Source organism: Collinsella aerofaciens, assembly GCF_028206795.1.
GTDB lineage: Bacteria > Actinomycetota > Coriobacteriia > Coriobacteriales > Coriobacteriaceae > Collinsella > Collinsella aerofaciens_AX.
On sequence record NZ_JAQLFJ010000005.1, the window covers coordinates 115,343 to 165,524 of the forward strand.

Here is a 50,182-nt window from a genome sequence, read left to right on the forward strand (position 1 = left end):
CGGGAAACTCCGACCCCGTATGGCCGCTCGCCGACCCCACATTGACCACTGATTTGATAGCCGGCGCCGGCTTGGCGGCAAGCCCCTCCCCCACAAAGGCATAGCGCTCGGTCACGTTGATGGTGCCCGTTAGGTTGGCAGCGATGTCGTCGGCCGAATCCTGCGTGCCGGCAACGTTCACGATCACCTGGGGCTCAAGGTCGTCTGGAAACGAGTCCGGCTCGCGGACATCAACGATCAGATGACGGTAGCGCTCGTGCTCGACGGCCGCCGGCAGCAGATCAAAGCCCACGACCTCGTGGCCCTCGTCCAAAAAGCGCTGCACGCACGCGGCTCCGATACCGCCCGAAGTGCCCGTGATCAAAACCCGCATACTTGCTCCTTAGGCGGTTGCGTGGCGCTCGAGGTACTCAGCACCCACATTCTCGCGCTCCCAGCCGCGCACGACCTTGTAGCCCACGGGGCTCAGGAAGACCTCGCACAGCAGCTCGGCGACGGCGCCCGTCAGCGAGCACATAACGACCTGCACCCAGGTCCAGCCAAAGAACGTGTGGCTCACCACAATGGCAAAGACCAGGTTGTCGATAAACTGACCGATGCCCGTGGACACATAGGAGCGGAAGGCAAAGCTCGCAAAGTTATTCTTTTTGAGCATACGGCCGAGCGACTGGTTGAGCGTGGAGTTAACCACGGCAGAAACGAGCATTGCCAACGAAGAGCCCAGTACCACGTACCAGGTGCCGCCGATGGTGGCGTTAAGGGCGGCGTTGACCTCGATCATACCCGTGTCGTAGTAGGCACCCCACATGCCGGGCGTGAGCGAGCATGCCCAAAAGCACAGGCTCACGGCCAGGTTAACCAGCAGCGCGAGGATAGAGATTTTGATGGATGCCTTGGCGCCAAAGCGCTTGCAGATCATGTCCTGGCACAAAAACGAAACCCAGCTCACCACAAAGCCGCAGTCGAGCGCCAGATACGGCAGGCTGATAAGCTCTTTGTTGGCCAGCAGGTTCATCATGATGACGCTCACGAAAAACAGCGAAACCGTTGCCGCGGGAATGCTCCGCAACAGGACCTTGTAGTCCTCCATGACCTTCTTGATCATTATGTACTCCTTTGGTTTTAGGTTTAACGAGCAGGATATCGGACCCGAACTGCTCGGCCGCCCCGGTCTTGAGGCGACGGTGGGTATGATAGCCGCTCACACGGCAGCAGGCAAGCGAACGGCGCGACAGCCCCGCAGGGCCACCGCGCCGGTGCGCTAAAACGTTACGTTGCCAAACTCCGACAGGATGAGGTCGGGGTTATGGTCGGTCGCCCAATCGACGTTCCACGGGCTCGTGAACAGCAGCAGCTTGCCGCCGCGCATGTCCTCGACGCGCAGCGTGTCGCGCGTGAGCGAAAGGCCCGGGATATCGATGGTATCGGGGTCGTTCTGGATCCAGCGGATGTCCGTATAGGGCAACGGCTGGCGACGGACCTCGACACGGTACTCGGCCTTCAGGCGGCGCTCGAGCACCTCAAACTGCAGCACGCCGACCACGCCCACAATGACGCTCTCCATGCCGGCACCCAGTTCGCGGAAGATCTGGATGGCGCCCTCCTGGGCAAGCTCCTCCATGCCCTTCACAAACTGCTTGCGCTTGAGCGTATCGACCTGCGTAATGCGAGCGAACATCTCGGGGGCAAACGTCGGGATCTGCGGATACTGCACGTGGCGCTTGCCGGAGCACACGGTGTCACCGATGCTAAAGATACCCGGATCGAACAGGCCCACGATATCGCCCGCGTACGCCTCGTCAACAATCGCGCGGTCATCGGCCATCATCGACGTGCCCGTAGCAAGCTTAAGCTTGCGGTTACCCTGCACGTGGAAGGCATCCATGCCACGCTCGAACTTGCCCGAGCAAATGCGTACAAAGGCAATGCGGTCGCGGTGGTTCTTGTCCATGTTGGCCTGGATCTTAAACACAAAGCCGCTAAAGTCGTCGCGGCAGGGATCGACCGGTTCGCTGGTAAGCGTATCGGTGTAGGCGCGCGGCGTCGGGGCCAGGCGCAGGAACTCCTTGAGGAAGGGCTCCACGCCAAAGTTGGTGAGCGCCGAGCCAAAGAACGCCGGGCTCAGCTTGCCGCAGGCCACGGCATCCAAGTCGAGCTCGTCGCCGGCGCCATCGAGCAGCTCGATGTCGTCCATCAGGTTCTTATGGTTCTCCTCGCCGATGAGCTCGTCCATGGAAGGATCGCCCAACTCGGCCTCGACCTCGGCAACCTTCTTGGTGGCGTTGGCGTGGCCGTCACCCTCAAAGGCAATAACGCGACGGGTCTGACGGTCGAACACGCCGCGGAAGTTGCGACCGCTGCCGATCGGCCAGTTCATGGGATACGTATTGATGCCCAGAACATTCTCGATCTCTTCCATGAGCTCAAATGGATCGCGAGCCTCGTGGTCGAGCTTGTTCACAAAAGTGAAGATGGGAATATGGCGCAGTGTGCAGACCTTAAAGAGCTTTTTGGTCTGGGCCTCGACGCCCTTGGCGCCGTCGATGACCATGACCGCGGCGTCGGCGGCCATAAGGGTACGGTAGGTATCCTCCGAGAAGTCCTGGTGGCCGGGGGTATCGAGGATGTTGACGCAGGCGCCGTTATAGGTGAACTGCAGAACCGAGGAGGTGACGGAGATACCGCGCTCCTTCTCTATGTCCATCCAGTCCGAGACGGCATGCTTGGCCGAGCTCTTGCCCTTGACCGAGCCGGCAGTCTGGATGCTGCCGGTATAGAGCAGCAGCTTCTCGGTAAGCGTGGTCTTACCGGCGTCCGGGTGGCTGATGATCGCGAATGTGCGGCGCGACGAGATTTCATCCGACAGGCTTGCCATGCGGATCCTTTCTTGCATTGAGTGCATTACGTCGTTGTAACCGCACTATTGTAGCCGCGAAACCTCGCCATAGGGCACCTATCAGGACAAATTCATCAGCTGAGCTCGCCGTGCGCCGGGCAGCCGCCTCAAGGATTGTCTCGATCTGTAACAGTAAGACGGGTTTTGAGCCCCTACCTGTTACAGATCGAGACAAACTGGCAGGCCCGCCGGCACAATCTCAATCTGTAACATCTAGCCGCCCAAATCAGGTCTAACTGTTACAAATCGAGATAAACAGGAAGGCAGGGAGCCAATGTCTCAATCTGTAACAGCAGGCGACCCGAAACGGATCCAGGTGTTACAGATTGAGATTGTTGTGGAGCAAGCGCGGCACTGGCGGGCTATTCCACATTTAGCTCTTGTGTAACTGTGCATAGTGTATATATACTGTGCTTACCGGTTATATACACGTGTAGCCCAACAGCTAAGGAGCCGCTGTGGACATCATCCTATCCAATTCGAGCGACAAGCCCATCTACGAGCAGATAACCTCGCAAGTCAAAGCTCAGATCCTTTCGGGCACGCTCGCGGCGGGAGCCAAACTCCCCAGTATCCGTGCACTCGCGAGCGATCTTGGCGTGAGTGTCATCACCACCAAGCGCGCCTACGCCGACCTGGAGCAACTCGGCTTCATCTGCACCGTGCAGGGCAAGGGCTGTTTTGTCGCCGAGGGCAACCAGGAGCTCTTGCGCGAAAACCAGCTCTGCCATATCGAAGAACTGCTTGCGAAAGCGGCGAGCCAAGCCGAAGCCCTGGGCGTTACGCGCGACAAGCTGCACGAGATGCTCGACCTGGTAGCCCCCGAAACCATGCAGTAGCCATCTGCAAGAAAGGCTATACCATGCAAAACCTTTTAGAACTCAAAGGCATCTCACGCCGTGTGAGCGACCGTTTTTCGTTGCGAGTGGTCACACTCGCCGTGGAGCCCGGCCAGATCGTTGGCTTTGTGGGCGCAAATGGCGCCGGCAAGACGACGACCATTCGCGCCGCGCTTGGGCTTATAAAGCTCGATGCCGGCGAGGTGCATCTGCTTGGACAGCGCTGCGACGCCAACGCGCCCGACGAGACGCAGCGCCACCTGCGCTCCCGCATCGGGCTTGTCCTGGACACGTGTCCCTTCCCCTCCACGCTCAAGGTGGGCCAGGTCGAGAGGCTCGTAGGCCCGGCATACCCCACGTGGAGCTGCGAAACGTTCGCCGGATTCATCGACCGATTTGGCCTCGATCCCAAGACGAAGGTCAAGGACCTCTCCCGCGGCATGGGCATGAAGCTGCAGCTCGCCTGTGCGCTCAGTCACAATGCTAAGCTGCTCGTTTTGGACGAAGCCACCGCGGGCCTCGATCCCATGGCGCGCGAGGAACTGCTCGACGAGTTGCTTGCCTTTGTCGCCGACGGCCAGCACAGCGTGCTGCTCTCAAGCCACATTACATCCGACCTCGATCGCACTGCCGACCGCGTCATCTGCATCGATAACGGCTCGATTGTGTTTGACCTGCCGCGCGAGGACATTACCGACCGAGCCGGCATCGCCCACTGCACCCAAGCACAGGCGTCCGAGCTCATGGCTTGCGTCGAAGGCGCCCGTGCCGCCCACCACGCCTATAGCGTGGACGTGCTCGTGCCCAACCGTCGTGAGGCGCTCGAGGCCTTCCCCGAGATTCCCTGCGACCGGGCAACAATTGATGACTATCTTCGCCTCATGCTGAAAGGGGCTTCGAAATGAAACGCGCCTTTATGTCTGAGCTCGCCATCGTCCGCACGCTTGTCCCGAGCATCGCGGGCGTCGGCCTGTTCATCTTCGTCGTACTGACCCTCGCCAACGCATCGGATGGCGATTCCGGTATGAGCGCCGGCGCCTGTGCGGTCAGTGCCATGTCGCCCATCGTGGTCATGAACTCGCTGGCCGGCTACGACAATCAAAACGGATGGGAGCGCTATCGGGCAACGCTGCCCCTCTCGCGCAAAGACATCATCTGTGCACGCTACCTGAGCATCATTGTCTTCTCGGCCGTCATGGCGTGCGCCGCCGCGCTTCTGAGCATCGTCTCCATCCCGCTCTTCAACAGCGTGGGTATCCCCTCGACGGGACAGACCGTCTTTGAGACCGCAATCGCTTCGACCGCGTCCATGCTCATTTCCCTCATGATGGTGTTTCTGGCACAGCCGCTGTTCTTTCGATTTGGACACATGGAGGCGCTGCGCCTTTCCGTCGGCCTGTTTGCCCTGCTCGGATGCCTTGCCATGGCCACACTGAGCTCCTCCAACCCCATCAGCAACTGGCTCATGTCGATTGCTGGGGCGGATCCCGATCCCGCCGTCCTCGGCTGCCTGTGCGCAGGAATTGCCGTACTGGCCCTCGTGCTCTTTGCACTTAGTTGCGCCATCAGTACCAAGGTCTATCGAGCACGCGACCTGTAGGCAAGCGCGGTATCATCGGGCATGCGCCGCAGATCTGGCGCGGTCTTTTATGAGGAGGCGCTCAACCCGTGTCGTGGGTTACAGCAGCATTTGCATCAGCTTTCTTTGCCGGCATCACATCCATTTTGGCCAAATGCGGCATCAGGCACACCGACTCCGACGTTGCAACCGCCATCCGTACTTGCGTGGTGCTCGTATTTGCCTGGGCAATGGCGGGCATTTCTGGATCCATCGGAGCAATCGGCGCCATTCCCGCCAAAGCCTGGCTATTCCTCACCCTCTCGGGACTCGCCACCGGCGCCTCGTGGATCTGTTACTTTAAGGCGCTCAGCATCGGAGACGTCAACAAGGTTGTACCCGTCGACAAGATGAGCACCGTGCTCGCCGTGCTGATCGCCATAGTGCTTTTTGGTGAGACAGGCAACCTGGCGGTCAAGCTCGTGGGAACCGCAGTTATCACGCTCGGCACGTTTTTGATGATCGAGAAAAAGCAGTCCGTCGGCGCAGAGCAAAAGCAAGACCGAGCCTGGCTCGCTTACGCCCTCGGCGCCGCCGTGTTCGCGGCACTCACCTCCGTCCTCGCCAAGATCGGCATCGAAGGTGTCGAGTCAAACCTGGCCACGGCAATCCGCACCTGTGTGGTACTTGTTATGGCATGGGCAATCGTGGCTGCCAAGGGAAAGCTGGAGCAGGTCGCGCGCATTGACCCGCGCGAACTCGCATTTCTTGCGGCATCGGGCATTGCGACCGGCGCGTCGTGGCTGCTGTACTACTACGCCATCGCTGCAGGCCAGGTGTGCGTCGTCGTGCAAATCGACAAACTATCGATTGTCGTATCGGTGCTGTTCGCACGACTGGCCTTCAACGAAAAGCTGTCGCATCGAAGCGCCATCGGCCTTTTCCTCATCGTGCTGGGCACCGCCGCGCTCGCGATTTGGAAGTAGCGTCGGTGCCAGGCGAGATTCAGTCCACCCGCAAATCCGTGACACAGCGCCCACACCGGGCTTGAGATGTTTGTATTGACCGTGTGCTGCCGTGCTACTTGCGCAGCGGCTTGGGCAGCGGAATGCCGGCGGCGATAACGGCGGCGATGATCATACAGACGATACCCTTGAGCGGGAAGCACATGAGCAGCAGGCCCACGACCATGACGGGCTGGCGCATGACGGCACCCATCGTCGATGCCGTGCAGACGGCGACGCAGAAGACCGGATCGGCGCCGGTGAGGATGGCAAGACCATAGCCCAGGCTCACGCCCGAGAAGATGACGGGGAAGAAGTGGCCGCCGCGCCAGCCCATGTTGATAAGGGCAGGGGTCAGCATGGCCTTGACAAGACCGGTTGCAATAAGCACGCCGGCGGGGATGGCCATATAGGTCTCCATGAGCACATCGGCCTGCGTCTCGCCGGCAAACATGGTGTAGGGCAGGACCGTGCCGCAGATGGCGAGTGCCAGGCCGGCCAGCATGGCCTTGACGACCGGGCGCTCCCCTATGGCGTGGGCCAATGCCTCGCTCGCGTGCTCCGAGACAAAGTACAGCCAGCCACAGACGGTACCGGCGAGAGACAGGGGGATAAGCCAGGCAAGCTCGAGGTTACCCACCTGGGCAGCCTCGAACCTCGGCATGCCCATGCCGCCACCCATAAGCTGGCCGAGCAGCAGATAGGTGCCCAGGCCGCCGGCAATCGCGATGCCGTAGACCACGGTCTTTTGCGCCTTGGGCAGCTTGATGGTGATTTCATCGGACGCTGAGTCCTCATCGTCGTTGTCGCCCTGGCCGTCGGCACTACCGGCAAGCGGCGCCACAAAGCCAAATACGGGCGCGGTGAAGAGCGCCGTCAGGGCAGCCTGGGTGCCCAGCAGCGTGAGCTCCCTAAACTCGGCTCCAAAGCGACGCATGCGATCGCCGACCCAGCTGCACAGCCCCGCGATGACGCCGGTCAGTCCGGCTTCCGGTCCAATGCTTCCGCCAAACAGCAGCGGCAGCAATGCCGCGAGCGAAAGCTTGCCCAGGTTGTCGTACGGGTAGCGACCGTCTTGTTTAACCTTGGCCATCACCTGGTTGAGGTCATCGGTCTTGGTGCCCGTCATCTTTTCGTACAGGCCGATCAGCAGGCCGCCCAGCAGGCAGACGAAAAACGGATACGGCAAAAAACCGAACGGACCGCTCGCGAGCTCGGGCGAAGCGACGCCCAGCATATGCGGGATCTCGGTCCATAGATAGTCGATACCGTGCTCCATCGCAAAGAAAAACAGCCAGACCGCGGCGCCTGCAAACGCACCGGTCACGGCCACGCTCACTAAAAACAGCGCACGGTTTTTGGGTTTTGCAAGGTTGTCCATCGGGACCTCCCGTGGTCAAAATCGACAAAGATACGTTTTATTGTAGGACGGGCAGGGCGTGGGCGGGCCAACCATCTACGCCGCGAACAGCACCGTTGGGTGCCGCACGTGCGATGGGCCCAAGGCTCAGTTGCCGATAATCGATGCGATCTCGTCCAGGTCATCGGCAAAGTAGATGCCCTGCTGGCGCTGCGGGCTCGATAGGCCCTTGCCGATCATGTGCTCGAGCAGCGACTTGAGATCGTTGTAGTAACCGTCCAAGTTGTACAGGATGCACGGCGCGCTCAGATGCCCCAACGACACGGCCGACATGACCTCAGCGATCTCCTCGAGCGTGCCCGTGCCGCCCGGAAAGGCAATGAACGCATCGCCAAGCTCGATCATCTTGGCCTTGCGCTCGGCCATGTCGCTCGCCACGATCAGGTCGTCGATACCATCGTGCTGAAACTCGGCCTCAATAAAAAAGCTTGGCTCCACGCCGGTCACATGCCCGCCGGCATCGAGCACGCTATCGGCGAGCGCACCCATCAGGCCCGATTTGGACCCGCCGTATACCAGCACGTGCCCGTTGGAGCCAATCCAGTTGCCCAGCTCTTGCACCGCAGGCAGAAACGCCGGGTCGTTACCGACGCTGGCGCCCAGGTATACCGTGATATTCATATTCAATCCCCCTCGTCGTGACGCGCGGCGCCCGTTCTAGCGTTGGCGTCGGCGATATTCGCGCACACGGCGCGATAGGTCGGCAAGCTCGTCACGATCGAGCTCTTCCAAATGCTCCAGATCATCCATAAAGCACGCCATGGTGTCCTTTTGGCGCATCTTGATGAGCGTATTGCAGTAGCTCACCGCCACGCCCGTGAGCATGGCGATGTAGAAGATGCTGATGACGCTCAGGACAACGGTAATCGCGCGGGCAACCGGCGTTTCGGCCGGGATATCGCCAAAGCCGATCGTCGAGACCGTCTCAAAGCTAAACCACAGGCCATCGCCAAACGTAAGGGTCGTGGGCTCGGACAGCCAGACGGCCGTCGAGCACAGCAGATAGAAAACGAGAAACAGGCCCGTGATGTGCGCAAAGCCAGCCTGGCGCAGCACATCGGCAAGCGTCCTCAACTTGTTCATCGCGACCCCTTTTCCCAGACGCCCCATCACATTCGCTCGGTATTGTCCCACGCCTCCCCCGCAAACGGAACTAGTCATTGGGGACGTTCTTAAACGACTAGTCATTTAAGAACGTCCCCAATGACTACCTAACCGTTTAGCGGTGCGGCGGCTGAGTGGGCAGGCTGGGCTGGTATCCTTATGTGATATTGTCTCGACTCGATAGGATTTCATGTGAAACCTTCCACCGTCCTTCGTTTGACTCTATATCGCACCCTGGCCGTCGCGCTTACCGCACTCGCCGTACTGAGCGCCGCCATGCCCGCCCCTGCCTTTGCCGCCGACTCCGACCAGCAGGTCAAGACGGTCCGCGTTGGCTGGCTCGTCAACAACAAAGGCTTCCAGGAAGGCACGCCGGGCGAGCGCCTCTCGGGATGGGGCTACGAGTACCTCCAGACCCTCTCGTATTACACAAAGGGCTGGCAATACGAATACGTTAGCGGCACCTTCTCCGAGCTTATGGACATGCTCGAGGCGGGCGAAATCGACCTCATGCCCAACATCTCGTATTCGGCAGAGCGCGAGCAGAAGCTGCTCTTTTCCTCGAACCCCGAGGGCACTGAGCGCTACTACGTCTACGCCAGGCCCGATCGCGACGACCTTGCCAAAGGCGACCCCCAGGCGCTCCAAGGCCTTACCATCGGCTGCAACGCCGGCGTTATGCAAACTATCGTCGGCCAGCAGTGGCTCGCCGACGAAGGCGTTACCTGCACCTATAAAGAAATCGACACCGGCAGTGCCCTCTTTGAGGCGCTTGCAGACGGCGAGGTCGACGCCGTCATCATGAACGACACCATTTCGTCGCCCGATGCGTCACCCATGTTCTACGTAGGCTCGAGCGACTACTATTTTGCCGTTCCCAAAAGCCGCCCTGACCTGATGAACGACATCAACGCCGCCATGGCGACCATCGCCCGCGATAACCCGCGCTATAACGAGGAAGTCAAATCGAGTTACTCGACCCAAAACAGTGGCTCGTCATCGCTCACCGGCACCGAGACCACCTGGCTCAAAGAAAACGGCAATACCATCACGCTCGGCTATCTTAAAAACCAACTTCCCTACTGTACGCAAAATGACGACGGCGAAATGGAAGGGTCGCTCGCCTCGCTTGCAACGACGTTGCACGACAAGTTTGGCATTACGGTCAATACAATCGCACTCTCGAACAACAAGCAAATGATCAAAGCCCTTTCCAACGGAACCATCGATGTCGCCCTGCCGTTGTTTCGCGACTACTGGCTCGCCGAGCAGACTGGGGTCATCCAGTCAAACTCGATGGGAACGGTTTCGCTGACCGCCATTCACAGTGGCAAAAACCTGAACAGCGACCTTAAGAACATCGCTTGTACAAAGAGCACAATCGTTAACCGTTTTGAGCTCGAAAGTCTCTTTCCGAACGCAACGGTAACCGAGTATTCGAATGACGGCGAGGTGCTCAAAGCCCTCAATGAGGGGAAGGCACGTTGCATCATTGTCCCCAGCACGCGCCTGGAAACTCTCCGCGACATCTACGACATCGAGGATTTCGAAACACAGGAACTCACCAACACGGCGCAACTATCGTGTTTAATTTCGCGCGGCAAGCCCGAGCTGCTGGGAATCATCAATAAGGGCATCGTCAATGCAGGTGAATCGCTCTCTGCAAACAGCTATTTCCCCACATCGTACTCGGCGCAAGAATCGGATGCGTTCCGACTTCTCTACCGCAACCGCATCGTCATTGCGGCAGTCGTCATCTGCATTTTGCTCACCGGCATCGTCATCCTTGTCTGGTCGCTTTACCGCGCACAGGAGGAACGGCAGAAAGCCGATGCCGCCAACGCCGCCAAAACCGCTTTCCTCACGCGCATGAGCCACGACATCCGCACGCCGCTCAACGGCATCCTGGGCCTTATCGAAATTGAGGAATTGAGAGAAGGCGACATGCAGGTCGCCCGCGAAAGCCGCGCCAAGGCGCGCGTTGCCGCCAATCACCTGCTGTCACTGATTAACGACATCCTCGAGATGGGCAGGATCGAGGAGCGCAAAGTGACGCTCGAGCACGAATCATTCAACCTTAAAGAGCTGTGCGACAATGCGCTCGTACTGTGCAAGCTCCGCGCATCGGACCGCGGCATAACCATGCTCGACACCAGCGAGCCCTACGCTGTCGACCAATATATGATCGGCAGCCCCACCCATATTCGGCAGATCCTTGTCAACCTGCTCGACAACAGCATCAAGTACAACAAGCGCGGAGGCACCGTCACGTTCTCATCGACCATCAAACCGGTCGACGACGAGCACGCCGTGTTTTGCTTTAGCGTCTCGGATACCGGCATTGGTATGACATCCGAGTTTTTGGCACACATTTACGAGCCGTTTGCCCAGGAAGGCGACGATGCGCGCAGCAAGTTCCAAGGAACCGGCATTGGCATGTCTATCGTCAAATCGCTCATCGATATGATGGGCGGCACGATTGAGATTTCGAGTGAGGTTGGCGTAGGGAGTACGTTTAATGTCCATATTCCGCTCGAGATCGACAAGAACCCTCAGGCAAAAGAACGTACGGACGAGCAGGCATACAGTTGCTCGCTTGCAGACATGAACGTTCTTTTGGCAGAAGATAACGAGCTCAATGCCGAGATTGCCCAGGCTCTGCTCGAACGCGAGGGCATCGTCGTAACTCGCGCCGCCGACGGCAACGAAGCGGTCGACCTATACGTTGGCCGTCCCGCGGGTAGCTTCGATGCGATTCTAATGGACATCATGATGCCGGGCATGGACGGCTACGAGGCAACCCGCGCGATCCGCCTGAGCGAAAAGGCCGATGCGGCCGACATCCCCATCATCGCGCTCACCGCCAACGCCTTTGCCGAAGACGCCAAGGCGGCACACGACGCCGGCATGAACGCCCATCTGCCCAAACCGCTCGACTTTAACAAGCTCAAAAACATACTCGCCTGTATCAAGAAAAACGGGGCTGTTTCGCTATAGTTTGTGCTCAACCACTATGCGCAGTAGAAAGGAAGCCAACGATGTTTAGGCCCTTACGTCGAAAGAAACGCGCCATCACCGACGAGGAAGCGCGCGAACTGCTCGCTACCTGCAAGCGCGGGGTCTTTGCCGTCAACGGCGATGATGGCTACCCGTACGCCATTCCCGTCAACTACTTCTTTGACGCCGAGCACGACAAGATTTATTTCCATGGCGCCAAGGCTGGCCACAAGGTCGATTCACTCAGGCATGATGATAAAGTCTGCTTTACCGTTTACGGCAACGAGTGGTACAAGGACGGCGACTGGGCTCCCTACGTTATGAGTACCGTTGTCTTTGGTCGTTGTCGCCTGGTAGATGAAGCGCCCGCGTTTATCGAGGACAAAGTCCGTCAGCTCGCGCTTAAGTACTACCCTTCTGTCGAAGAAGTCGAGGAGGAGATCGCCAAAGACATTAAGGGCGTCCAACTCTACGAGATTTCGATTGAGCATCTTTGCGGCAAGCAGATCCATGAAAAGTAAGCCTAAAAGCAGGTCTTGCAAATAGCGATATGGCCCGGCTCCAACCAACATTGGAACCGGGCCATATCGCTATTTATGAAGCGTCGGCGGCTAAGTGCGCGAGCGCCTCAACGAGCTCCTGCGCGCTCACGGGTTTGCTCAGATGCGCGTCCATGCCCGCCTCGCGCGAAAGCCTACGGTCGTCGGCAAAGGCGTTGGCGCTCACGGCGATGATCGGCGTGGTCGCGGCGTCCTCGCGATCGAGCGCTCGAATCTGACGCGTGGCCTCAAGGCCATCGATGCCAGGCATCATAATGTCCATCAGCACCACGTCGTACTCGTGCGGTGCGCTCGCGGCAAACGTCTCGACGGCAGACTCGCCGTCCTTAGCATGCACCACGACGGCACCGGCACGGTCGAGCGTAAACTGTGCGATCTCGGCATTCAGGTCGTTATCCTCTACGAGCAAAACGCGCAAGCCCTGGAGCGCATCGTCGTCACCTGCATCCACGTGAACTGCCTGAGGAATCTCGGAGCGCTTGCACTTCTCAAACGGCAGGCGGATGGTAAACGTCGTCCCCTGTCCCAAGGTACTCGTAAAGCTCATGGTTCCGCCCATAAGCTCGACCAGCTGCTTGGCAATAGACGCGCCCAGACCAGTTCCCGACGAAGCGCCTTCCACCTGTTGTTCCTCGCGGCTAAACGGCTCGTAGAGGTGCTGTTGGAACTCCTCGCTCATGCCAATGCCGTTATCGGCGATCGTGTATTCATAGACGGGGACACCGTCCACCGGCTCCACCTCGCGGCATGCCAGGCGAACATAGCCGCCCTGGCGGTTGTATTTAACGGCATTACCGGCAATATTGAGCAACAGGCGCTTGAGGTGCGTCACGCTCACCCGGGCATAGGGATGATCGAGCGTCTGCTGGTCGCAGATAATTGTCACCAGGCGCTCCTCGGCCTGGCGCTCCAGAATATCGCACACCTCACGGTTGAGGGCCACCATATTTGTAGGCACGAGATTCAGGTCGACCTGCCCGCTCTCCAGGTGACTCATATCGAGTGCCTCGTTCGCAAGGTCGAGCAGCAGTCCCGATGCCGTCCAAATCTTTGAGCGGCACTCGGTCTGCTTCTGCAAGTCGTCTGCGTTGGCATTGCCCACCTCGACCATACCGCGAATGCCGTTGATGGGCGTGCGCAGGTCGTGGCTCATACGGCGCAAAAACTCCGTCTTTGCAGAGTTGGCAGACGAGGCCTCACGCGCCGCCTTTGCCAGCTTGTCGCCATAGCCGCGCTCCTGCAACAACAGGTCGGTCAAGCGTTGGCGCTCGGCGCGGCGGCGCGCCAACACGACAGCGGCTATAACACCGCCGTAGAGCGCCAACACGCTGGCAACAACAACGGCGACGACCTCGAAGTAACGCTGCGCGGACGCATAGGTGTACACGTAATAATTGCACGCTTTACCAAATGTGCCCAGATACCACTCTCCGTTGGCATTGACCAATCTGACCTTACCAGCTAGGCAACGCTCCTTAATACCGTCAACTATGGTGGTATCTGTCACAGGCAAATCGAACACGCCCGATATGGTGGGTTCAACGGCATTGGTCGCAACGACCATGCCGTCGTTTTCAATCACGATACTGCCGCTATCGATGGTCTCATAACCATCGAGCAGGCTCTGCAACTTGAGCGTATTGCTCGCAACCGCCTTGGCGCTCTGGTGCCTCACCGCGACAACGATGCCTTCACCGTCCCGCCGGGCCACGCAGCCAATGTCTGCGACCGAATCATCCGCAAGCGTAATGCGAGCGGTATAGGACTTAAGCGGATGGGCTGCCACCTCCAGCACTGGCGTCTTTTTGAGATTCGCGGCGAGCGACTCGTAGCTCACGTTATCCGTCGAGGACTCGGACACCAAGTTGCCCGATGCGTCCGTCACGATCAGCGCTGTCACATTAAACTGGTCAGCATATTGCTCCAACGTAGCGTTATCCACCGAGCCGTCGCGCTCCATATCACGCGCCGCCTCTCCGGCAATCTCCATAACGCGAATCAGGTTTTTGGTCGCATAGGCGTTGTTGAACGCATCGTAGGAAAGGCTCTGCGTCGCCACGTAATTGACAGCGTCGGCAAAGCGCTGCTCGGCCTGAGCTGTCGTGTAGCTGTAGCTCATCACGCCGGCAACAGCCGAGAGCGCTATCCCCAACAGGACGACGATGAGCCATTCCCGTGCCGAACGATCGCCCCGCTCCTGAGCGGTGTGGTCGGACGCATCAATCATGACAGGCCCTCCACATTCAAAAACGGCGAAGGGTCATCATAGTACTTTGACACCAGGCGTTCCATGGTGCCATCGGCAAGCATTTCTTGATAGGCATGGGTGAGCTTAACGTCAATGCCGCGTGTGTCGTTGAGATCGAAAGCGGTGCCCAACCCAACCTCCAGCAGCGGCTCAGACAGAATGCGATACGTCACACCATAGTCTTTTTCGTAAGTAAGCAGCGAGGACTCATGCGCGGCGATGGCATCGACCAGGCCCTCGACGAGCGCCGGGTTCAGGTACGAGCGGTCCGAAAAGCTGTAGAGCTCCTTGATCTGCGGAACGTTTTCACTGGTACGATTGAGCAGAATCGACTCGGGCTTGGTGGTGGACTGGACCGCCACGACCTTACCCTCAAGATCGGCAAGCGTGTAGATATCGCTCTCGGGATCGACCGCGACCACCTGGCGGCTCGCAAGGTACGGGCCGGCCCAGCGATATTCGTTTTCGCGGCCCGTCATACTAAAGCTGCCCATGACGCAGTCGAGCTCGCCGCTCGCCAGCAGTTCTTTCTTCTTTTCCCAGTCGATCAGCTGGTATTTTGGCTTGTAACCAATGCGGACCAAAGCCTCGGTCAAAATCTCGACATCCAGGCCAACGATATTGCCGTACTCGTCGCTATACACAAACGGCGGATAGAGGTCGCTGCCGACGTTGAGCGTCTTAAGATTGTCGTCTTTGACCTGCGAGGCGGCCGCGCCTTCTGATGCAGACGCCGCGGCCCCGTCATTCGACCCGGAACAGCCAGCTATCGCCACGACAAAGGCACTCACCACTGCAAGCGCAACAAACAACGATATGGCGGCCGAGCGACGAGGTCTTTTCATCGAGCTCCAGACGTTCCTGTTTACAGACTCAAGAGCAAAGATATTAGCAGACAAAACCGCGCTTGCGCTCAATGGTTACAGATGCTTTACCATACGGGGCCTTCCAGCCAATCTGGCAGACGGCCCCGCATGCAGCGCTCACTTACTGTGCATTAAAAACGTAGCGGTCCAGGCGGTCGCACGCCTCCCTTACACGCGAAAGCGGCAGCGCCAGATTCACGCGAATGTGGCAGGGCCCGTGGAACGGACGGCCGTCCTGATAACCCACGCCCACACGCGCCCCCTCGTCGAGCAGCCACTGAATATCGCAGCCATGCTCGCGGCACCACTATGGGAATGCGGACAAATGGCCGGTTAGTCCTGCGCGTCGTCGACGGCGGTTACCGTCAGCCTGGTTCCGTCAACCGTAAACGATATGTCGAGCCCGGCGTAAGCCAAGTGGTACACGCGGTTTGGCTCGTGCTTGCTGCCCGCGCGGCGCGGATCTTGGCGAAGGACCTCTATCAAGCCGGAGAGCTTTGCGAGCGGGACCATATCCTGCAGCGCATGCGGAAACTCAACGTCGAGCTCTTGCCATGACGCATCTTCAATCCAGCCGCCGGTCGCATCCGGGTGACAGTCCGCAAACGGAATGTAGGGCTTGATATCGTAGATGGGCGTGCCGTCGCGCAGATCTGCTCCCAGCACATGGATGATGGGGCCGTCGTCGGTAAGCTCGACACGATCGAGCTTGACGCAGGTAAGACCGATGGGATTGGGGCGAAACGGGCTGCGTGTGGCAAATACGCCCACGCGCTCGGCTCCACCCAAGCGCGGCGGTCGCACGGTCTTCGACCACTTGGCGTTGGTGCCGGACCTGTCCTGCGTCTTGGCATCGGCGGCGATGTCTTCCGCCGTGCCGCCGGGCGTTCCGTTTTCAAAGCGCCAGAGCAGCCACAGGTGCGAGAAGGAGTCCAAGCCCTCAACCGCCGCGTTGGAAGCATATTCCGGCTCAAAGACAATGCACCCCTCAAGATGGGGCGCCAAAAAGCTGTTGCGCGGGATGCCGAACTTCTGCGGCAGGTCGGTATGTATGTGTGCAATAGGTTCCATGCCGGTCATTGTACGGCATGAGGGCATGGACGCTGCGTGCAATCCCCCACCACGACCGCCCTTTTTGCAACTAACGGTTGCTTGGAAGGGCATCGGCCGCCGCGTATGCTTAAAGCCGCAAGCAGCAGAAAGGAGCTATCATGGCCTTTGCAGAAAAACTCATCGCCGTCCGTCGTGCCAACAGCCTCACCCAAGAGCAGCTCGCCGCCAAGCTCTATGTCACGCGCCAGGCCGTGAGCCGCTGGGAGCGCGGCGAAGTCACCCCGGGCATCGACATGATGAAACTCATTGCCGCCGTAACCGGAGAGCCGCTGTCCCACTTGCTCGAAATGCCTGAGCACTATTGCCAGAGCTGCGGCATGATACTCACGCCCGATGACTGCGGCACCAATGCCGCGGGCGCCAGGACCGATCATTACTGCAAGTGGTGCTACGACCGCGGCAAGTACACCTATGAGACCACGATGGAGGCAATGATCGAAGATTGTGCCCCGCGGCTGGCACAAAGCACCGGCATGTCGCTCGATGAAGCCGTCTCGCTCATGGGCGCCGTGCTGCCGCAACTGGAGCGCTGGCGCTCCGTGCACGAAAACGAGGACCGCTACGGTGCCGAGGCGCGGGCGCGCTATGGCGATGAGGCTATCGATACGGCAAACGAAGCGCTGTTGGACATGGACCCCGAAACCTGGAACGACATGAAAGAACTCGAGCGCGCGATTTTAGGCCAGCTCTCGATTGCCATGGACGACGGCGATCCAAAGAGTAACGAAGCCCGCAAGCTTGTCGCAATGCACCGCCGATGGGTTGGCCTTAACTGGGGACACGAGCCCCAGGACGAAGCATACCTGGGCCTCGCCAATGGTTATCTTGCCGACCAGCGCTTTGTTGACTACTACGACAAGCCCTGCGGCACCGGAGCCACGGCGTTTCTGGTACAGGCAATCGAGTCGTCGTTGACGCGTGCATAGACCGCGGCGGCTTTGGGTATTTCAATCGAAACCTCAACCGATTGGAGACCTATGGCTACTGATCACGAGCTCGCGCTCTACGTTATGACCGGCTGCCCGTATTGCATAAAGGTCAAGCGCTTCCTGGCCGATAACGGCGTGACCATCCCCGAGCGTAATATCTCGACCGATTCCGATGCCGAGCAGACGCTCATCGCCGTCGGCGGAAAGCGCCAAGTTCCCTGCCTGTTCATTGACGGCACGCCACTCTACGAGTCGGGCGACATCATCGCGTGGATACAGAAGAACCTGCTCTAGTCCGCGCGCCGCGGTCGGCCGGCCCCAACGCACAAACCCATACGAACCAAACATGTACGCCAGCATCCAAAGTCGACATTTTCCGACATCTTTGGATGCTGACGTACAGCTATTTGTGGGCAATCGTTGGGGACGTTCTTAAATGACTAGTCGTTAAAGAACGTCCCCAACGACTAGTATCGATTTAATAGAACATACGTTTGCTTTTTATGCTATACTCGCCTCAAGGCATGAGAATGGTCGAGAGTTCCCGCGGAGGTCCCCAATGACACGCTGGAGCGAGCCCGGTAAGTAAGATCGGTGGTTACCGCACTCGTCCATCTCAGACAGGCTGCGCTCCTGTTCGTCGTCGCCGTCAAAGAACGACACTCACAACCAAACGTTTCCGTTATCCGTGAGCCACACAGGAGTGCATCGTTATGGCAAAAAAGATTCCAACCTTTACGTCCGACACCGTATCAAGCGCCTGCTCAGATATCAGCAAGATCGTTGAAGCCAAGAGTCTCAATCAAAAGAGACTCGATCATGAGACTTCGTTAGAGGGGGCGTTGCTCATTGGGCGCCGCCTCGAACAAGAGACTGCCGGATACCCCATTACTAATCTCAAAGGACTGCTCTCCCCCGTCGGCGGCCATCTACACAAGCACTATGGCCCCCGTCTAGGACAATCCTATCTCGCACGCTGCATTAAGTTCGCTCGCGCCGTTCCCAAATACGCACCTTTTCGATCAGAGCTTGACCTAGCCCACTATGAGGCACTCGCTCGCGTCACAAACGAGTACCTGCGTCTTGAGCTCATGAACGTCGCGGCCGACAACAGGTGGCCCTCATCGCACATCGCGCTTCACGCCAGATACCAGAATCCACAAGATGCTCCAAGCAACAGAGAATTCCACGAGCTCACAGCGAACCAGGAAGTTTGGCGCTTTGCCCGCGCTTATACAGATGCCTGCGGAATCATTTCGCTCGAGAAGTTTGTTGAGCTTTACAATTCTTGCGCTCCCGAACCAGTCTCGATATTCGAAGTAAATGAAACTATTTGGAAAATCAAAGAGGAGTCGGGGCGCATCGACAACCCCTGCATACTTTCCAAGGACGGAGAGCTGTACCTCATAGCGCCGGAACTAGACGACACGGTCGAAAATAACCCTTATTACTACGACGACTACGGATATTCCTATCGAAGATACGAACGCCATAGCGAGTACACCCAGGAAATGCGCTCGTTACGCGAGCGACGTGTTCAGAGCAGGAGGGCGGCCATATTCACTGGCCATAAGCAGCATCCAATCGAAAAACTAGACTATGAGGACATCGTCTGTGGATATGCCAGCTACACACAATCTGTTAATAATCTCAAATTGTATATCTTGAATGATTCCAAGCTGGGTGCCGCAAGCCTTCACGCAAGAGAGGACGAGTTCGATTTCATCATGGCAAAGCTCTTGCGTTCTATTGGTCTCAACGGCATGCCGACAGCACAACAAACAACCGAAGATGCCGAATTTTTATTGATCGTCGTACGACCCGATTTTTACAAACAAGCGGAGATAAACAAGGTCTCCAAGCTCCTCGCAATAGTCTATGAAAACACTCCCCTCTGGGAGTTCAACGGACGCTCATACACCGAGCTAAAGAGTGAAAAAACGCTAGAGCCTCCGGTGCCAACTTTGCAACGAACAGTCCAACCAAAACAGGCTGCTTAACCTAATTAACTGCTTGTATTTTTGTCTACAAAACTGTATACATAAAGAGAGGTCCATATGGAGCTCATCGCAATCCACCCCCATGCCCTCAAACACGGGCTGACAGAGACGGATATTATATGCGCCTGGAACTCCGCTTTTGCATGGTTCAGGCGTGATCTTGAAAATGGAGGCATCGATTACGTTCTCGTTGGACTTGATGGAAGAAGCCGCCTCATGGAGCTCATTGCTCGATGTTGCCCCGACCGAGATGGTTACATCATTTATCACGCCCTTGTCCCTCCTACGCGCAAGGTGCTCAGGGAAATCGGAATCGATCGATAGGAGGCGCTATGGACGCTAAACAGCTCGAAAAGATGATGGGGTTTGCTCCCGGTGAGCTAGAAAAAGCCGCAGCGGCATACGAAAAAGATGAGTGGCCGAAGGGCCACACCGTCAAGTTGGGAAGGCCGCCGATTTCCGATGAACCAAGCGTTGTTTTATCGGCACGTGTGGGCGAATCGGTTCTTGAAGCATTTGACGCAAAGGCAAAGCGCCATGGGCAAACGCGCACGGAGCGACTCAGGGAACTCATTACACTCGATGCAATGATTGCCTAGTCCCCTGCCGAACCAAACATGTACGTCAGCATCCAAAAACGATATTTTTCGACATCCTTGGATGCTGGCGTACAGTTTTTTGCATGGGTCCGGCACAGGCGATCCGTTCTTCTCCGTCCCCAAGGGATCATTTAGCCACAAAAGCGGGCGATGGGCGCAAGCTGCTGCTCGCGAAAGACACGGTCGACAGCAGCACGGTATTCATCGACCTTTTTGGTCTTGCGTACGAGTTTGTGAACGGTCGCGGGATCGGCGAAGGCGCATTTGGCGTAGAACCACCACTCCTTCATGCGAAAGACCGCGTTGCCCCCAATCTCGTCCGCATAGGCCGCAAACAGCATGTCATGGAAGCGTTGCAGCTCAGCGGCGGTAGCGGCAGGGTCGCCCTTAACCATGCGAGCCAGCGCGGGATTCGCAAGCAAGCCGCGCCCCAACATTACGTGGCGTGTTCCGGGATAGGCCTTCACCAGCGCATCCATGTCCTCAGGATCAAAGATGTCGCCGTTATAGGCCACGGGGAACGGCGCCCGTTCCAGCGTCTCGCCGTAAAACTCTTTGCGCGGTGAGCCCGTATAACGGTCCTTTTGCACGCGCGGATGCACGATCAACTCCGCCAGCGGCATTCGGCAATAGAGGTCGAGCACGCGCTCGTACTCGTCATCGCATTCGAGCCCCAGTCTGGTCTTGACCGACACCGGCAAGGGCGAGCGTTCGCACACGTCGCTCAAGAACACCTCGAGCTCATCCAGATTGCGCAGAAAGCCCGAGCCCTTCCCCTTGGCGACAACCGTGCCCGAGGGGCAGCCAAGGTTGAGATTGACCTCGTGATAACCCATGTCGGCGAGCACCTGCGCCGCCCACACAAACTCATCCGCATTCTTGGACATCAGCTGAGGCACTACGTTAAGCCCCTGGTTATTGGCGGGATCGACCTCTTTAAACGCTTTGCCGCCAAAGCGGTTGCCTACCCGTGGCGGCGGCAAAAACGGCGTGTAATAACAATCGAGTGCGCCAAAACACTCCGCGTGCACGCGACGGAACACATGCCCGGTAATCCCCTCCATAGGGGCCAGCGATAAATACATCGACATCCATTCTCACATCAATGTGACAAAGGGACTGTCCCTTTGTCACATTTGCAAATCATCATTCGGCTGTTTATTTTGGCACACATACGTATCGGGCGGCATCATCGCGTGGGCACAGGAGCAGCCGCTCTAAACCAGGGCTGCCGTGGCACTTTTGCCGTATGACCATGCGCTCATCGATGGCGGGATTCTCTATACTGAGTCACATATGACGGCATCGCGCCACAACGACCGCCACGACACCAAGGACCAGCCATGGCAACACTTTCCGAACAAGAACGCAAGCGTATCCAGCGATATTGCATCTGCCCCAAGGTTGCCGGTACGGCGCTTGCCATGGCGTTTGTGCTGCCATTTTTGATCATTCCCTTCGAAATGATTGACGATATCGTCTTCCATCACGAAGGCTTCCAAGAAACGGGCATGATAGCCGCCCTGGTGCTCACCGCCGTCGAGCTCGTCATCTTCTGCTATTGCGCGCTCGCGCCGCGCTTTGGCATGCGCGGCAAGCAGTGGAAAGAAATGCAGCGCCGACTCGCCGTCGAGCAGTCCGAGAAAGACCGCTCGGCACAAATCGCGGGCGTTATTGGCACGCAGGCCGCCGCGCGCCTACTCAAGAACAGCGACAACGAGACCGCGCGCAACCTGGGCGGCGCGGCAGAAGTCGCCGCTGCCGTTGGCGCCGTCGCCACTGCAGCTGACGTGCTTACTGAGAGCTTCGCTAACGCAAAGGCCATGGCAGAGGCCTGCGGCGTGCCTATCCCCCGTGCAAAAAAGTGGATCGTCGCGCTTGTGGCACTGCCCCTCGCAATCGTGTGCGGTGCCTATATCCCGCAGCTGGCGCAGGGAAACATCGAGATGCAACAGAACGCCGCGGCCGCGGCCGAGCAGATCGCCATCGCCCGCAAGGCATTAGAGCCCGCATGCGAGCACGTGTCCGCCGATGACCCCTACGAGCGATATCAAGATTACGGCTATCATGTCCGCGGCTATCTGCACGAAGGCGACTCCGACGCCCAGAAGACCTATACGTATCTGGACTTTGACAACAAGGGGACGCTCAAGGAAGTGAGCTACGCGGCAGAGGTCGACCCCAGCGCGAGCCTCGAGGATAACCTTGCCCGCATCGAACACGAGCTTGACGAGCTTTCCTCTGCCGTTCAAACCGTTGACGTCAAGACGGTGAGCCCCGAGCTCTTGGCACCGCAGAAACTCCCCGAAGAGTTTAGGCAGGCATTTTTGAACGGCTCACTCTACGAGAGAATCTCTATCAGGACGAGTGACGACCTCATCAAAACGTATTACTCGTTTGATACGGATCCCGAGGACGAGTTTGACGAGTACACCCATCCAAGCGTCCGTATTACGCTGATGGGCAAAACAAACTAGAAGGCGCGGGAAGGGGCCACCCCCTTCCCGCGCCTTTTCATCCAATGTGACAAAGGGACTGTCCCTTTGTCACATTATTCGGAGCGTAGGGCTTCCACAGGGTCTTTCTTGGATGCGCTGCGGGCCGGCAGCAGGCCGGCAACGACCGTCAGCAGCACCGAAATTGCAATGAGCACCAGCGCATCCTGCACGGGCAGGCTCATCAGATTGGGTACCTGTTTGGCAGTAAGCGCCCAGGCATTAACCGGAAAGCTCACGGCCACCACGACAACAACAGCAAAGACGCCGGCAATGAGGCCCTCGATAAAGGTCTCGGCATTGAATACGTTGGCCACGTTACGCTTCGACGCGCCGATCGCACGCAGGATGCCAATCTCCTTTTTGCGTTCCAGCACGCTGATGTAGGTGATGATGCCGATCATGATGGAGCTCACCACCAGGCTGATACTCACGAATGCGATGAGCACCAAGCTGATGGTGTTCACGATGTCGGTCACCGAACCCATGATGATGCCCATGTAGTCGGTGTACGAGATTGCCTGTTCATCGTGGCCAGAGGCTTTGACCTGCTTGTTGTACGCGTCGATGTGATCGAGCACGCGCTCCTTGGCCTCAAAGTCACGCGGGAAAATCTTGACCGAGATGGGGTCTGCCTCGTCCGCATAGCCCAACGTGGTCAGATTGTTGTCGTAGGTGAGCTTCGACGCCTTCGCATAGCTCATCATGAGCGAGCTCAGGTCCTCGGCGTCCATGTTGAAGTGGATGGCATGAGCAAAGGCACTCGCATCCACGCGCATGGCGCTCGCCAGGTTAGCAAAACTCGAAGACATCTGCGTCGCCATCTGGTCCACAAGCCCTGCCGCGCCCGCCTTGAGCTGGGATGATACCGTCGACGCTATCTGCTCGCTGATTGCCTTCATCACCTGATCCATAGCCTGCTGCAGATACGGAGCCAGCTGCTTTTGCACATAGTCGCTCATCGCCTGCTGCAGACGCTCGGCCAGGGCATCGCCGCCGAGCGCTTTGAGCTGGGCCAGGATTTGCTGAGCTGTGTCATCATTCTCAAGATACGTCGAGAATGCGGCAGAGAGCTTTGACGCGTCCTTAAGATCTTCGGGCGACAGCGCCTTAAACTGATCAGACTGCAAAAAGCCCTCAAACAGCTGGTTGGCTAGTGTTCCCACCTGCTGCATTTGCTCGGGCGTGAGTTCCAGACCGTCAAAGATACCCGAGAAATCTGGGGTTGGCGCTTTTGCCATGATGTCGTTGAAGTCGATGTCCTTGCCAACGCCCGAAAGGTCAATGTCCAGCTCGGACAAGTCAAGACCCGACAGGTCCATACCGCCGGCCGCACCCGAAAGTGCAGACGTATCGAACGAGAACGCGCTCTTGAGCGCCGCCTCGTCCACACTGAACATGCTGCCCAAATCAACTCCTTGTTTGGCCTCGCCCTGCAGTTCATCGAAAGACTTGCCCGTAAAGACATCCGTCTCGGGATGGGCAAGCTGTTCTTGCACAATCTGCGAATCGGCGGCGCGCTCCATAAGCTGGCGAGTCAGCGCATGCGTATAGGCAATGCCCGGGGACAACGCGCTCGCATTGGCTGTCTCGTTAGGTCGCACCACGCCCACAATGTGCACGTCGATACCGTCGGCAACCTTGGCTGCCATAAAGTCGGCGTCGCCAGACATGTCAGTCCACATGCCAGTCTCTTCGTTTTTGCGATAGGCATCGGCCGGCGACAACACCTTAAACGTGGTAGACAGTGCATCGTCGTAGGTAAAGTAGGCGCCGGTCTCGGGCGCTTCGACCCCACCGTCAGCCGCCATGGCGCTGTTAACCAGATCGTTGAGCTCATCGATATCCAGCGCACCGATGCTGTAGAGCGTGTAATCGCCCACCGTGCCGCGGCTCGAAAGCACCATTACGGCTTCGTTGGCAGACGTGGGCCAATGACCGGCGACAACATCGTACTGGCTGTCGAGCAGACTCTGGTCGTCAATCATCTCGTTAAAGACCGAGGTTCCCATGGATTCCATGCTCACCGTCGCCGCCGAGCTCGCGCCTCCGCTCATGGCCTCGGTCATGGCGTTGGGCACCAGCCGGACAGGCTTCTCATCGCCCTTGCCGGCACGATAGACAACCGGCGATATACCGTAGCCGTACTGAATGGCGTTGACCTCTTTATCGATGCCGTCGCCACCGGCATCGAGCCATGCCTTAAAGCTCGTCATATCGTTAGATTTAACACTTGCGAACATATCCTTTACGGCCGTGACCACGGGAATCTTATCGGTTCCCTGAGCCTTGCCGCCGGCGCCGTCGTCGGACGAATCCACGTTTTCAGGCGAGTCATCATCCGCAGCCCCCTGCCCGCCCATCATGGAAGACAGGTCGTAGTCCTGCTTGGAGATCGTAAGCGGGTAACTCGAGAGCGTATCCTCCTCGACCTTTTTGATGTAATTGTTCACGCCATTGGAGAGCGCCAGGATTGCCGCAATACCGATAATTCCAATCGAACCTGCAAAGGCCGTCATGGCCGTGCGACCCTTCTTGGTCATGAGGTTTCGGGCAGAAAGCCCCAACGCCGTCACAAAGCTCATCGAGGTTTTGCGCGTAGGCTTAGCCTCGCGACGCACGGCCTTTGCTACATCAAAGGGGTCGGAATCGTCGGTGATCTTGCCGTCCGCCAGGTTAACGATGCGCGTGGCGTACTGGTACGCCAGCTCGGGATTGTGCGTGACCATAATAACCAGACGGTCGCGCGCCACGTCCTTGAGCAGATCCATGACCTGTACGGATGTCGTTGAATCCAAAGCGCCGGTCGGCTCGTCTGCCAGCACAATCTCGGGATCATTAATCAGGGCGCGGGCGATGGCCACACGCTGCATCTGCCCGCCCGAAAGCTGGCTCGGGCGCTTGTTAACGTGCTCGCCCAGGCCGACTTTCTCCAACGCCTCGCGCGCACGCTGGCGACGCTCGGCATGCCCCACGCCCGTGAGCGTAAGCGCCAGCTCCACGTTTTCCAAAATGGTCTGATGCGGAATGAGGTTATAGCTCTGGAACACAAAGCCGATGCGGTTGTTGCGATAGGCATCCCAATCGCGATCGTGAAAGTCCTTGGTCGATATGCCGTCGATCAGCAAGTCACCAGAATCGAAATGATCGAGCCCACCGATAACGTTGAGCATCGTAGTTTTGCCCGAGCCCGAGGGACCCAGAATGGCCACGAACTCGTTATCGCGAAAAGACAGGCTTACGCTATCGAGCGCCACCTGCGTAAACGACTGCGTAACGTACCTTTTGCAAATACTCTTGAGCTCCAACATGGACGGCAACCTCTCCCACGCAGGCGCACTTGCCCGCTCTCCCCCGCCGTTCGTATTCGACGCGTTTGTCCTACTCTATCCCCATTTTTTGCCGGCGCCAGTGAGGAATGTAACGAAGCACGCCAAAAAACGAACGGGACGGCGCCTAAAAGAAGAGGCCCCGAGCGGGACCTCTAAATGGTGGAGATTATCTTGAAAGGCAGCAGACTACTCCGCACAGCGGTGCACGATCATCGCCATGCTTTACGCGTTTTCTACTGCTCGCTATTCGCAATCGCCTGGTCGATAAGCTTGTCGAGCGCTGCGCGCTGCTCAGCGGAGCTGATGGCGCCCACGATGGGCTCCCCTACGATGTTGCCATTCTGATCGATGACATACGTCGTCGGGAACGAGAACAAATTTGACGTGAACTTACCGGCCTCGCTATCCGACTTGAACCAGACGTTCTTATATGTCACGCCCTTCTTGCTCAGCACGTCCTTGGCATCTGCAATCTCGCCCTTGTTGCCATCGAGCGTAAAGGAATTGACGCCCACGACCTGGCCGCCCTTCTCGGCAAGCTCCTGATTCAGCTTCTCAAGATCGCCCAGCTCGCCCACGCACGGCTTGCAAGTAGTGAACCAGAAGTTCATGACGGTGACCTTGTTCTTAGAGAACAGCTCGTCGCTGTTCACGTCGTTGCCATCCAGGTCCTTGCCCGTAAAGCTGGGGAACTTCGTCGTCTCGCTCGAAGCATTGGCACCGGCCGTCATGCCAGCGGTCGAAGCGTCGACGCTCTCGCCTGCGCTCGGCGTGCTTCCACAGCCGGGGAACTCCTTCTCCAAGCTCTCGAGCTTGTCCTCGATCTCCTTGATCTGCTGTGCACCGGTCTTGAGCGTCTTAAGCTCATCCGCCGTGAACTCATCCTTGGCGCCGTCGATGGTCTTGAGCAGAAAATCGCCGTAATTGCTGCCGTCCTCAATCATTGCCGAGTCTTTATTTGCCGCATTGAATACCTTTTCCCACAGCGCGTTATCACTCGAAAAAATCTCGTTCTCCTTCTGCATGAGCTTCGCATACAGCTCGGCGGCCTCGTCGGCATTGGCCGGCTTCTGCGCAGTGAGTTCTGCGATCTTAGGATCGGAGCTCGCAGATTCGCTCGCATTGCCGCCGGGCGCCGAACATGCCACAAGGCACAAGGCCAGCACCGGCACCATAAACAGGGCCGCAATCTTAGAAAGCTTCATAGTCATTCCTCCGTTTTGTCGAAGCTTGTTTACTTTTTATCGGCAGTCAAGGGAAGCTTTTCCGCCGACACATCCAGGCCATAGCGATAGCTGATGGCATCGACGGGGCAGGCCCCGATGCACTTTCCGCACCGGATACATTCGGCATGATTGGGCGCGCGGACCACATCAACGTCCATCTGACAAACCCTTGAACACTTGCCGCACGAGACGCATTTGCACGCGTCGATCTGAATCCCCAACAAGGACACCTTATTCATGAGCGCATAGAATGCGCCGAGCGGGCAAATCCATTTGCAGAAGGGGCGATAGAACAAAACGCTCAGCACTACCACGGCAATGAGAACGACAAGTTTCCAAGTAAAGAGCTGCCCCAGCGCAGATCGAATGCCGGCATTGGCAATGGCCAGCGGAATGGCGCCCTCGAGCACGCCCTGAGGACAGACGTACTTACAAAAGAACGGGTCGCCCATGCCCACGTCGTTAACCACCAGCACAGGCAGCACTACCACGGCAAACAGCAGCACGACGTACTTGATGTACGTGAGCGGCTTGAGCTTTTTCGTGGAGAACTTTTTGCCGGGAATCTTGTGAAGCAGCTCCTGCAGCCAGCCAAACGGGCACAGAAAGCCGCATACAAAGCGTCCCAGCAGCACGCCGAGCAAAATGAGCGTACCGGTAACATAGTAAGAAAAGTTGAACTTGGATGAACCTACTACCGACTGGAACGACCCGATGGGGCACGCACCCGATGCCGCGGGGCACGAATAGCAGTTAAGCCCGGGTACGCAGACTGTTTTTCCCGCGCCCTGATAGATGCCGCCCTTGGCAAAGTTTGGCAGATGAATGTTGGTGACGAGCGTCGCCGCCGCCTGAATGAATCCGCGAAATCGAGCCAAAACATGCGACGCAGTGTTTTCTCTTTTATCCAATTCCGATACACTCCAAGCACAGCCTAATCGCTTTGGCCAGCACGGCATCTGCCTCGCCACGCATAACGCCAAAGCACACCATGGCAATTCCGACGATCAACAAAGCGACCTGTACCACGGGTTTTACCGCTTTGAACAACCTGACCACTCCTTTCGTTACGCGACCATTGGACCATATCGGCTATAAAATCCGTGTTAAGCGCGATTTGAAATGTGCAAGGAGACTGTTATGCGTATTTTGATCGTCGAGGACGAGCGGGCGCTGTGCGACGCAATCGCGCGCAGCTTGCGGAACTTGGCGTACAGTGTCGACTGCTGTCACGACGGACAGGAGGCGCTCGACCTACTGGACGTTGAGGCCTTCGACCTCGTGGTACTCGACCTCAACCTTCCCCGCATCGACGGCATGACCGTACTCAGGGAACTTAGGAAAACTGACTGCGAGACTAAGGTACTGATTCTGTCCGCACGTGGCGAAGTATCAGATAAAGTCGCCGGACTCGATGCCGGCGCCAACGATTACCTCACCAAGCCGTTTCATCTGGACGAGCTTGCGGCAAGGATCCGCAGCCTCACCCTCAGACGCTTCGCACAAAGCGACATAGTATTAACCTGCGGAAAGCTCAGCTTTGACACCAAGGCGCGCATCGCTTCCGTGGACAGCGTGGCTTTATCTCTTACGCGCAAGGAAACGGGAATCTTGGAATACCTGATGCTTAATCAGGGGCGTCCGGTAAGTCAAGAGGAGCTTATCGAGCACGTTTGGGATAGCAGCGTGAACAGCTTTAGCAACGCAACCCGCGTTCACATCTCGTCACTCCGCAAAAAGCTACGCAGCGCTTTGGGATACGACCCGATTCGCAATCGGATTGGAGAGGGCTACGTTATGGAGGATAGCGAATGAAAAGGCTTTCGCTGCAATGGCGCATAACGATTATGACGGCACTGCTCACGTGTGCGGCATGCGTGCTGACGAACTGCCTGGTCGGCTATACGGGCATGCGCTACATGGATGCCATCGGCAGTAACATCTCGGCCTTTAAGGCAACCGGCGAAGATTCGCCCCAGGCGTTCGACCCAACGAAAGCGACCCCCGATGACAAGGTCACGATCGTCGTAAACGACGCACAAGAGTCTTTTGGCACGACAGCCTGGTGCATCACGGCTGGAGTCACACTCCTTGGCGGCGTGCTGGCATACTTTGTGAGCGGCCGTGCGCTCAAACCGCTACGAGCTTTTGCCGCCCAGGTTGAGCGTGTGCAGCCTGACAACCTAAGCGAAATCAGACTCAGTGAAGATGTGCCCACCGAGCTACAACGATGTAGCGCCTCTTTCAACGACATGATCGCCCGTCTTGGCGAAGGGTTCTCTGCACAGCGTCAGTTTACCGGCAACGCCGCACACGAGCTGCGCACCCCGCTCGCCCTTATGCAAGCACAGATTGAACTATTCATCTCCGAGCACTCCGGTTTGCAACCCGAAACAGCCGAGCTGCTCGGCCTGCTACAAGAACAAACCGAGCGCATGTCTCGAATGACCAAGGTATTACTCGAGATGAGTGAGCTCCGCAGCGTTCCTTGCGAGGACGATGTTGAACTCGGTCCCTTGTCCGAAGAGGTCCTCACCGACCTTGCGCCACTTGCCGAGAATAAGGGCATAGCCCTCAATTGTGCTGGAGACGCTTTGACAATCGGAAGTGATACGCTCCTCTATCGGCTGGTGTTCAATCTGGTCGAAAACGCCATCCGTTACAGCCGCCCCGGCTCGACTGTCAACGTCTCCATCAGCGACAGCGACAGCCACGTGCTCCTGCGAGTCAAAGATGAGGGCCCGGGAATACCCAAACAGTACCGAGAGAGCATCTTCCAGCCGTTCTTTCGTCTAGATAAATCCCGCAGCAGGGCATACGGCGGCGCAGGACTCGGGCTAGCGCTTGTTTGGGAGATTGCAGCCCTACACGGCGGCACGGTAGAGGTCGAAGCAAGTTCCGAGAACGGGACCACCATGCTCGTGACCCTCTCAAAGGGGGCCACCACGTGATCCGACTGTCCAGGGGTCCCACTCGGCATTGCGAAACGCGTCCCAAAACTTGGACATGAGAAATGGGAGGCAGTTCGCATCTGTGCCGAGGACGAAGTCCTGGCGGGAATTCAGGATGCGCAGAGGAAGCTTACGGCAGAAAACCCCGACAGAGTCGTGACCGTCGGCGGCAACTGTATGGCGTCGCTTGCCCTCTTCGATTACCTGCACGGGAAATACGAGAACGTTGGAATCGTCTGGATCTATGCGCATCCGGATGTATCCACGCTGAATGATGGCTACCCCAACGCTCACGCCATGGTACTTGGCAACCTTTTGGAACAGGGTGCACCGCAACTCGTTTCGCGGATGCGGCATCCGGTGTTTAAGCCGAGCGATGTCCTGCATGTCGGGCTACAGCAGCTCCACGACTATCAGGAAGTTTGCTTAAACAAGCATAGGTGTTGCGGTTTTAGCCGATGTCCTCATGGAGGAAAACGACATGCTGGGTCTGTCTGATTAAAGTCCAACAGTTTCCATGAGGCATCTAGCACGGTAAAAGCTAAAGACCCGGGAGACCCCAAACTGTCAACCATCTTTACGGGTGCAAGGGAAACGGGCAAGACAGCCCCCTCTCGCTCCTATCCGAAACGGCGCTTGAACACGGCTGGATTGCAGCGAATGTCTCCGCCATGCCCGGCATGCTCGAAGATATCATCGAGCACACAAAGGAGGCCGCAGGCCGTTACCTCTCGCAGCCCCATACACGCGTGAGCGGAGTTCAAGTTGGGCAGCGGGGCGGTTTAGCGCGCCAATATAATCAAATCGTGCACTTCCATAGCCTCTCGTCTACGTGGTGTACCGTCGTCTCCCCTTTTATCAGAGTTGGGCGATTTCAGGCACCCGAGCTGAACTCAAATTGAACTCAACGATGCCTTATCGGTCGAGGGCGTCCTAGCGAGAATATACAGAGGCGCACATTTCGCAGGGAACCTCCCATTCGTTATCATATCGGGATGCTGTCAAGGCAGCGTCAATGCGTTCGACCTACACCTTCTCGCTTTTCGAGGCCTCGTCTGCAGGACCATCGGAATCGATACGGAATCGATCGGCATACCATTCATCCGAAGCAATCACCTTATGGAGCATCTGGAGATGCAGGTCGACATAGTGGCAGAACGCCTTGCCGCATTCCACGAGAGGCGCATTGTTTCTCTCGTTGGGCTCGGCTCCAAAATTAAACTCGACCTCATAGCCCTCCCCAGGCACACCCATGCTCGGCAGAACATCAATGGAGAAGTGGACGAATCCAGACGTCACCTTGTATACATCTTTTACCTTTGGATCGAACTTCTCGAGTAAGTCTTGAAGTCTTCCATCGGACATCTTCTCACCCGAGAAATCTTTCAGCTTGTTCACAGGCACACCTTGAAACACCTGCTTGAGAAAGTCATCCTGGTCTTCGGCGGCGAATAATGCGAATGTCCGCAGGCAGACTCCAACCTGTGCGCGGAGAAGCTGGGCGACGCAAACAAGATTCCTCGACTCGAGCATGGAGATGAATCCGTCTATCAGTCTCATCGCATACTCAGAGGAGGATGCCAGATATAGATCCCATTGGGTAAAGTCGCCGTTCATGAAGGGAATCACTGCATTGCGCTCGGCGACTCTCAAGGCACTCAGGCTTTGTTCTATTTTCTCAGCTTCTTGTTTGAACTGTTCGCTATCCAAAATGCCCCCAAATGCCGGCTTCTCAACAAATCAAAAAAGCAGGAGAGACAGAGATTAGGTTCCTGCTCCACTGAACCCGCGCTTCCAGTCGAGACACTCCTCCTCGAAGATCTCCCCAGAGTCCCGTCTCTCGCGCCCCTCACGGAACTGTCCATATCAGTGTAGCCAATCCAAGCACAGCCCCACCGCACGGCCCAGTCGCTTCCGGTCCTGCGTGGCCCCATGAAGGCGGAAGGGCGTGGTTGTCGTCATCGCGTTCCTTTCTCCTCATACCTTTTGGGCATGCGTCACGGGCCCCCGCGCGGCGCCGAGAGCGAATCGGCGCAGGCTTGGGGCCAGTTGCGTAGAGGTTGAGGTTCGGGTTTCGCCGGCTTACGCAGCTTGGCGGGCAGAGCGCCCGGGCTCGCTGCGCCTAGGGCGCGGCGGGATCCGCGACGCCGGAGGTGTCGATCTCGCCCAGATTGGCGAGCTGCTCGATGAGGGGGAGGCCCATCGGGTCGTCCACCTCGACGCCGCCGAGCACGATGGTGCTGTCGCGCGTGTCGATATGGGTTGTGAACACGGCCGGGTCGAAGCCCGAAGCGATAAAGCCAATGCCCGCGAGGACAACACCCGCGGCAACGAGCCCGCCCGCCACGGCGAGGTAGATCTTCTTCGCGCTGGTCATGGTACTCACTCCTTTCTACGCCGCGAGATGCGCGGCAGCGCCGCCCTTCTCGCCCTTGCCCTTCCAGAAGGGCGAGGCGGCCTTCCTCGCCCAGAGCGCCGAAAGGCGCGCAATTTGTTTTGAGGCGGCCCAAGCGCCAGCACCAACGAAGAGCGCCACGCCGACGAGGCCGAGCCCCACGCCCGCCGAGGCGAGGGCGTACGGGAAGTGGCCGATGGTGACGCCGCTTACGGCAAGCAGGAGCTCAACTACGCCCACGCCCCCGAGTGCCGCCGCGGCGATCCACACGCAGAGTGCCAGCAGCCAGATGCAGATATAGACCGTGACGGCCACGGCGGCGAAGGCGGCGAGCAGCGGCACCCACACCGGGGAGCCCACGATGGTCAGCACCCACAGCAGCGTGGTGCTGCGCCGGCGCGTCCTCGCGATCGCGCGCGGCACGGCGGGCAGGTCGTCGAGCGTGGCCTCCGCCACCTCGCCGGGTGTGCCCATGGCGGCCACGGCCTCCTCCTCGCTCATACCGTCCTCCATGCGGTCAGCGATGGCCTCCGCATAGAACGCCTTGGTCTCCTCCACCTGCTCGGCCGGCAGGCAGGCGAGCAGCTCGCCCAACCGGCCCAGAAACTCATCGCGCGTCATGGTGCGCCCCCTCAACGTATGCGTAAATCTCCCGTACGGACGGCCACTCGGCCAGGAACTCCTCGATGCGTGCTCGCCCGTCGTCCGTGATGCGGTAGTACCGGCGCAGCCGCCCGTTGTGCTCGGCGGAGCGCGCCGTGATGCACCCGGCTTTCTCCAGGCGCTTGAGCAGCGGGTAGAGCGTCGACTCCGTGAGCCCCATGCTCGCCGGTACGTCCTTCACGATCTGGTAGCCGTAGGACTCCTCGCCGGAGACGGCCGCGAGCACGCAGGCCTCCAGGAAGCCGCGCTTCATCTGTGCCTCCATCCGCACACCTCCTCTCGTCATATACTATGCTATACACACTATACGATGCAAGGTATTAGACGTCAACTCTCATCGCGAAGATTCTCCGGCCCCTGCGCGCTGCGAACGTGATGTCGCGGGGCGGTTGGCATTATGCATGAAACGTCAAGTAACGCTCTTTTGATCCACTTCCACTCGGCCCCATTCGCCTTGTACAACGCCCCCTTTCAACCTTGGGTTCAAGAGAGCCGCTAGGCTGGACGTGCCGGACGGTAAAGTCCTGGACGCCATGGTGAACTTCTCCGATGCCATGGGGGTCATGGGTCTACGCCGATGGAGTCCCACGTACGCGGCAGGGCTCGCCCGTCACCGTTGGTCGCCGGACGGTCCCCACGCCCCGCTCGCCAACGCGCAGGCGACAGCAGCAGTCCAGCGCTGGCTGGAGACGCCGGAATGCCCAGAAGATGCGTTTCCCATCGCTGCGGCAGAGCTTTTTGCAGGGGTGGCAGTTTTTCTATATCCCAAGGTCAGATAGGCTTCGGTAGCCACCTTGGAAGCATCGCCAATAGACTCTTCCTTTATACGTTCGGCATAATCGTAGGCGATACCCACAAATTCCAGTCCCGAGCAACAGGAGTACAATTGCTGCAATTGTTGCCAGCTGTTGGGAGATGGAAGATGGACTGCGATGGCTACCCATGCGTTCCCATGCCGTTGATGTGCACCGCCTTTGTGCCGGGGCAGATTGACGCTGCGGTTGCAGGCATTTCCGACCCCGATTCACGCGCCATTGCCACGGCAGAAGCGCTGTACTTTCGCGGACAGGCCGCACTCGCTGCCAAGACGGCGCGCCCCTATCTTGACGTCACCGATCCCGCGCTGCGCTATTCCGCATGCTTTATCTGCGGATACGCCAGTCTGTCGCTCAACCGTATCGCCGACGCCCGCCGGTGCCTTGCGGGCATCCTCGATACGCCGGCCGACGAGGAATCGCCCGCCGTCCACGCCACGCATATCCTGTTCGCCTCGGCCGCGAGCGTCCTGCTGCACTTGCCTTCCCCGTATTCTGCCGAAGAGTTTTATCCACTTGCGGCGCACCTACCCGAAGGCCTGCGACTGTTCGCCAGCTACGTGATGGCGCACGCCTTGTATCTGCGCGGCGAATACGGCCGCAGCCTGGGCATGGCGGAAAACGCCCTAATTATGAAACAGGGAAGCTATCCCATCTCGGAACTGTTCCTGCACCTGGCAGCTTCCATGGCATGCATGAGCCTCAAGGACATCGACGCCGCAAAAGCGCATTTTGGAGCCGCTTGGGACATTGCGCGCCCCGACGGCCTTATCGAGCTCATTGGCGAGCACCACGGCCTTTTGCAGGGGCTCATCGAGGCATGCCTAAAAACGCAATACCCTGACGACTTCGCACGCATCATCGAGATCACGTACCGCTTCAGCTACGGCTGGCGGCGCATCCACAACCCCGATTCGGGCGAGGACGTTGCCGACGATTTAACGACCACAGAGTTCACCATGGCCATGCTCGCCTGCCGCGGATGGACCAACGCCGAAATCGCACGCCATATGGGAGTATCGCCGGGCACCGTCAAAAACCGCCTATCCGGCGTATACGCAAAGCTTGGCATCGGCACACGCGCCGAGCTGGTCGCGCACATGTTGCGTTAGCGACCGGGCTGCCAAGCGCATCGAACGCGTTCCGGAACCCGGCGCTTCGCTCGATCAATTTGGACATTTTGACCCTTGAACGGCACTACCGCCACGAAGCGTCTTCTCGCAAAATTGGATTATTTCCACCGATATTTGCGGGATGGGAGCCCAAGATGCTTGATCGCCGTTCGTTACTTGTTGCTGGAGCGTCCTCGCTGGCGAGCATTATGTTGCCTCGCGTGCCGGGAAGCGAAAATGCCTTCCTGCTGCCGTTCGCGCCCACCGCGGCCTATGCCGACGAAGAAGACCCCTTCAAGGTGCTCGTTCTCTCGCGCACCATGTTTGGTGTGGTCGTGGTCGACGTCGCCAACAAGAATACGCCCATCGCAGGTGCCCAGGTCACGCTCACATCGCGCTATGCCGTAGGCAAGCAGCTCACCGCCACGACCGATGACGAAGGCACGGCCATCTTTGAGGTTGCCCCTCTTTCGGAAGGCTACGTGGACGAGGCAACGCTCCTTGACGCGTACGACTTTAACGGCGGCATCTCCATTAGCATGGCGGGCTACCGTGATGTCGAGATTCCCCTTGCGCGTATCCAGGGCGGCACCGCCATAACCGCGCCCACGCGTCCGCTTTCCGACGGCGAGCCGTACTTCCGCCAGCTCACATTCGACGAATGGGACATCCAGTACGCTGATGCCACGTTCATGGCATTGCCGAAGGACGACACGGCAAACGAGCAGCCCGATACGCACGCCTTTACCGTTCAGGCACATCTGCCACAGGGCGGGCAGGCAACATTGCATATCAATAAAGTGATGCCCGCTGCGGGCAGCTCAACCGAAACCGTCACGCAGATTGGTCAGATCAAGGCCAGCGCATCGGGCGCGGATAATCTGGCGACGTTCACACTCGAAGACAAGTTCCTCGATGCAGCGTCGAGCCTTCTGGAAGAAGGATGCAAGCTGCGCTTTGTCCTCGACTACCAGGGCAAAACCTACACGCTCTCCTCCCCCATGGCCGTTGTCACCGCGCCGGCGGCAAAGGCGGAATCCGAATCGACCACTATCGTCCCCACCACCATGGACCAAGAGCTCACTCCGTTTGATTTCCCTGCATCGTTTCCCGGCATCGGTGGTAATAAGTTCACGTGTTGGATACCCACATTTCCGATCCTCTTCGATTTCTCGTTTGCTGGATACGTGCTGTTTGGCGGAGGATACAAACCAGCCAGCTATATGAACGATTCGGGCAACCCTGATCCGGAATACTGGAAGAAATCGCCGCGCGAGTCGGGCGCCAAGCAGGCAAACCGCTACCTCGACGAGATGGAAGGGAAGTGGAATCAGTACAAGAGTATGAGTGCCGGTTCGGGCACCGATCCAAGAAACACCAAGCTCCTTCGCCACCATTGCACGCTGCTGTTCACGATGGATATCGCCACACAGCTGTACGGCTCGCTCGCCTACGATTGGGTGGGCAAAACCTGGGGCGACAACAACGACCCCGCATACGGCAATATTAAGGCCCTCTTCCAGGTAAGAACCGACCTCAATTGGACCGAGCAGTTTACCCTAGGACCGGTGCCGTTTTTCCTAAACGTCAACCCCTGGGTGCTGGCGAAGCTGGCGCTCGCCGTGGGTGCCCACACGCACGGCAGCGGCGCGGCTTTTTTCAAGAACATTTCGCTCGACTATTCAAACACCTCGGGCTCATTCACCATCCAAATCGGGCTCGCCGTCACCTTTGGCGCTGGCGTAGCAGGCGTCGCTTCGTCCGCCGTGCGCGGCGCCGCGTCCCTTACGCTGTTCATTGGATACGAGAAGGCGGACGGTCACCAGCTTCCGCGACTGCGCGTGGGTGCGGACGTCGATGTCGATGTGATACTCCAGTTTGTGATGTTCAAGTGGACTACCAAGGCTTGGTCGGGATCGTGGCCCACGCTCGCCGATTCGTGGAATATGTCGGTGGACAATGGCGACCAGTATGTGCTCCAACGCTCTGAGCTCGCATTGGGTGGAGATACGCCCTACACGCTGGATGCCCGCTTCGGCACGCCTGGCAACATCGAGGCGGGCGGCGTGCCGCAATTTATCGCATCGGCCACCATCGTCACCAACGCCGAGCTGCTCGCACGCGCCGAGGTTGCAGCCACCGCGAAAAACGTCGCGCCTACCGTACGCGATTGGGACCGGGCTGTCACGCGCATTGAGCTCGAGGCAGACGCAGAGAGCGACGACACAGGACAGATCGAGCATTTCGTCCATGCACTGATAGAGAACGACGAAAATGTCGCGCCGATGTATGAGTACATCTACATCGGTCAGGCAACGAACGCCGCTGCGGACCCCAACGCCAATTCTGCCGGCGTGTCGGAAGACGAGCGTGGCGGTATCAAGCCCTCGAACGACAACGTGCTGTTTACTGGCGTGCTCAGCGAAGCTCACATGAAGCTGGCAATGATTGCCGGCGTAGAATGCCTGTTCCGTATCGCCTCGGTGCGCTACGGCGACAATGGCCGCTCGCGCCTGGTGGTGCACACAAAGGCAAACGGCACGTGGTCCGCTCCCGCGCCCGTGGACTTTCCCCTTGGGTTTGGCGAGGGCGACGTGGAGCGCGACGGCATATACGATTACGACTTCGACGTGGTGGAATATGCGGACGGAAGAGGAAACCGGGACGCCTACGTGTTGCTGGTCTCGGGCGAGCGACGCGACGGCGATAGTACCCTTTTCGATACGGCAAGCACATCCGGCATACTGTCCGTCGTGCGCCTGCGCATAAGCAACGACGGAGTTCGCGTGGTGTCGCATACGTCATGGCGCAGCATCTCGCGCGGCCGCCTGCAAGAGGATGGCTACCATTGCCTGCAGTGCCCGCGTATCACGGTGGGTAAGACGCTGGTCGACGGACGCCTGTCGGGTGCCTACCTCCACCGCCGCGGAGCCACCGCAGAGAAGGCGCTCGGCAGCGAGGCCGAGGTTGCGCTGGAGTGCTTTACCCTATGGTCGGACGTTTCGGGCGACAGCCTGACGTTCCGCCAAGTTCTCCGCTTTCCGCAAGCACCGTCGAGTATCGAGCTGAGCGAGCCCGAGAATATCAACGGCAAAATGGTGGTGCCCGTTGCGTACGAGACCGCAAACGGTTGCGGCTGCGCATCGTACGCCGTGATTGGCCAATCCATTGCGGGCTGGGGCGTTATGCCACCAGACGCCACGGTGCCCCATGCGGTGCCGTGGCCACAACATTCGGGCTTTTTGGCAACCGTCAACGAGCAGCTGCAGCATATTACCTGGACGCGAGGCGCATCGGCATTTGCAACGCAGCCCGTGGGCGCGGCAGGCTGTGGCCCGGCATCGTTTAGCGTAAGCAACAACGGCAGGTGCGTGCTCTTTGTAGAGAACACCGATGGCAAGGTGGGACAAACCTACGACGAAGAAGGCAACCCGGTGGCAGTGATGGGCAAGCACTTCCGCATCTTCGCCAGCACCTTGGCAGGCGATCTGTTCACGGAACCGTTCGTGATGTGCGAGCTGGACCATCCCGTCGATCAGATAACGACATTTTTGACGCCGGGAGGCATGCTCTCCGCGCTCGCCACGCACATTGTGAGCGCGGAGAAGAGCGAGGCAGAGCTGCACGGCATCGAAGTGCCCTTGGTGGCGTGTGCCACTCCGACGGGCGCGGTCGCCACCTCGGGCGCGGTGGTGCCCGGAGCAGCAGGCGAATCCTTCATGGTCACGGTGCGAAACGACGGCAACACTTTGCTGACCGCCGGCACGATCGATCTGTACCGAGAGGGCTCCAGCCAGCCGTTCTCCAGCGCATCCATCGGATTCGGAGCGAACGCGCGCATGGCTTCGATCTACGATCCAGAGCTTGCCGAGGACGCTTCGGCCAACGACATGGCACGCGTGAAATACGCGCTCGAGACGCTGGGCGCGCGTTTTGCAACGCACCCGCTGGTAGCCGACAACGGCAACGCCGTGCTGGCACCGGGTTGCACGGCACAGTTCCGCATGAGCTTTGCAATCCCGGAGAGCTGGGGCGACGAGGTGGGCAAACGCGTAACGCTCTATGCGAAGGCGCGCGACCTGGTAGCGCTCGACCCCGTGACGCTCGAGGAAATCCAACCCGGCGCAAACTCGACACTGGGTGCCGTACTGCACGAGCTCCATGTACCCGATGCGGCATGCGAACGCTCAGAAGTTCAGGTCGGCGTATGCGACAGCGCGGATACGACCGGACTTCACGACGCCCCGATGGCAGCAGGCGGCGACGGTGGCTCGAGTGGAGGTGGCTCCGACGGAAGCGACTCCGGTGGCGGCAGTAGCTCTGGCAGGGGCAAGGATCACGGCAATAACAAGCGCTCCGGAAAAGCGGGCGCGCTTGCGGGCACGGGCGATGTCAACGTCCCCCTTGCGGCAGCCGCCGCAGCACTCGCCGCGGCAGGCGCCGGCCTCGTCGCCTACAGCGCCCGCCGCACGGCGCTCAAAACCGACACCGCCAATGAGGTCAATTCGGATAGGCCTCGCTAGCTCCTACTTATTTTTGTGAGAGACGCCGACTCGGCTCATCGAACATCAAAATGGGCTGGTTCTGGATACCCAGAGCCAGCCCATTACGTATTAGATGTCGCCAGCGGAATCGAGTTCTGCCTCAATATTGGCACGACGCTTTTTCGCCGTGAAGAACGATGCGCACAGAGCAGCGAATGTGGCTATGAAAATCGTTACCCCGCAAGCCGCGCCCGTCGCCAAGTTCGCTGCCCAAAAGACATCTTCGAGCGGCACGATCTGCACCTCCGCGACGCAGCGCATCGCCGCGATAACAAGCGCGCTCGTGATCCCGCTGATACCGCAGAGGAGCAGGAAATATCCAACAGGAAGATGCTCGGTTTGCCCAAAACGGTTGGTATCGATATAGCCCTTTCGCGTTTGCAGCACCGCACAAATCAGCATCACGATAACGAGCCACGCATACATCGCAGCCTCAAACGGCGTGGCAAAGAGATGCGGTATTTCGCTGGCGTTGTTGTGAACCCACGCAACCTGACGAGCCAAAATTTCGTAGAAAAGAATCATCAACATGCCCCAAGAAAGCAGATAAAAACCAATCTTGTAGATCTTCGCGTTCTCGGCTTCCAGGCGCTCGTCTTTTGGACCGGCATATTCACGCCACTTTTGCACGATTTTCAGATCTTCAAATTTCATAGTGGCCTCCTAAAGAGCGTTGGGGTCGGCTTTGGTCTCGTCGTCCCAAAACAGATCGTTCAACGTCACGTGCAGCGCTTTGCAGATCGCTACACATAAATTGAGCGTAGGGTTATAGCCGCCCGCCTCGATAAGACCGACAGTCTGGCGCGTAACGCCCACGGCCTGGGCCAAGTCGGCTTGCGAAAGGCCAGCTGCCGCGCGTGCCGCCTTCATGCGGAGGTTCTTTTTACCTGGCATAAAGTTCCTTTCGTCGAATTGGACAAATATGCGTTGCATCATGCCAGAAATATATTGCATCGACTAATTGATGTCAACTATATCTGTCATCGGTATACGGATATAGCAGTTTCGATTCGTCATTCCATCTTACTCGGGCGGAACCGACTCGGTTTTGTCCGAGTAAGATTGGGCATCCGCGAACTCATCGAATTTCTGAATCGTGTCACCCATAATCGTTCGATTTTGTTTAGTAAAACTAGGTCCCTATTAAATAAAATTCGTTTGTATCCAAATTTGTTTAACAATGCCGCGCTAACACTAAACACTATACCCGTTAATTCGAACGATTGTTCGATGGATTTCGTGTTGGTTGGAATCGCCTATGGGCTGGGCTATGCTACCTTGACTATCTACATGACTAAAACGCAGCAAAGGAGCACCGAGAGAGCGAGTATGGCAAAAAACACCGCAAACTATGGTAACGACAGTATCCGCCAGCTCAAGGACGAGGAGCGTGTACGCCTGCGCCCCGCCGTCATCTTTGGCTCGGACGGGCTCGACGGTTGCGCGCATGCCGCCTTCGAGATCCTGTCCAACGCCGTTGACGAGGCGCGCCAGGGCTACGGCAAGCTCATCACCCTTACCGCCTTTCGCGATGGCTCCATTCAGGTAGAGGACAATGGCCGCGGCTGCCCGCTCGACTGGAACCCCTCCGAGAAGCGCTTTAACTGGGAGCTCGTCTTTTGCGAGCTCTACGCCGGCGGCAAGTACAACAACAACCAGGGCGGCGACTACGACTTCTCGCTCGGCACCAACGGCCTGGGCTCGTGCGCGACCCAATATGCCTCCGAGTATATGGACGTCACGGTTTGGCGCGACGGCAATAAGTACTCCCTGCACTTTAAGAAGGGCAAGGTCGTCGGTGCCAAAAAGAAGGCACTCGAGATTGAGCCCAGCAATGAGGACCGTACCGGCACCACCATCAAGTGGCGCCCCGATCTTGAGGTCTTTACCTCGATCAGCATCCCCCACGAGTGGTATCGCGAGACCATGCGCCGCCAGGCCGTGGTCAACGCCAACGTGACCTTCCGCCTGCGCATCGAGGGCGAAGACGGCAAGTTCTCCGAAGAGGACTTTTGCTATCCCAAGGGCATCGAGGACTACGTGCTCGAGAAGGTCGGTACCGACTACCTTACCGAGCCTTTCTTTATCGAGGCCGACCGTCGCGGTCGCGACCGCGAGGACCTGCCCGATTACAACGTAAAAATCACTGCTTGCATGTGCTTCTCGCGCACTTTCATGATGCAGGAGTACTACCACAACTCATCGTGGCTCGAGAACGGCGGTTCGCCCGAAAAGGCGGCCCGTAGCGCTCTGACCAGCGCCATCGATGCCTACATTAAGCAACAGGGCAAATACAACAAAAACGAGAGCGGCATCAAATGGCAGGACGTCCAGGACTGCCTGGTGCTGGTGACCAACTGCTTCTCCACCCAGACGTCCTACGAGAACCAGACCAAGAAGGCCATCAACAACCGGTTTATCCAGCAGGCCATGACGGCCTTCTTTAAGGAGCGCCTCTCGACCTACTTGATCGAGAACAAGGACGCCGCCAATAAGATCATGGAGCAGGTGCTCATCAACAAGCGCTCGCGCGAGAATGCCGAAAAGACGCGCCAGAGCATCAAGACCAACCTGCAGCAAAAGACCGACATGGCCAACCGCGTGCAAAAGTTCATCGATTGCCGCTCCAAGGACAAGAGCCGCCGCGAGATCTACATCGTAGAGGGCGACTCGGCAGCAGGCGCCATTCGCACCTCGCGCGATGCCGAGTTCCAGGGCGTTATGCCCGTCCGCGGCAAGATCCTCAACTGCCTGAAGGAGGACTACCCGCGCATCTTTAAGTCCGACATCATCATGGACCTCATGCGCGTGCTGGGCTGCGGTGTGGAGATCAAGGACAAGCGCATCAAGAACCTTGGCGCCTTTGACCTGGATAATCTCAACTGGAACAAGGTCATCATCTGTACGGACGCCGACGTCGACGGTTATCACATCCGCACGCTCGTGCTCACCATGCTCTATCGCCTGGTGCCCACGCTTATCGACGAGGGCTACGTGTATATCGCCGAGTCGCCGCTCTACGAGATCAACTGCAAAGAGAAGACCTACTTTGCCTACACCGAGCTCGAGAAAAACGGCATCCTCAAGGAGATCGGCGACCAGAAGTGCTCCATCAACCGCTCCAAGGGTCTTGGTGAGAACGATCCGGACATGATGTGGCTCACCACCATGAACCCCGAGACGCGCCGCCTGATCAAGGTGGAGCCCGAGGACGTCACCAAGATGGAGACCATGTTCAACCTGTTGCTGGGCAACGACGAGGCGGGCCGTAAGCGCCATATCTCCGAGCACGGCAAGGAATACCTGGATCAGCTAGACCTGCAATAGCAGCACATCGATAACGACGGCCCATAAGAAGTTCAAGAGGAAATCGTGGCAAAGAAGAAGACGAAGAACCAGCCAAAGAAAAAGCAGGTCAACGCCGAGAACGTCATCGGCCTGCACTCCGAGGTCACCGACCAGCCGATCACGCAGACGCTCGAGGTCAACTACATGCCCTACGCCATGAGCGTCAACGTCTCGCGTGCGTTCCCCGAGATCGACGGCTTTAAGCCCTCGCACCGCAAGCTGCTCTACACCATGTACAAGATGGGCTTGCTCAAGGGCGAGCGCCAGAAGAGCGCCAACATCGTCGGCCAGACCATGAAGCTCAACCCGCACGGCGACGCCGCGATCTACGAGACGATGGTGCGTCTGGCAACCGGCAATGAGGCGCTGCTTGCCCCCTTCGTGGAGTCGAAGGGCAACTTTGGCAAATACTATTCGGGCGACCTGAGCTACGCCGCCTCGCGTTATACCGAGGCCAAGCTCTCCCCCATTAGCGCCGAGATCTTCAAGGACATCGACAAAGACCCGGTCGACTTCGTCGACAGCTACGATGGTGCCATGAAAGAGCCGCGTCTGCTGCCCACCACGTTCCCCAACATCCTCGTCTCGGCCAACAAGGGCATCGGCGTCGCCATGGCATCCGACATTTGCGGCTTCAACCTCAACGAGGTCTGCACCGCTACGATGCACTACCTGCAGGATCCCGACTGCGACCTGCTCGAATATATGCCCATGCCCGACTTCTCGACCGGCGGCGAGATCATCTACCGCCGCGAGGAGATGGAAAAGATAATCGAGACCGGCCTTGGCAGCTTCCAGATCCGCTCCCGCTGGCGCTGGATTCCCGAAGAGCGCATCATCGAGGTCTACGAGATCCCCTACACCACCAAAACCGATGTCATCATCGAGCGCATCGTCAAGCTCTCCAAGGAGGGCAAGGTCAAAGAGATCGCCGACATCCGTGACGAGACCGACCTTTCGGGCCTGCGTATCGCCATCGATCTTAAGCGCGGCGTCGACCCCGACAAGCTCATGGCCAAGCTCTATCGCTCGACCACGCTGCAGGATTCGTTCTCGTGCAACTTCAATGTGCTGGTCGATGGTTACCCTCGCGTTATGGGTGTGCGCCAGATCCTGCACGAGTGGGTCAAGTGGCGTATTGAGTCCACGCGTCGCCGCATTAACTTTGACCTGGGCAAAAAGTCCGAGCGTCTGCACCTGCTGCACGGCCTCGAGGCAATTCTGCTCGACATCGACAAGGCGATCGCCATCATCCGCGGCACCAAGCTCGAGGCCGAGGTCGTGCCCAACCTTATGAAGGGTTTCGACATCGACGAGACCCAGGCCGAGTTTGTTGCCGAGCTCAAGCTCCGCAACATCAACGAGGAGTACATCCTCAACCGCACCAAGGACATTGCCAAGCTTGAGGGCGAGATTGCCGAGCTTGAGGAGATCCTCTCCAGCGAGGAGAACATCAAGAAAGTCATCAGCGACGAGCTGGCAGCGGTCAACAAGAAGTACGTGATGCCGCGCCGCACGGGCAGGATCGAGCCCCATGAGGTTATCGAGGTGAGCCTGGAGCCCGAGGTCGAGGAGTACCCGGTCACCATCATGCTCTCGCGCGATGGCTATCTTAAGAAGATGACGGACCGCGTGCTCAAGAAGGCGACCACGCTCAAGTACAAGGACGGCGACAAACCCTTTATCGAGTTCCCGTCCTCCAACACCCACGAGCTGCTGGTCTTTACCAACAAGAGCCAGGTGTACAAGTGCAAGGTCGCGGCGTTTGAGGATACCAAGTCGACCCAGCTGGGCTCGTACCTTCCGACCGATCTCGAGATGGAACCCGACGAGAGCGTCATCTGGGTCATCGACCCCGAGGACTACAAGGCCGACGTGCTGTTCGTCTTTGAGAACGGCCGCGTGGTGCGCGTCGCGCTTTCTGGATACGTTACCAAGACCAACCGCAAGCGCCTTAAGAACGCCATCTACGGCGGCAGCAAGCTGCTGTATGCGCAGGTGCTCAAGGAGGACCGCGACCTCGCGCTGGTCTCGAGCGACTACCGCCTGATGAACTTCAACACGTCGCTGCTCAAGACCAAGACGACCACCAACACGCAGGGCGTCCAGGCCTTTACGGCCAAGAAGGGCCGCTCGGTCACCACCGTCGGCACGACCGAGGAGATCCTCGGCGCCGGCGTCTCGGCCGAAAAGTTCACCGCGCAGAGCCTGCCCTCTGCTGGTGCCCTCATGAAAGAAAACGACATGCCGAGCCTGTTTGACTAAAACAACGGCGACCAAACCGTCATGGTTTTACAAAGCAGCGGGGCCCGGAGCGCAGTAAACGCTGTGCCCTGGGCCCTATGCATTACACCAGCATCATCCCTATAGACAAAATGCCGCATAAAGTGGAACAGACATAAGCCCATCATTCATTCTAAAGGGCTTAGTCGATAGCCTGATAAGGCGTACGCCCGGATGGGTCTTTTTAAGTGAGGACAGGCTTCGAGATCTTGTGTTCTCTCCCGCCTTGACTTCAATCGCAGACAAGCATCCCTGCTTCTCTACTACAAAGTCGATTTCCGCACGATTATCTCGCGCCCAATAATGCAGCGGATAGCCCATGGCTGAAAGCTGTTGGGCGACGTAGTTTTCGGTAAGTGCACCCATGAATGTGCCGCCGATACCGGCAAGAATATCGGCGCGTTGAGCACCGGCCTTGGAGACGAGCAGCCCTGTATCCGCCTGATAGATTTTAAAAGCAGAAGGGTTAACGAAGGCCTCTAAAGGGCTTTCGATCTGCCCGACTAGGCTGCAGCGCGCCACCGTACCCGACAATACAAGCCAGTCGAGAGCATCTCCAAAGAGAGACGCATTGCCCCCCGCTCGCACTACCTTGTATTGAAATTTACGATTCTCTTTGGCAAGCTGCTGTGGAATGGAATCGAAGCACGCACGCGTCTTTGCGCTCAAGCGCTCATCAGCATATTTATTAGTGTCGGCGGAGTATCCGTCGAGAATAATCCGATGCTTTTCGGCCACATCAATGATTGACTGATCATCGATGTACGTTTGGACCGCCTCGGGCATTCCGCCAACAACAAGATACTGCCGATAGAGCCCAAGCGCCTTTTCATGAAGGCTTGGCGCAAGAGGACCCATAAACTCGAATGATGAGCGTATCTCGTCGACCAGCTGATCGTGCCCCATCGCCCAGAGAAACTCCTCGAAATCGAGTGGAGTCATCTCGATCAAGTCGGTCTTTCCGACGGGGAACGAATACGACTGATGGTTAATGGCAACCCCAAGAAGCGACCCAGCAGCCGCAACGTAATACTCGGGAGCATCTTCGCAAAAGTATTTAAGGGAAGTGAGCGCTTCCTCGCATGCCTGGATCTCGTCAATGAACAGTAAGGTTTTGCCAGGCACGATACGCTGTCCCGTACGAGCCTCGATCGCGCGCACAATCGAATGAGGGTCAAGACCGCCCGAAAAATCCGCTCGCGCCGACCGGTCGTTCTCAAGATTAACGTAGACAACCGATTCGAAAAGATCCTGGGCGTACGTTCTGAGCAAATAGGTCTTGCCACACTGGCGCACGCCTTTGACCAGCAAAGGTTTTCTATCAGCTCTGTCTCGCCATTCCCTAAGTAGCTCGCCTGCCTTGCGACGCATGCGCAACCTTCCCTCATGAACTTCTGTTTGACAATATTTTAACGCGGATTAATTTGTTTTCAGTTATTTTTCTGCGTTTAATAATTGTTCTATACGCGCTTGAGGGAATGCGCCCCTATCTCTCGGTAAGGACAGCAAGCATTTCCACCAACGCTGATTGCCATGCGTTCTTCTTGTCCTTAGGCAAGCTTGCGAGCGAGCTCTCGCACCTCTTTCAACTTGGGCGAGGATGCCATGCTGTCGCGCTCGGTCATACCGCTGATGGTGACAATGCCCTGGTCCTCCCACTTGCAGTACGCGCAGGTTGACTTGTACATAGCGATCGCCGCATCATAGACACCCTCGCTGTGGCTATCGAGTAAAAGGGCCGTCTTGGTGAACGGGAATCCCGTGGCACCGAAGGCGTACAGGCGGTCGATGGCGGTCTTTTCCTGCGCAGTGATATCAAACCAGTAGATAGGCGAAGCGAAGACAACCATGTCGGTGTCTTTCAGCGACTCAATCACGTTGGCCATGTCATCCTTCTGCACGCAGACGCCCTCATGGGCGAAGCAGTACTGGCATCCCAAGCAGCCGGCGATCTTCTTGCTGGCAACGCGGATGACCTCGACCGTATGGCCGCCCTCACGCGCGGTCTCGGCAAACGCCTCGACCATGGTATCGGTATTAGCGCCCTTACGCGGGCTGCCGCTCAATACAACGATAATCATAGGATTCCCTCTCCCTCATGCTGCAGGCGCGCAGCATGCTTTCTTGTAACCAAAACGAATGGTGTTAATCAATCGCCAGCAGGCCATATCTCTTGTTCAAGTTCCCTAAAGAAGCTCAAGACGATTGCGATTGCCTTATACAACGTCGAAAATCAAAGAGGGCCCATAGCAACGCCACCTACCTGAAATGACATGCGGTCAAGACGAGCTACGAGGATCGTGACGAGCCGATACCGCCCGCATGCCCCCTTCGGAATAGGCGCTGAGCAGCTCCTGAGCGTGAGCAAACTCGGGCCCTCGCCTCCAACCGAGCAGGCGGTTGACCGCGAGATTTCCCTGGACGTTGTGGACGAAGAGCAGATAGGCGTCCTCGCGCGAAAGCCCAGTCTCCTCCATGATCGAGGGAACCATCTGCTCGGCGCCGCGCTCGACGACGCGCTGTGCCACCCGGGCGTACGCGTCGTCATCCGAGTAGAGCAGATAATAGTCATCGTTTGCCGGCGGACGCTGGCAGAGGGCACCCGCCTCCGTTCCCTCGAGCGGCGGCACCGCCGCCAAGGCCTCGTCGATAAGCGCGTCGAGCAGGGCGAACTTGTCCTCGTAGTGCAGATAGAACGTGCCACGGTTGATATCGGCGCGGCGGCAAATATCCGCTACCGTCATCTTCGCGAAGCCGACCTCGGCCAGCAGCGCGAAGAACGCCTCCCGTATGACCGAGAGTGTATAGCGTCGGCGACGATCGATCTTCCCCGCTTCCATTACCCCTCCAATTGCAACGCTCGACAATGCCCGGCAAACGCTCGTTTATCGACAGCAGGCCGAAGCTGTTCATTGCTCTTAAGCAAATCGACATGGATACTTTTTATAGACACCTGTTTATAATAGCTGAAAGAAGGTATCCAGTGACCCTGTACGAGCAGCTCGTTATCGAGCTCACCAACCAATCGTTTTCCCTTCAGGCCGCCTACCGCAGCGGCGGCACGCCCTATGAGCTGAGTGACCGCGAGCCCGAGCCCTACGACCAGCAAATCAGGGACTTCGCCCGCATGATCGAGGAAGCCGATTGCGTGCTGGTGGGCGGGGCCTCTGGGCTCTCCGCGGCGGGCGGCGGCGACTTCTATTACGAGGACAACGCAACCTATCGCAGGCATTTCGGCAAATTCGCCGAGCGCTACGGTTTCAAGGGCGCTTTCGAGGGGTCGTTCTACCGCTGGCCCACCGCCGAGGCGCGCTGGGGATACCTCGCCACCTTCCTCGACACCACGCTCAACGCCCCGCTGCGCAAGCCCTACAGGGACCTCGACACCATTATCGCCGAGAAGGATTTCTTCGTGCTCACCACCAACCAGGACACGCAGTTTGTGAAGCTCTATCCCTGGGAGAAAGTGGCAGAGATCCAAGGCGACCACCGCTTCTTTCAGTGCTCCCACTGTTGCACCGACGCGGTGTGGGATGCGGTCGAGCCGGTCTCCCGCATGGTAGAGGCCATGGGAGACGGCCTTGAGGTTCCGACAGAGCTCGTGCCGCGCTGCCCGCACTGCGGGGCAGAGGCGTTCCCCTGGGTTCGCGGCTACGGCAACTTCCTGCAGGGCGAACTCTACGAGGAGCAGTACCGCAAGGTGTCCGACTGGCTCGACGCGCACGCACGGCAGAGGATCCTCTTCCTCGAGCTGGGTGTGGGCCGCATGACGCCCGCGTTTATCCAGGAGCCGTTCTGGGCCCTCACGGCGCAGTTACCGCAGGCCAGCTACATCGCCGTAAACAACAAGACGCAGTTTCTCCCCCGCGCGATCGAGGATCGGGGGCTCGCCGTTCGCGCCGACATCGCCGACGTGCTTGCCGACGTGCGCAAGACGCTGGGGAGGTAGCGCATGGAGACGGCGAAAGCAGTTCGCATAGGCAGGGCGCTAGCCGAAGCGGATCTTGTCATCATCGGCGCTAGCAACGGACTCGACATGGCGGAGGGGCTCAACCTTTTCTGCGCCGATGCTCATTTCCAAGAGGCGTACGGGGACCTCGCCCAGGCAGACGGCATCGGCTGCATACTGCAGGGGCTCGCTTCCCCGGATGCCAGCGTGCGACGCCGATGGGCCGAGCGGTTCCATCAAAAGGAGTATCTCGAATATGAGCCCGGCTCGCTCATGAACGGGCTGCGGCGTCTTACGGAGCACGCCGACACCTTCGTGGTCACATGCAACATCGACGGGCACTTCGCGCGCGCCGGGTTCGACGAGAACCGCGTGCTCGAGACGGAGGGGGGCATACGCACGTCGATCGACGAGCGGCGTCTCGCCCATCCAGACGCCCTCGCCACGGCCCAGCTCGAGGAGCTCGAGCGCCTTGTGCAAGCCCATCGCAACGGCAGGGTCGCCATCCTCGAACTTGGCGTGGGACTGCGCAACGGCATCATAAAGCACATGCTCGCCCAGATCGCGAACGTCTGCGAGCACGCCACCTACATCGTGTTCAACTACAGCCAGGCTATGGCGCCCGATGCATCGTGCGAGACGATTCTCGTTGACGGCGATATGGCCCCGGCTTTCGAGGAGATTGCCCAATGCCGTCTCTAGAGAGGGAAGCGTATAGGCTTCGAAGCCTTATCGACGATGCCGACGCCATCATCGTCGGCATCGGCTCGGGCATGTCAAGCGCCGCCGGGTTCAACCATTACAACCGCGCAGGCATGGCGCGCGCCGGAATGACGGACTGGCAGCAAGCCTTTGGCTTCAAGAGCCTTTTCGACGGCTTCTACCACCTCTACCCCAGCCTCGAGCAGCGATGGGCATACTATGCGCGATACATCG

General features: G+C 58.2%; 45 protein-coding genes and 1 pseudogene (1 of these 46 only partly in view). 22 read left to right on the forward strand and 24 right to left on the reverse strand.

Features of this window, described 5'->3' with window-relative positions; all coding sequences use genetic code 11:
• The 3 genes from PMX70_RS04710 to PMX70_RS04720 form a co-directional block, all read right to left on the reverse strand.
• Nucleotides 1-373: the 5' portion of an SDR family NAD(P)-dependent oxidoreductase gene (locus PMX70_RS04710; protein ID WP_271743037.1), read on the reverse strand. Its footprint begins 308 nt before the window's first position; only the first 373 of its 681 coding nucleotides appear in the window; its start codon is at nt 371-373; its stop codon lies beyond the left edge, outside the window.
• A 9-nt stretch (nt 374-382) separates the two neighbouring features.
• On the reverse strand, nt 383-1,105 hold the full coding sequence (locus PMX70_RS04715) for a VUT family protein (protein WP_271743038.1): 723 nt from the start codon (nt 1,103-1,105) through the stop codon (nt 383-385).
• Between the two features lie 156 nt (nt 1,106-1,261).
• A complete protein-coding gene (locus PMX70_RS04720) occupies nt 1,262-2,875 on the reverse strand; it encodes a peptide chain release factor 3 (protein WP_117817263.1) in 1,614 nt (537 codons plus the stop codon).
• A gap of 479 nt (nt 2,876-3,354) precedes the next feature.
• On the opposite strand from PMX70_RS04720, the gene PMX70_RS04725 reads away from it, so the two are divergent.
• From PMX70_RS04725 to PMX70_RS04740, 4 genes are all read left to right on the forward strand, one after another.
• Nucleotides 3,355-3,735 carry a GntR family transcriptional regulator gene (locus tag PMX70_RS04725; RefSeq protein ID WP_152068430.1) on the forward strand — a complete coding sequence of 127 codons (381 nt, stop codon included), beginning with the start codon at nt 3,355-3,357 and terminating at the stop codon, nt 3,733-3,735.
• 23 nt (nt 3,736-3,758) lie between these two features.
• On the forward strand, nt 3,759-4,640 hold the full coding sequence (locus PMX70_RS04730; RefSeq protein WP_117786914.1) for an ABC transporter ATP-binding protein: 882 nt from the start codon (nt 3,759-3,761) through the stop codon (nt 4,638-4,640).
• Complete coding sequence (locus tag PMX70_RS04735; protein WP_271743039.1) at nt 4,637-5,335, forward strand: ABC-2 transporter permease; 699 nt, start codon at nt 4,637-4,639, stop codon at nt 5,333-5,335. The genes PMX70_RS04730 and PMX70_RS04735 overlap by 4 nt, the downstream gene beginning before the upstream one ends.
• A gap of 68 nt (nt 5,336-5,403) precedes the next feature.
• Nucleotides 5,404-6,279 carry an EamA family transporter gene (locus tag PMX70_RS04740; RefSeq protein ID WP_271743040.1) on the forward strand — a complete coding sequence of 292 codons (876 nt, stop codon included), beginning with the start codon at nt 5,404-5,406 and terminating at the stop codon, nt 6,277-6,279.
• 94 nt (nt 6,280-6,373) lie between these two features.
• Here PMX70_RS04740 and PMX70_RS04745 read toward each other — a convergent pair whose 3' ends face one another.
• The 3 genes from PMX70_RS04745 to PMX70_RS04755 form a co-directional block, all read right to left on the reverse strand.
• Nucleotides 6,374-7,678 (reverse strand): chloride channel protein, encoded by a 1,305-nt coding sequence (locus tag PMX70_RS04745; RefSeq protein WP_271743041.1) that lies wholly within the window; start codon nt 7,676-7,678, stop codon nt 6,374-6,376.
• 126 nt (nt 7,679-7,804) lie between these two features.
• Nucleotides 7,805-8,338: an LOG family protein gene (locus PMX70_RS04750; protein ID WP_271743042.1), complete on the reverse strand. Its 534-nt coding sequence runs from the start codon at nt 8,336-8,338 to the stop codon at nt 7,805-7,807.
• Nucleotides 8,339-8,374: 36 nt separating this feature from the next.
• The gene (locus tag PMX70_RS04755) at nt 8,375-8,800 is read right to left on the reverse strand and encodes a potassium channel family protein (protein ID WP_271743043.1); all 426 of its coding nucleotides are present in this window, start codon (nt 8,798-8,800) and stop codon (nt 8,375-8,377) included.
• A 213-nt stretch (nt 8,801-9,013) separates the two neighbouring features.
• On the opposite strand from PMX70_RS04755, the gene PMX70_RS04760 reads away from it, so the two are divergent.
• Nucleotides 9,014-11,818 carry an ATP-binding protein gene (locus PMX70_RS04760; RefSeq protein WP_271743044.1) on the forward strand — a complete coding sequence of 935 codons (2,805 nt, stop codon included), beginning with the start codon at nt 9,014-9,016 and terminating at the stop codon, nt 11,816-11,818.
• A gap of 41 nt (nt 11,819-11,859) precedes the next feature.
• Nucleotides 11,860-12,339, forward strand: coding sequence for a pyridoxamine 5'-phosphate oxidase family protein (locus PMX70_RS04765; protein WP_124786444.1), 480 nt, complete (start codon nt 11,860-11,862; stop codon nt 12,337-12,339).
• A 73-nt stretch (nt 12,340-12,412) separates the two neighbouring features.
• On the opposite strand, the gene PMX70_RS04770 is transcribed toward PMX70_RS04765, so the two are convergent.
• The 4 genes from PMX70_RS04770 to PMX70_RS04785 all read right to left on the reverse strand — a co-directional run bounded on the left by PMX70_RS04770 (nt 12,413) and on the right by PMX70_RS04785 (nt 16,563).
• On the reverse strand, nt 12,413-14,605 hold the full coding sequence (locus PMX70_RS04770) for a hybrid sensor histidine kinase/response regulator (protein ID WP_271743045.1): 2,193 nt from the start codon (nt 14,603-14,605) through the stop codon (nt 12,413-12,415).
• Nucleotides 14,602-15,471, reverse strand: a complete 870-nt coding sequence (locus PMX70_RS04775) for a substrate-binding periplasmic protein (RefSeq protein WP_271743046.1) — start codon at nt 15,469-15,471, stop codon at nt 14,602-14,604. The genes PMX70_RS04770 and PMX70_RS04775 overlap by 4 nt, the downstream gene beginning before the upstream one ends.
• 142 nt (nt 15,472-15,613) lie before the next feature.
• Complete coding sequence (locus tag PMX70_RS04780) at nt 15,614-15,745, reverse strand: hypothetical protein (protein WP_271743047.1); 132 nt, start codon at nt 15,743-15,745, stop codon at nt 15,614-15,616.
• Nucleotides 15,746-15,825: 80 nt separating this feature from the next.
• Complete coding sequence (locus tag PMX70_RS04785) at nt 15,826-16,563, reverse strand: SAM-dependent methyltransferase (RefSeq protein WP_271743048.1); 738 nt, start codon at nt 16,561-16,563, stop codon at nt 15,826-15,828.
• A gap of 140 nt (nt 16,564-16,703) precedes the next feature.
• Between PMX70_RS04785 and PMX70_RS04790 the strand changes: the two genes are divergently transcribed.
• From PMX70_RS04790 to PMX70_RS04810, 5 genes are all read left to right on the forward strand, one after another.
• Nucleotides 16,704-17,531, forward strand: coding sequence for a TipAS antibiotic-recognition domain-containing protein (locus PMX70_RS04790; RefSeq protein WP_271743049.1), 828 nt, complete (start codon nt 16,704-16,706; stop codon nt 17,529-17,531).
• Nucleotides 17,532-17,582: 51 nt separating this feature from the next.
• Nucleotides 17,583-17,828 (forward strand): glutaredoxin family protein, encoded by a 246-nt coding sequence (locus PMX70_RS04795; RefSeq protein ID WP_117635838.1) that lies wholly within the window; start codon nt 17,583-17,585, stop codon nt 17,826-17,828.
• Nucleotides 17,829-18,247: 419 nt separating this feature from the next.
• Nucleotides 18,248-19,534: a hypothetical protein gene (locus tag PMX70_RS04800; protein ID WP_271743050.1), complete on the forward strand. Its 1,287-nt coding sequence runs from the start codon at nt 18,248-18,250 to the stop codon at nt 19,532-19,534.
• Between the two features lie 57 nt (nt 19,535-19,591).
• Nucleotides 19,592-19,858 (forward strand): hypothetical protein, encoded by a 267-nt coding sequence (locus tag PMX70_RS04805; protein WP_271743051.1) that lies wholly within the window; start codon nt 19,592-19,594, stop codon nt 19,856-19,858.
• 8 nt (nt 19,859-19,866) lie between these two features.
• On the forward strand, nt 19,867-20,133 hold the full coding sequence (locus PMX70_RS04810; RefSeq protein WP_055252530.1) for a ribbon-helix-helix protein, CopG family: 267 nt from the start codon (nt 19,867-19,869) through the stop codon (nt 20,131-20,133).
• Nucleotides 20,134-20,264: 131 nt separating this feature from the next.
• Here the strand turns inward: PMX70_RS04810 and PMX70_RS04815 are convergent, their stop codons facing one another.
• Nucleotides 20,265-21,218, reverse strand: coding sequence for a tRNA dihydrouridine synthase (locus PMX70_RS04815; RefSeq protein ID WP_271743052.1), 954 nt, complete (start codon nt 21,216-21,218; stop codon nt 20,265-20,267).
• Between the two features lie 258 nt (nt 21,219-21,476).
• On the opposite strand from PMX70_RS04815, the gene PMX70_RS04820 reads away from it, so the two are divergent.
• Nucleotides 21,477-22,610 carry a hypothetical protein gene (locus PMX70_RS04820; protein ID WP_271743053.1) on the forward strand — a complete coding sequence of 378 codons (1,134 nt, stop codon included), beginning with the start codon at nt 21,477-21,479 and terminating at the stop codon, nt 22,608-22,610.
• Between the two features lie 74 nt (nt 22,611-22,684).
• Here PMX70_RS04820 and PMX70_RS04825 read toward each other — a convergent pair whose 3' ends face one another.
• The 4 genes from PMX70_RS04825 to PMX70_RS10175 form a co-directional block, all read right to left on the reverse strand.
• A complete protein-coding gene (locus tag PMX70_RS04825) occupies nt 22,685-25,939 on the reverse strand; it encodes an ATP-binding cassette domain-containing protein (RefSeq protein ID WP_271743054.1) in 3,255 nt (1,084 codons plus the stop codon).
• Nucleotides 25,940-26,193: 254 nt separating this feature from the next.
• A complete protein-coding gene (locus tag PMX70_RS04830) occupies nt 26,194-27,165 on the reverse strand; it encodes a TlpA family protein disulfide reductase (protein WP_271743055.1) in 972 nt (323 codons plus the stop codon).
• Between the two features lie 29 nt (nt 27,166-27,194).
• The gene (locus PMX70_RS04835) at nt 27,195-28,097 is read right to left on the reverse strand and encodes a 4Fe-4S binding protein (protein WP_271743056.1); all 903 of its coding nucleotides are present in this window, start codon (nt 28,095-28,097) and stop codon (nt 27,195-27,197) included.
• Nucleotides 28,090-28,179 carry a CD1871A family CXXC motif-containing protein gene (locus tag PMX70_RS10175; RefSeq protein ID WP_022094046.1) on the reverse strand — a complete coding sequence of 30 codons (90 nt, stop codon included), beginning with the start codon at nt 28,177-28,179 and terminating at the stop codon, nt 28,090-28,092. The genes PMX70_RS04835 and PMX70_RS10175 overlap by 8 nt, the downstream gene beginning before the upstream one ends.
• Nucleotides 28,180-28,308: 129 nt before the next feature.
• Between PMX70_RS10175 and PMX70_RS04840 the strand changes: the two genes are divergently transcribed.
• The 3 genes from PMX70_RS04840 (at nt 28,309) to PMX70_RS10140 (ending at nt 30,635) form a co-directional block, all read left to right on the forward strand.
• Complete coding sequence (locus PMX70_RS04840) at nt 28,309-29,001, forward strand: response regulator transcription factor (RefSeq protein ID WP_465038266.1); 693 nt, start codon at nt 28,309-28,311, stop codon at nt 28,999-29,001.
• Nucleotides 28,998-30,137 carry a HAMP domain-containing sensor histidine kinase gene (locus tag PMX70_RS04845; RefSeq protein ID WP_271743058.1) on the forward strand — a complete coding sequence of 380 codons (1,140 nt, stop codon included), beginning with the start codon at nt 28,998-29,000 and terminating at the stop codon, nt 30,135-30,137. The genes PMX70_RS04840 and PMX70_RS04845 overlap by 4 nt, the downstream gene beginning before the upstream one ends.
• A gap of 78 nt (nt 30,138-30,215) precedes the next feature.
• Entirely contained in the window at nt 30,216-30,635 is a 420-nt protein-coding gene (locus tag PMX70_RS10140; protein WP_408583386.1) for an arginase family protein, read from the forward strand.
• Between the two features lie 528 nt (nt 30,636-31,163).
• Here PMX70_RS10140 and PMX70_RS04850 read toward each other — a convergent pair.
• The 4 genes from PMX70_RS04850 to PMX70_RS04865 form a co-directional block, all read right to left on the reverse strand.
• Entirely contained in the window at nt 31,164-31,847 is a 684-nt protein-coding gene (locus tag PMX70_RS04850; RefSeq protein ID WP_195361944.1) for a hypothetical protein, read from the reverse strand.
• A gap of 412 nt (nt 31,848-32,259) precedes the next feature.
• Nucleotides 32,260-32,514 carry a hypothetical protein gene (locus tag PMX70_RS04855; RefSeq protein ID WP_117848184.1) on the reverse strand — a complete coding sequence of 85 codons (255 nt, stop codon included), beginning with the start codon at nt 32,512-32,514 and terminating at the stop codon, nt 32,260-32,262.
• A 15-nt stretch (nt 32,515-32,529) separates the two neighbouring features.
• Nucleotides 32,530-33,153: a DUF1700 domain-containing protein gene (locus PMX70_RS04860; protein WP_271743059.1), complete on the reverse strand. Its 624-nt coding sequence runs from the start codon at nt 33,151-33,153 to the stop codon at nt 32,530-32,532.
• A complete protein-coding gene (locus PMX70_RS04865; RefSeq protein WP_006234594.1) occupies nt 33,140-33,460 on the reverse strand; it encodes a PadR family transcriptional regulator in 321 nt (106 codons plus the stop codon). The genes PMX70_RS04860 and PMX70_RS04865 overlap by 14 nt, the downstream gene beginning before the upstream one ends.
• A 657-nt stretch (nt 33,461-34,117) precedes the next feature.
• Between PMX70_RS04865 and PMX70_RS04870 the strand changes: the two genes are divergently transcribed.
• Complete coding sequence (locus PMX70_RS04870; protein ID WP_271743060.1) at nt 34,118-35,122, forward strand: helix-turn-helix domain-containing protein; 1,005 nt, start codon at nt 34,118-34,120, stop codon at nt 35,120-35,122.
• Between the two features lie 155 nt (nt 35,123-35,277).
• Entirely contained in the window at nt 35,278-39,645 is a 4,368-nt protein-coding gene (locus PMX70_RS04875; protein WP_271743061.1) for a hypothetical protein, read from the forward strand.
• 90 nt (nt 39,646-39,735) lie between these two features.
• On the opposite strand, the gene PMX70_RS04880 is transcribed toward PMX70_RS04875, so the two are convergent.
• Nucleotides 39,736-40,320 carry a hypothetical protein gene (locus tag PMX70_RS04880; protein ID WP_271743062.1) on the reverse strand — a complete coding sequence of 195 codons (585 nt, stop codon included), beginning with the start codon at nt 40,318-40,320 and terminating at the stop codon, nt 39,736-39,738.
• Nucleotides 40,321-40,329: 9 nt separating this feature from the next.
• Complete coding sequence (locus PMX70_RS04885; RefSeq protein ID WP_271743063.1) at nt 40,330-40,560, reverse strand: helix-turn-helix transcriptional regulator; 231 nt, start codon at nt 40,558-40,560, stop codon at nt 40,330-40,332.
• A 435-nt stretch (nt 40,561-40,995) separates the two neighbouring features.
• Here PMX70_RS04885 and PMX70_RS04890 point away from each other — a divergent pair, with 435 nt between their 5' ends.
• Together PMX70_RS04890 and PMX70_RS04895 are read left to right on the forward strand one after the other, a co-directional pair.
• Entirely contained in the window at nt 40,996-42,993 is a 1,998-nt protein-coding gene (locus tag PMX70_RS04890; protein ID WP_271743064.1) for a DNA gyrase/topoisomerase IV subunit B, read from the forward strand.
• 45 nt (nt 42,994-43,038) lie between these two features.
• On the forward strand, nt 43,039-45,279 hold the full coding sequence (locus PMX70_RS04895) for a DNA gyrase subunit A (protein ID WP_271743065.1): 2,241 nt from the start codon (nt 43,039-43,041) through the stop codon (nt 45,277-45,279).
• 99 nt (nt 45,280-45,378) lie between these two features.
• Here PMX70_RS04895 and PMX70_RS04900 read toward each other — a convergent pair whose 3' ends face one another.
• The 3 genes from PMX70_RS04900 to PMX70_RS04910 form a co-directional block, all read right to left on the reverse strand.
• The gene (locus tag PMX70_RS04900; RefSeq protein WP_271743066.1) at nt 45,379-46,668 is read right to left on the reverse strand and encodes an ATP-binding protein; all 1,290 of its coding nucleotides are present in this window, start codon (nt 46,666-46,668) and stop codon (nt 45,379-45,381) included.
• Nucleotides 46,669-46,847: 179 nt separating this feature from the next.
• Entirely contained in the window at nt 46,848-47,378 is a 531-nt protein-coding gene (locus PMX70_RS04905; RefSeq protein WP_271743067.1) for a flavodoxin family protein, read from the reverse strand.
• Between the two features lie 198 nt (nt 47,379-47,576).
• Nucleotides 47,577-48,137, reverse strand: coding sequence for a TetR/AcrR family transcriptional regulator (locus tag PMX70_RS04910; protein ID WP_089572815.1), 561 nt, complete (start codon nt 48,135-48,137; stop codon nt 47,577-47,579).
• Nucleotides 48,138-48,280: 143 nt separating this feature from the next.
• On the opposite strand from PMX70_RS04910, the gene PMX70_RS04915 reads away from it, so the two are divergent.
• From PMX70_RS04915 to PMX70_RS04925, 3 genes and pseudogenes are all read left to right on the forward strand, one after another.
• The gene (locus PMX70_RS04915) at nt 48,281-49,246 is read left to right on the forward strand and encodes an SIR2 family NAD-dependent protein deacylase (protein WP_271743068.1); all 966 of its coding nucleotides are present in this window, start codon (nt 48,281-48,283) and stop codon (nt 49,244-49,246) included.
• A gap of 3 nt (nt 49,247-49,249) precedes the next feature.
• On the forward strand, nt 49,250-49,948 hold the full coding sequence (locus tag PMX70_RS04920) for an SIR2 family NAD-dependent protein deacylase (protein ID WP_055252414.1): 699 nt from the start codon (nt 49,250-49,252) through the stop codon (nt 49,946-49,948).
• Nucleotides 49,936-50,182 (forward strand): annotated as a pseudogene (locus PMX70_RS04925) (hypothetical protein); the annotation flags it as partial. The gene PMX70_RS04920 and the pseudogene PMX70_RS04925, both read left to right, overlap by 13 nt.

Bases quoted from the DNA above. Each gene is read 5' to 3' on its own strand.
- PMX70_RS04840 (WP_465038266.1), top strand. From the start codon at position 28,309: ATGTGCAAGGAGACTGTTATGCGTATTTTGATCGTCGAGGACGAGCGG.
- PMX70_RS04820 (WP_271743053.1), top strand. From the start codon at position 21,477: ATGGCAACACTTTCCGAACAAGAACGCAAGCGTATCCAGCGATATTGC.
- PMX70_RS04855 (WP_117848184.1), bottom strand. From the start codon at position 32,514: ATGACCAGCGCGAAGAAGATCTACCTCGCCGTGGCGGGCGGGCTCGTT.
- PMX70_RS04795 (WP_117635838.1), top strand. From the start codon at position 17,583: ATGGCTACTGATCACGAGCTCGCGCTCTACGTTATGACCGGCTGCCCG.
- PMX70_RS04805 (WP_271743051.1), top strand. From the start codon at position 19,592: ATGGAGCTCATCGCAATCCACCCCCATGCCCTCAAACACGGGCTGACA.
- PMX70_RS04750 (WP_271743042.1), bottom strand. From the start codon at position 8,338: ATGAATATCACGGTATACCTGGGCGCCAGCGTCGGTAACGACCCGGCG.
- PMX70_RS04875 (WP_271743061.1), top strand. From the start codon at position 35,278: ATGCTTGATCGCCGTTCGTTACTTGTTGCTGGAGCGTCCTCGCTGGCG.
- PMX70_RS04905 (WP_271743067.1), bottom strand. From the start codon at position 47,378: ATGATTATCGTTGTATTGAGCGGCAGCCCGCGTAAGGGCGCTAATACC.
- PMX70_RS10175 (WP_022094046.1), bottom strand. From the start codon at position 28,179: ATGGTGTGCTTTGGCGTTATGCGTGGCGAGGCAGATGCCGTGCTGGCC.
- PMX70_RS04920 (WP_055252414.1), top strand. From the start codon at position 49,250: ATGGAGACGGCGAAAGCAGTTCGCATAGGCAGGGCGCTAGCCGAAGCG.
- PMX70_RS04745 (WP_271743041.1), bottom strand. From the start codon at position 7,678: ATGGACAACCTTGCAAAACCCAAAAACCGTGCGCTGTTTTTAGTGAGC.
- PMX70_RS04900 (WP_271743066.1), bottom strand. From the start codon at position 46,668: ATGCGTCGCAAGGCAGGCGAGCTACTTAGGGAATGGCGAGACAGAGCT.
- PMX70_RS04880 (WP_271743062.1), bottom strand. From the start codon at position 40,320: ATGAAATTTGAAGATCTGAAAATCGTGCAAAAGTGGCGTGAATATGCC.
- PMX70_RS04790 (WP_271743049.1), top strand. From the start codon at position 16,704: ATGGCCTTTGCAGAAAAACTCATCGCCGTCCGTCGTGCCAACAGCCTC.
- PMX70_RS04815 (WP_271743052.1), bottom strand. From the start codon at position 21,218: ATGTATTTATCGCTGGCCCCTATGGAGGGGATTACCGGGCATGTGTTC.
- PMX70_RS04720 (WP_117817263.1), bottom strand. From the start codon at position 2,875: ATGGCAAGCCTGTCGGATGAAATCTCGTCGCGCCGCACATTCGCGATC.
- PMX70_RS04765 (WP_124786444.1), top strand. From the start codon at position 11,860: ATGTTTAGGCCCTTACGTCGAAAGAAACGCGCCATCACCGACGAGGAA.
- PMX70_RS04830 (WP_271743055.1), bottom strand. From the start codon at position 27,165: ATGAAGCTTTCTAAGATTGCGGCCCTGTTTATGGTGCCGGTGCTGGCC.
- PMX70_RS04785 (WP_271743048.1), bottom strand. From the start codon at position 16,563: ATGGAACCTATTGCACACATACATACCGACCTGCCGCAGAAGTTCGGC.
- PMX70_RS04730 (WP_117786914.1), top strand. From the start codon at position 3,759: ATGCAAAACCTTTTAGAACTCAAAGGCATCTCACGCCGTGTGAGCGAC.
- PMX70_RS04870 (WP_271743060.1), top strand. From the start codon at position 34,118: ATGGACTGCGATGGCTACCCATGCGTTCCCATGCCGTTGATGTGCACC.
- PMX70_RS04735 (WP_271743039.1), top strand. From the start codon at position 4,637: ATGAAACGCGCCTTTATGTCTGAGCTCGCCATCGTCCGCACGCTTGTC.
- PMX70_RS04715 (WP_271743038.1), bottom strand. From the start codon at position 1,105: ATGATCAAGAAGGTCATGGAGGACTACAAGGTCCTGTTGCGGAGCATT.
- PMX70_RS04845 (WP_271743058.1), top strand. From the start codon at position 28,998: ATGAAAAGGCTTTCGCTGCAATGGCGCATAACGATTATGACGGCACTG.
- PMX70_RS04810 (WP_055252530.1), top strand. From the start codon at position 19,867: ATGGACGCTAAACAGCTCGAAAAGATGATGGGGTTTGCTCCCGGTGAG.
- PMX70_RS04800 (WP_271743050.1), top strand. From the start codon at position 18,248: ATGGCAAAAAAGATTCCAACCTTTACGTCCGACACCGTATCAAGCGCC.
- PMX70_RS04755 (WP_271743043.1), bottom strand. From the start codon at position 8,800: ATGAACAAGTTGAGGACGCTTGCCGATGTGCTGCGCCAGGCTGGCTTT.
- PMX70_RS04770 (WP_271743045.1), bottom strand. From the start codon at position 14,605: ATGATTGATGCGTCCGACCACACCGCTCAGGAGCGGGGCGATCGTTCG.
- PMX70_RS04825 (WP_271743054.1), bottom strand. From the start codon at position 25,939: ATGTTGGAGCTCAAGAGTATTTGCAAAAGGTACGTTACGCAGTCGTTT.
- PMX70_RS04885 (WP_271743063.1), bottom strand. From the start codon at position 40,560: ATGCCAGGTAAAAAGAACCTCCGCATGAAGGCGGCACGCGCGGCAGCT.
- PMX70_RS04890 (WP_271743064.1), top strand. From the start codon at position 40,996: ATGGCAAAAAACACCGCAAACTATGGTAACGACAGTATCCGCCAGCTC.
- PMX70_RS04865 (WP_006234594.1), bottom strand. From the start codon at position 33,460: ATGGAGGCACAGATGAAGCGCGGCTTCCTGGAGGCCTGCGTGCTCGCG.
- PMX70_RS04860 (WP_271743059.1), bottom strand. From the start codon at position 33,153: ATGACGCGCGATGAGTTTCTGGGCCGGTTGGGCGAGCTGCTCGCCTGC.
- PMX70_RS04910 (WP_089572815.1), bottom strand. From the start codon at position 48,137: ATGGAAGCGGGGAAGATCGATCGTCGCCGACGCTATACACTCTCGGTC.
- PMX70_RS04775 (WP_271743046.1), bottom strand. From the start codon at position 15,471: ATGAAAAGACCTCGTCGCTCGGCCGCCATATCGTTGTTTGTTGCGCTT.